General features: G+C 60.9%; 54 protein-coding genes and 3 pseudogenes (2 of these 57 only partly in view). 33 read left to right on the top strand and 24 right to left on the bottom strand.

Annotation, left to right across the window (positions count from 1 at the left end; translation table 11 throughout):
* From V1286_RS04145 to V1286_RS04120, 6 genes are all read right to left on the bottom strand, one after another.
* Positions 1-93, bottom strand: partial view of a (2Fe-2S)-binding protein gene (locus V1286_RS04145; protein WP_108522100.1) — the beginning only. It extends 204 nt beyond the left edge of the window; only the first 93 of its 297 coding nucleotides appear in the window; the start codon lies at positions 91-93; the stop codon falls past the left edge of the window.
* A 38-nt stretch (positions 94-131) separates the two neighbouring features.
* Positions 132-1,271, bottom strand: a complete 1,140-nt coding sequence (locus V1286_RS04140) for an NAD(P)/FAD-dependent oxidoreductase (protein WP_334477755.1) — start codon at positions 1,269-1,271, stop codon at positions 132-134.
* Positions 1,272-1,290: 19 nt separating this feature from the next.
* Positions 1,291-2,097 carry an ABC transporter permease gene (locus V1286_RS04135; protein WP_334477754.1) on the bottom strand — a complete coding sequence of 269 codons (807 nt, stop codon included), beginning with the start codon at positions 2,095-2,097 and terminating at the stop codon, positions 1,291-1,293.
* Positions 2,094-3,002, bottom strand: coding sequence for an ABC transporter permease (locus tag V1286_RS04130; RefSeq protein ID WP_334477753.1), 909 nt, complete (start codon positions 3,000-3,002; stop codon positions 2,094-2,096). The genes V1286_RS04135 and V1286_RS04130 overlap by 4 nt, the downstream gene beginning before the upstream one ends.
* Complete coding sequence (locus V1286_RS04125) at positions 2,999-4,042, bottom strand: ABC transporter ATP-binding protein (protein ID WP_334477752.1); 1,044 nt, start codon at positions 4,040-4,042, stop codon at positions 2,999-3,001. Before V1286_RS04125 ends, V1286_RS04130 begins: the two co-directional genes overlap by 4 nt.
* Before the next feature lie 101 nt (positions 4,043-4,143).
* Positions 4,144-5,178 carry an ABC transporter substrate-binding protein gene (locus V1286_RS04120; protein ID WP_334477751.1) on the bottom strand — a complete coding sequence of 345 codons (1,035 nt, stop codon included), beginning with the start codon at positions 5,176-5,178 and terminating at the stop codon, positions 4,144-4,146.
* A 292-nt stretch (positions 5,179-5,470) separates the two neighbouring features.
* Here V1286_RS04120 and V1286_RS04115 point away from each other — a divergent pair, with 292 nt between their 5' ends.
* Entirely contained in the window at positions 5,471-6,382 is a 912-nt protein-coding gene (locus V1286_RS04115; RefSeq protein ID WP_334477749.1) for a LysR substrate-binding domain-containing protein, read from the top strand.
* Between the two features lie 8 nt (positions 6,383-6,390).
* Positions 6,391-6,516, top strand: a pseudogene (locus tag V1286_RS04110) (ribose-5-phosphate isomerase); the annotation flags it as partial.
* Positions 6,517-6,790: 274 nt separating this feature from the next.
* On the opposite strand, the gene V1286_RS04105 reads toward V1286_RS04110, so the two are convergent.
* The 3 genes from V1286_RS04105 to V1286_RS04095 form a co-directional block, all read right to left on the bottom strand.
* Entirely contained in the window at positions 6,791-7,579 is a 789-nt protein-coding gene (locus V1286_RS04105) for a DUF4198 domain-containing protein (protein WP_334477747.1), read from the bottom strand.
* Positions 7,576-9,744 carry a TonB-dependent receptor gene (locus V1286_RS04100; RefSeq protein WP_334477746.1) on the bottom strand — a complete coding sequence of 723 codons (2,169 nt, stop codon included), beginning with the start codon at positions 9,742-9,744 and terminating at the stop codon, positions 7,576-7,578. Before V1286_RS04100 ends, V1286_RS04105 begins: the two co-directional genes overlap by 4 nt.
* Before the next feature lie 379 nt (positions 9,745-10,123).
* Positions 10,124-11,047, bottom strand: coding sequence for a hypothetical protein (locus V1286_RS04095; RefSeq protein WP_334477745.1), 924 nt, complete (start codon positions 11,045-11,047; stop codon positions 10,124-10,126).
* Positions 11,048-11,239: 192 nt separating this feature from the next.
* Between V1286_RS04095 and V1286_RS04090 the strand changes: the two genes are divergently transcribed.
* From V1286_RS04090 to V1286_RS04050, 9 genes are all read left to right on the top strand, one after another.
* A complete protein-coding gene (locus V1286_RS04090; protein ID WP_212485508.1) occupies positions 11,240-11,542 on the top strand; it encodes an urease subunit gamma in 303 nt (100 codons plus the stop codon).
* 80 nt (positions 11,543-11,622) lie between these two features.
* Entirely contained in the window at positions 11,623-12,000 is a 378-nt protein-coding gene (locus tag V1286_RS04085; protein ID WP_334477744.1) for an urease subunit beta, read from the top strand.
* 44 nt (positions 12,001-12,044) lie between these two features.
* Positions 12,045-13,766, top strand: coding sequence for an urease subunit alpha (locus V1286_RS04080; protein WP_334477743.1), 1,722 nt, complete (start codon positions 12,045-12,047; stop codon positions 13,764-13,766).
* A gap of 10 nt (positions 13,767-13,776) precedes the next feature.
* Positions 13,777-14,469 (top strand): urease accessory protein UreE, encoded by a 693-nt coding sequence (locus V1286_RS04075; RefSeq protein WP_417021097.1) that lies wholly within the window; start codon positions 13,777-13,779, stop codon positions 14,467-14,469.
* On the top strand, positions 14,453-15,172 hold the full coding sequence (locus V1286_RS04070; RefSeq protein ID WP_334477741.1) for an urease accessory protein UreF: 720 nt from the start codon (positions 14,453-14,455) through the stop codon (positions 15,170-15,172). Before V1286_RS04075 ends, V1286_RS04070 begins: the two co-directional genes overlap by 17 nt.
* An 18-nt stretch (positions 15,173-15,190) precedes the next feature.
* On the top strand, positions 15,191-15,835 hold the full coding sequence (gene ureG / locus V1286_RS04065) for an urease accessory protein UreG (protein ID WP_334477739.1): 645 nt from the start codon (positions 15,191-15,193) through the stop codon (positions 15,833-15,835).
* Positions 15,832-16,782, top strand: coding sequence for an urease accessory protein UreD (locus tag V1286_RS04060; RefSeq protein WP_334477737.1), 951 nt, complete (start codon positions 15,832-15,834; stop codon positions 16,780-16,782). Before ureG ends, V1286_RS04060 begins: the two co-directional genes overlap by 4 nt.
* A gap of 63 nt (positions 16,783-16,845) precedes the next feature.
* A complete protein-coding gene (yut, locus tag V1286_RS04055; RefSeq protein WP_334477736.1) occupies positions 16,846-17,862 on the top strand; it encodes an urea transporter in 1,017 nt (338 codons plus the stop codon).
* A gap of 84 nt (positions 17,863-17,946) precedes the next feature.
* Complete coding sequence (locus tag V1286_RS04050; RefSeq protein WP_334477735.1) at positions 17,947-19,392, top strand: GntP family permease; 1,446 nt, start codon at positions 17,947-17,949, stop codon at positions 19,390-19,392.
* A gap of 221 nt (positions 19,393-19,613) precedes the next feature.
* Here the strand turns inward: V1286_RS04050 and V1286_RS04045 are convergent, their stop codons facing one another.
* The 4 genes from V1286_RS04045 to V1286_RS04030 all read right to left on the bottom strand — a co-directional run bounded on the left by V1286_RS04045 (position 19,614) and on the right by V1286_RS04030 (position 23,547).
* On the bottom strand, positions 19,614-20,735 hold the full coding sequence (locus V1286_RS04045) for a baeRF11 domain-containing protein (protein ID WP_334477734.1): 1,122 nt from the start codon (positions 20,733-20,735) through the stop codon (positions 19,614-19,616).
* Positions 20,736-20,820: 85 nt separating this feature from the next.
* Positions 20,821-21,456 (bottom strand): response regulator transcription factor, encoded by a 636-nt coding sequence (locus tag V1286_RS04040; RefSeq protein ID WP_334477733.1) that lies wholly within the window; start codon positions 21,454-21,456, stop codon positions 20,821-20,823.
* Positions 21,457-21,620: 164 nt separating this feature from the next.
* On the bottom strand, positions 21,621-22,250 hold the full coding sequence (locus V1286_RS04035; RefSeq protein ID WP_334489530.1) for a response regulator transcription factor: 630 nt from the start codon (positions 22,248-22,250) through the stop codon (positions 21,621-21,623).
* A 94-nt stretch (positions 22,251-22,344) separates the two neighbouring features.
* Entirely contained in the window at positions 22,345-23,547 is a 1,203-nt protein-coding gene (locus V1286_RS04030; RefSeq protein WP_334477731.1) for a sensor histidine kinase, read from the bottom strand.
* A gap of 985 nt (positions 23,548-24,532) precedes the next feature.
* Between V1286_RS04030 and V1286_RS04020 the strand changes: the two genes are divergently transcribed.
* A complete protein-coding gene (locus tag V1286_RS04020; RefSeq protein ID WP_334489529.1) occupies positions 24,533-25,036 on the top strand; it encodes a DUF1269 domain-containing protein in 504 nt (167 codons plus the stop codon).
* Between the two features lie 18 nt (positions 25,037-25,054).
* Here the strand turns inward: V1286_RS04020 and V1286_RS04015 are convergent, their stop codons facing one another.
* Positions 25,055-25,765 carry a Bax inhibitor-1/YccA family protein gene (locus V1286_RS04015; protein WP_334477729.1) on the bottom strand — a complete coding sequence of 237 codons (711 nt, stop codon included), beginning with the start codon at positions 25,763-25,765 and terminating at the stop codon, positions 25,055-25,057.
* 119 nt (positions 25,766-25,884) lie between these two features.
* Here V1286_RS04015 and V1286_RS04010 point away from each other — a divergent pair, with 119 nt between their 5' ends.
* From V1286_RS04010 to V1286_RS03945, 15 genes and pseudogenes are all read left to right on the top strand, one after another.
* Positions 25,885-26,259 (top strand): DUF6894 family protein, encoded by a 375-nt coding sequence (locus V1286_RS04010; RefSeq protein ID WP_334477727.1) that lies wholly within the window; start codon positions 25,885-25,887, stop codon positions 26,257-26,259.
* Between the two features lie 447 nt (positions 26,260-26,706).
* Positions 26,707-27,192 (top strand): DUF992 domain-containing protein, encoded by a 486-nt coding sequence (locus V1286_RS04005; RefSeq protein ID WP_334477725.1) that lies wholly within the window; start codon positions 26,707-26,709, stop codon positions 27,190-27,192.
* A gap of 156 nt (positions 27,193-27,348) precedes the next feature.
* Positions 27,349-27,906, top strand: a complete 558-nt coding sequence (locus tag V1286_RS04000) for an HdeD family acid-resistance protein (RefSeq protein ID WP_334477724.1) — start codon at positions 27,349-27,351, stop codon at positions 27,904-27,906.
* Positions 27,907-28,477: 571 nt separating this feature from the next.
* Positions 28,478-28,720 carry a hypothetical protein gene (locus tag V1286_RS03995; RefSeq protein ID WP_334477723.1) on the top strand — a complete coding sequence of 81 codons (243 nt, stop codon included), beginning with the start codon at positions 28,478-28,480 and terminating at the stop codon, positions 28,718-28,720.
* A gap of 58 nt (positions 28,721-28,778) precedes the next feature.
* Positions 28,779-30,014: an efflux RND transporter periplasmic adaptor subunit gene (locus V1286_RS03990; RefSeq protein WP_334477722.1), complete on the top strand. Its 1,236-nt coding sequence runs from the start codon at positions 28,779-28,781 to the stop codon at positions 30,012-30,014.
* Positions 30,011-33,166 carry an efflux RND transporter permease subunit gene (locus V1286_RS03985; protein WP_334477721.1) on the top strand — a complete coding sequence of 1,052 codons (3,156 nt, stop codon included), beginning with the start codon at positions 30,011-30,013 and terminating at the stop codon, positions 33,164-33,166. Before V1286_RS03990 ends, V1286_RS03985 begins: the two co-directional genes overlap by 4 nt.
* 44 nt (positions 33,167-33,210) lie before the next feature.
* The gene (locus V1286_RS03980) at positions 33,211-33,807 is read left to right on the top strand and encodes an AI-2E family transporter (RefSeq protein WP_334477720.1); all 597 of its coding nucleotides are present in this window, start codon (positions 33,211-33,213) and stop codon (positions 33,805-33,807) included.
* 325 nt (positions 33,808-34,132) lie between these two features.
* Positions 34,133-34,639, top strand: coding sequence for a DUF1269 domain-containing protein (locus V1286_RS03975; protein WP_417021237.1), 507 nt, complete (start codon positions 34,133-34,135; stop codon positions 34,637-34,639).
* Positions 34,640-34,676: 37 nt separating this feature from the next.
* Positions 34,677-34,925 carry a hypothetical protein gene (locus tag V1286_RS03970; RefSeq protein WP_334477718.1) on the top strand — a complete coding sequence of 83 codons (249 nt, stop codon included), beginning with the start codon at positions 34,677-34,679 and terminating at the stop codon, positions 34,923-34,925.
* A 31-nt stretch (positions 34,926-34,956) separates the two neighbouring features.
* Complete coding sequence (locus V1286_RS03965; RefSeq protein WP_334477716.1) at positions 34,957-35,577, top strand: DUF3611 family protein; 621 nt, start codon at positions 34,957-34,959, stop codon at positions 35,575-35,577.
* Positions 35,578-35,690: 113 nt separating this feature from the next.
* Positions 35,691-35,894, top strand: coding sequence for a hypothetical protein (locus V1286_RS03960; protein WP_334477714.1), 204 nt, complete (start codon positions 35,691-35,693; stop codon positions 35,892-35,894).
* A 191-nt stretch (positions 35,895-36,085) separates the two neighbouring features.
* A complete protein-coding gene (locus tag V1286_RS38795; protein WP_417021096.1) occupies positions 36,086-36,391 on the top strand; it encodes a glutaminase in 306 nt (101 codons plus the stop codon).
* A 119-nt stretch (positions 36,392-36,510) separates the two neighbouring features.
* Positions 36,511-38,157, top strand: a complete 1,647-nt coding sequence (locus tag V1286_RS03955) for an alpha/beta hydrolase (RefSeq protein WP_334477713.1) — start codon at positions 36,511-36,513, stop codon at positions 38,155-38,157.
* Positions 38,158-39,240: 1,083 nt separating this feature from the next.
* Positions 39,241-39,939, top strand: coding sequence for an HdeD family acid-resistance protein (locus V1286_RS03950; RefSeq protein ID WP_334477712.1), 699 nt, complete (start codon positions 39,241-39,243; stop codon positions 39,937-39,939).
* Positions 39,940-40,071: 132 nt separating this feature from the next.
* Positions 40,072-40,347, top strand: a pseudogene (locus V1286_RS03945) (HAD-IC family P-type ATPase); the annotation flags it as partial.
* Between the two features lie 272 nt (positions 40,348-40,619).
* Here V1286_RS03945 and V1286_RS03940 read toward each other — a convergent pair.
* Positions 40,620-41,009 carry a winged helix-turn-helix transcriptional regulator gene (locus V1286_RS03940; protein ID WP_334477710.1) on the bottom strand — a complete coding sequence of 130 codons (390 nt, stop codon included), beginning with the start codon at positions 41,007-41,009 and terminating at the stop codon, positions 40,620-40,622.
* Positions 41,010-41,504: 495 nt separating this feature from the next.
* On the opposite strand from V1286_RS03940, the gene acuI reads away from it, so the two are divergent.
* The 4 genes and pseudogenes from acuI (at position 41,505) to V1286_RS03910 (ending at position 45,858) form a co-directional block, all read left to right on the top strand.
* The gene (acuI, locus tag V1286_RS03935; RefSeq protein WP_334477708.1) at positions 41,505-42,491 is read left to right on the top strand and encodes an acrylyl-CoA reductase (NADPH); all 987 of its coding nucleotides are present in this window, start codon (positions 41,505-41,507) and stop codon (positions 42,489-42,491) included.
* A 94-nt stretch (positions 42,492-42,585) separates the two neighbouring features.
* On the top strand, positions 42,586-43,875 hold the full coding sequence (locus V1286_RS39100; protein ID WP_465249075.1) for an SDR family oxidoreductase: 1,290 nt from the start codon (positions 42,586-42,588) through the stop codon (positions 43,873-43,875).
* 78 nt (positions 43,876-43,953) lie between these two features.
* Positions 43,954-44,819 (top strand): annotated as a pseudogene (locus V1286_RS03915) (alpha/beta fold hydrolase).
* A 34-nt stretch (positions 44,820-44,853) separates the two neighbouring features.
* Positions 44,854-45,858 carry an NADP-dependent oxidoreductase gene (locus tag V1286_RS03910; RefSeq protein ID WP_334477707.1) on the top strand — a complete coding sequence of 335 codons (1,005 nt, stop codon included), beginning with the start codon at positions 44,854-44,856 and terminating at the stop codon, positions 45,856-45,858.
* Positions 45,859-45,861: 3 nt separating this feature from the next.
* Here V1286_RS03910 and V1286_RS03905 read toward each other — a convergent pair whose 3' ends face one another.
* From V1286_RS03905 to V1286_RS03890, 4 genes are all read right to left on the bottom strand, one after another.
* Positions 45,862-46,683 carry an enoyl-CoA hydratase-related protein gene (locus tag V1286_RS03905; protein ID WP_334477706.1) on the bottom strand — a complete coding sequence of 274 codons (822 nt, stop codon included), beginning with the start codon at positions 46,681-46,683 and terminating at the stop codon, positions 45,862-45,864.
* 81 nt (positions 46,684-46,764) lie between these two features.
* On the bottom strand, positions 46,765-47,469 hold the full coding sequence (locus tag V1286_RS03900) for an SDR family NAD(P)-dependent oxidoreductase (protein ID WP_334477705.1): 705 nt from the start codon (positions 47,467-47,469) through the stop codon (positions 46,765-46,767).
* 17 nt (positions 47,470-47,486) lie between these two features.
* Positions 47,487-49,808 carry a molybdopterin-dependent oxidoreductase gene (locus tag V1286_RS03895; protein ID WP_334477704.1) on the bottom strand — a complete coding sequence of 774 codons (2,322 nt, stop codon included), beginning with the start codon at positions 49,806-49,808 and terminating at the stop codon, positions 47,487-47,489.
* Between the two features lie 16 nt (positions 49,809-49,824).
* Complete coding sequence (locus tag V1286_RS03890) at positions 49,825-50,499, bottom strand: TetR/AcrR family transcriptional regulator (protein WP_334477703.1); 675 nt, start codon at positions 50,497-50,499, stop codon at positions 49,825-49,827.
* Between the two features lie 170 nt (positions 50,500-50,669).
* Here V1286_RS03890 and V1286_RS03885 point away from each other — a divergent pair, with 170 nt between their 5' ends.
* Complete coding sequence (locus V1286_RS03885; RefSeq protein ID WP_417021309.1) at positions 50,670-50,852, top strand: hypothetical protein; 183 nt, start codon at positions 50,670-50,672, stop codon at positions 50,850-50,852.
* Between the two features lie 94 nt (positions 50,853-50,946).
* Positions 50,947-52,170: a multidrug effflux MFS transporter gene (locus V1286_RS03880; RefSeq protein WP_334477702.1), complete on the top strand. Its 1,224-nt coding sequence runs from the start codon at positions 50,947-50,949 to the stop codon at positions 52,168-52,170.
* On the opposite strand, the gene V1286_RS03875 is transcribed toward V1286_RS03880, so the two are convergent.
* The 5 genes from V1286_RS03875 to V1286_RS03855 all read right to left on the bottom strand — a co-directional run.
* Complete coding sequence (locus V1286_RS03875; protein WP_334477701.1) at positions 52,167-52,820, bottom strand: flavin reductase family protein; 654 nt, start codon at positions 52,818-52,820, stop codon at positions 52,167-52,169. The genes V1286_RS03880 and V1286_RS03875 overlap by 4 nt on opposite strands.
* Before the next feature lie 133 nt (positions 52,821-52,953).
* Complete coding sequence (locus V1286_RS03870; protein ID WP_334477700.1) at positions 52,954-53,967, bottom strand: NAD(P)H-dependent flavin oxidoreductase; 1,014 nt, start codon at positions 53,965-53,967, stop codon at positions 52,954-52,956.
* Positions 53,968-54,016: 49 nt separating this feature from the next.
* Entirely contained in the window at positions 54,017-55,204 is a 1,188-nt protein-coding gene (locus V1286_RS03865) for an acetyl-CoA C-acyltransferase (protein ID WP_334477699.1), read from the bottom strand.
* Positions 55,205-55,258: 54 nt separating this feature from the next.
* On the bottom strand, positions 55,259-56,389 hold the full coding sequence (locus tag V1286_RS03860; RefSeq protein ID WP_334477697.1) for an acyl-CoA dehydrogenase family protein: 1,131 nt from the start codon (positions 56,387-56,389) through the stop codon (positions 55,259-55,261).
* A 21-nt stretch (positions 56,390-56,410) separates the two neighbouring features.
* Positions 56,411-57,443 carry the 3' portion of an acyl-CoA dehydrogenase family protein gene (locus tag V1286_RS03855; RefSeq protein ID WP_334477696.1) on the bottom strand. Its footprint extends 149 nt past the window's final position, so the window shows 1,033 of its 1,182 coding nt (coding positions 150-1,182); its start codon lies off the right edge, out of view; the stop codon is at positions 56,411-56,413.

The following is a 57,443-nucleotide window of genomic DNA, read 5'->3' as shown; positions in this document are numbered from 1 at the left end:
GGAAACAGTATCGCCCTCGCGCGCCTCGACGGCGGCCCCGTCCACGAGGATGTGCACGGATCTTCTGCTGTCCTGATCGGATCGTTTGAACATGGGATGCCTCTTCGTCCCTTTCTCGGGTCGCGTAGGTGTCAGTAGTAGCCGCTGCCTGCCGCAGCCTGGCTCGCGTCGAAGCGGCGGGCCGAGAACGCGCCGACGAGTTCCGGCTCGAGCGCACCCGCCGCGACCATCCGGGCAATATCGAAGGCATGGTTGGAGGCGAGCGTCACACCGGAATGACAGCAGGTGACGAAAGCGCCCGGCTCGCGCTCCGACTGATCGTAGATCGGGAAGCCATCCTGCGGCATCACGCGGATGCCGGACCAGGTCCTGATGACGTTGAGGCGGGCCAGATGCGGGAACATGCGTTGGGCCCGATCCGCCATCACGGCGCTGACCGAATGGTTCAGCGTGCGATCGTCAAGCTGATCTTCCTTGCTGTCTCCAATCATCACCGTGCCCTCGTCGGTCTGGCGAATGGTGGTCAAGGGATGCGGCAGGAACGGCATGGTGCGCTCGGTCACCACGATCTGCCCTCTGGTCGGTCCCATCGGCGCCGACAAGCCGACCATCGGCGCGAGCGTCTGGTTGGCGTTGCCGGCGGAGAGCACGACCTTGCCGGCGCGGAGCTCGCCCTGCGGTGTCGACAGCCGGAATTCGCCGCCGCTCCGGGCGATCGCCGAGACCGGCCGCTCCGGAAAATAGTCGACGCCGAACAACTTCAGCCCGGTGTGGAAGGCGCGGAAGGTGCGCAGTGAATTCACGTGCCCGTCCAGCGGACAGAAGCTGCCGCCCGACACCTCGGGTCCGATCAGCGGCAGCATCTTCTTGACTTCCGACGCCGACAGCATCTCCATCCTGTAGTCAGCCGCGCCCACCTGATTGTGCATGCGCGTCACAAGCTGAGTGCGCTGCGCGAACTCGTCCTCGCCCAGCGTCAGGTGAAAGCCGCCATTCTGCTGCAGGGCGACGTCGAGCCCGGTCTGATCTTTCAATTCGGTGGCGAGCCTGCCCCAGTTTTCGGACGCCCGCATTGTCCAGCCGGTGTAGGCCGGCATGCCGAGCCCCTTGCTCTGCACCCAGACCAGCGCGAAGTTTGCCCGCGAAGCGCGCTTGGCGATATCGCCCTCGTCGAGCACGGCGACCTTCTTGCCAAGCCGGCCAAGACCCCAGGCGATAGCGGAGCCGAGCAGGCCGCCGCCCACGACAGCGACGTCATATTCCTTTGACATAGGTTTTCCTTGGGTTCTCCTAACGCCCTGGATCGCTCTTGCCGGCGAGCACGCGGTCGAGCCCGTAGAAGCGGTCGAGCAGGATCAGGGCGGTCATGGTGATCGCGATCACGCTGGCCGAGACGGAAGTCACCAGCGGATCGATGTTGTCCTGGATATAGAGAAACATGCGAACGGGCAGCGTCTCGGTACCGGGCGCGGCCAGGAAGACGGTCATGGTCAGATCGTCAAAGGACTGAATGAAGGCAAGCGCCCAGCCGCTGATGACACCCGGCAGGATCAGAGGCAAGGTCACGCGGCGGAACAACGTCCAATCACCAGCGCCGAGCGAGACCGCGGCCATCTCGACCGAGCGATCCATGCCGGTCGCCGCCGCCAACGTCAGCCGGAGTGCGAACGGGAACACGACTACCACATGAGCGACCAGCAGCCCCGCGAAACTGCCGCCGATACCGATCGACGTGAAGAAGCGTAGGAACGCGATCCCCAGCACGACATGCGGGATCATCAACGGCGAGAGGAACAGTGCTGCGAGAACGTCGCGGCCCCGAAACTGATAACGGGCGATGGCAAGCGCCGCCGGCACCGCGAACAGCAGCGCCACCAGCGAGGACAGCGCACCTAGCCCGAGGCTCACCCAGAAGGCATGGACGAACTCGGGGTAGTTCGCGATCGTCCTGAACCAGCGCAGTGAGAAACTGGTGGTGGGCAGCGACAGGTAGCCCTCGGGCGTGAAAGCGACGAGGCAGACCACCACAATCGGCGCCAGCATGACGACGACGAAGATCGTATGGAAGATGAGCGCCAGCGGGCCATTGGTCCTCATCGGAACACCTCGGCATAGCGTCGCTCGATCAGCGCGTTGCTGCCGACGACGATCATCACGAGGGCTACCAGAAGCAGGACCGCGACGGCTGCGCCGAGCGGCCAGTTCAGCGTATTGAGAAACTCGTCATAGGCGAGCGTCGCCGCGACCTTGAGCCGTCGGCCGCCGATGATGGCTGGCGTCGCAAAGGCGCTGGCGGACAGCGAGAACACGATGATCGCGCCCGACAACACACCCGGCATGATCTGCGGCAGTACGATGCGGCGGATGATCGTGGGCGGACTGGCGCCGAGCGACAAGGCGGCGTTCTCGATCTGCGGGTCGACACGCTGCAGCGCCGCCCAGACCGACAGCACCATGAACGGCATCATCACATGTGCGAGCGCGACGACCATGCCGGTTTCGGTGAACATGAAGGGCAGCGGCTTGCCGATCAGCCCTAGCGACATCAGGAGCTTGTTGACGAGGCCATTGTTGCCGCCGAACAAGAGCGCCCAGCCGAGCGTGCGCGCCACCACGGAGATCAGCAATGGGCCAAGGATCACGAGCAGGAAGAAGCTCTTCCAGCGTCCGCTCATGCGGTTGAGGATGTAGGCCTCCGGCGCACCGAGCACGGCGGTGATCAGCGTGGTCAACAACGCGATGCGGAAGGTCCGCCAGAACATCTCGGCAAAATAAGGATCGGTCGCGACCTCGTGCCAGTTCTTCAGGATGAAGACCGGCTCGATGCCCTTGTACTGGCCCCAGTCATGGAACGAGAGCATCACCGTCATCGCGAGCGGGATCACCAGGACACCGATGAACAGCATCAGCGCAGGCGCGGTCAGCGCCCACGCCGCGCGCGCATCGCGCGTGTCCGCCGTCGATGCAGCGTTCGCCGGAGCGGTATCGTCGGCCGCGCTCATGGGGCAGCCTCGGCGCCACGCAGGCTCATGTCTTCCGGCCGCCAGGCGAGCCGAACAGCCTCGCCCTCGGCGGGCTGCGGCGTTCCATCGTTCTGACGGATCACGATCGCGGGGCCACATTCGGTCTCGCACTGGAACAGCCAGTGATTGCCCTGGAAGATCCGGGTGACGATCGTCGCTGCCAGCCCGGTGTCACCGAAACCGATCCGCTCGGGGCGCACGCTCACCGTCACCGGACCGACGACACCTATAGGGGCAGGCGCGTTCCAGGAGCCGGCGACCAGCCGCGCCGGGGCGACGGTCCGGTCGACGGTCGCGGCGAAATCGTTGGTCTTGCCAAGAAATTGGGAGACGAAGGCCGAGGCCGGCCGCTCGTAGGTCTCCTGCGGCGTGCCGATCTGCTCGATCCGGCCCTGGCTCATGACCACGATCCGGTCGGACAGTGACATCGCCTCGATCTGGTCATGGGTGACGAGGATCGTGGTGGTGCCGAGATTGCGCTGGATCTGGCGCAGCTCGATTTGCATCTCCTCGCGCAGCTTGGCATCGAGGTTCGACAGCGGCTCGTCGAGCAGCAGCACGCTTGGCCGGATCACCAGCGCGCGGGCAAGCGCCACGCGCTGCTGCTGGCCGCCCGACATGCGCCGCGGATAACGCTCCTCATAGCCGGCGAGCCCGACCATCGCCAGCGTGGCGCGGACGCGCTCTGCGCGCTCAGCCCGTGGTACGCGTCGCATCTCAAGGCCAAAGGAGACGTTCTCAGCCGCTGTCATGTGCGGAAACAGGGCGTAGCTCTGGAATACGATACCAAGGCCGCGCTTCGCCGGCTGCACGGCGGTCAGGTCTCGTCCCTCGAGCCGGATCGCGCCGCGCGAGGGATCGAGGAAGCCTGCAATCATCTGCAGCGTCGTGGTCTTTCCGCAGCCCGAGGGACCGAGGAAGGAGATGAACTCCCCCTTGCCGACCGCGAGACTGAAGTCATCGACGACTGTCTGCGTGCCGAACTGTTTGCCGACACGGTCGAGTTCGAGAATGGACATGGACGTGCTTCCGGATGGTGCTGTGGCAATGGTCGATCGAGGCTTGCGGCGCCCGCGCGGAGCATCGCCGAAATCCCGCTCGCCCGCGCTGAGCCTTAAGCTCAGCGCTCGACCTCCCGATTCCACCGCTTGGTCCACTCCTCGCGCTTGTCGTTGATGATCGCCCAGTCGGGCGTGTAGAGCTTCGCCGCGCGCTCGCCGATCGGAGCCATCTTGCCGAGCTCCGGCGGAACCACGAGCGACTTCAAGACCGGGCCGTAGCCGTAATCCTTCAGCATCACGAGCTGCGTTTTCGGCTCGAGCAGTGTCTTCACGAATGCCGAGGCGAGCGGCGATGCGTTGGGCTTGGTGATTGGACAGGCGGTCGTCACGAGCGTGGCCGCGCCTTCCTTCGGATAGACGAAGTCGACGGGGAAGCCGGTGTTGGCGAAGCTCTGGACGCGGCCCGTACCCCACACAGCCAATACGGCCTGCCCGGACTGGAACAGCTCGGTCATCTTGCCCGGCGAAGGCTCATAGGCCAGCACGTTGGGATTGACATCACTCTTGAAGATCTTGAAGCCGGCATCGACGTTGGCTTCACTGCCACCGTTCATCCTGGCAAGCATCAGCAACGCGTGCAGGCCGTAGGTGTTGTTGATGGGCGGGATGACCAGTTGCTTCTGGTATTTCGGATCCTTGAGATCGTTCCAGGAGGTCGGCGGCGCCCAGCCTTTCTCCGCGAAGGCTTTGGTGTTGTACATCAGACCGGTTGCGACAAGACCAATGCCCACCGCGCGATCATCCTTGAAGCGTGCGGCCTCGTAGAGATCGGCAGGCAGACCTTCGATCTTGCCGCAGAAGCCCAATTGAATCGCCTGGTACATCGGACCATCGTCGACGATGGCCACATCGATCTGCTGGTTTCCCTTCTGCGCCTGCAGCTTGGCAAGCGTATCCGTCGAATTGCCGGCGACGTATTCGACCTTGACACCGTTGGCCTGCTCAAAGGCCGGGATCACTTCGTCGCGGATCGTCTTCTCAAAGGAGCCGCCGTAACCCGCGACATAGAGCGTCTTCTGCTGCGCTAAGACCGCCGACGGGGCCAGGGCGAGCGTCGCGATGCAGACCGCGGTCACAAGGGAGAGATGCTTCATATCGATCGATCTCCAATACCGTTTGCGAGGTGGCACCCGGAGCGCACCCTCATTTTTGACCGGCTCGAGCCCTCCGCCGAACGAGGCGCATGCGCCAAGTTCATCGGTATCGCGGTACGACATATCGGATTCGCACGCAGGGGTTTTCGGGCTTCACCAGCTCGCTTCGACCGGCGTCGCCTAAAAAACTAGCTGTTTCCAGTCTTGATGAAAAAGATCGCAATCCACGCTTTCGCCGTCCAATGAATAATGGCACCTACTACATGCCGAAATGTTATGGACGGGAGCAGGCATGGCTCGGATCAATTCGCGGCAGGTCGAAGCCTTTCGCGCGATGATGCTGACAGGCAGCGTGACGGAGGCGGCAAAGCTGATGGCCGTAACACAGCCGGCCGTAAGCCGGCTGTTGCGCGACTTTCAGGCGCTGCTCAAAATGGAGCTGTTCGAGAGACGCGGCAGCGGCCTTGTACCGACGGCATCCGCAACAGCACTCTACATGGAAGTCGAGCGATCCTTCGTCGGACTCGAACGCATCACCGCGGCCGCCGAGGAGATTCGCGGCCGCCGGACCGGTACGCTGCGGATCGCGGCCCTGCCGGCGCTGTCCAACGGCTACCTGCCGCGGCTGGCTGGTGGATTCCTGAAGGACCGGCCGAACCTCAACCTGTCGTTTTTCGGTGTCATCTCGCCGATCGTGGTCGACTGGGTTCTGAACCATCAGTGTGACATCGGTTTTGCCGAGGTACCGATCGCCCATTCAGGCCTGCCGTGCGTGCGACTGCCGGCGCCCGCGCGCGTTGCGATCTTGCCGGCCGGCCATCGGCTGGCCGCCAAGGCTGTGCTCGAGCCGCGCGATTTCGAGGGCGAGACCTTTGTGTCGCTGACCGCCGGATCGACCGGTCGCCATCTGATCGATCAAGCCTTCAACCGCGATGATGTTCGCCGCGTCCTGCGGGTCGAGACCAGCCTGTCGGAGATCATGTGCGGGTTGGTTTCGTCCGGCCTTGGGGTTGCGATCTGCGATCCCTTCACGGCGCGGGAGTTTGCGAACCGAGGCGTCGTCGCGCGCCATTTCCTGCCGCGGATCGATTTCGAATTCGCCGCCGTTTTTCCACCGCAGCGCAGTCCCTCACCTGTGGCCCTGGATTTGGTGGAGGTCATGCGTCAGGCGCTCGGCAAGTTAAGCGAACTGCCCGTCGTTTAAACTGATGGTGTATCGGCGCCCAGATCGTCGGCCCATGGCTCGTGATCTCATCCTGCCTCTCCGCCGAGTTCTCAACCCACGAGGATTTTCGCCGTCGGGTCGAAAAGCTTCGCGTGATGGACGAGGAAAGTTGAGTTCCGGGAGCGGCTTGCCATGATCCTGATCTTCGGGTCGCTGCTAACGTCTGCGCGAAGGCCTCGAAAAACCTTTCTGCGCGGTCGGCAACATGAAGCCGAGCACCGAGCATTTAACCTTGGTGGCTAGTAAAGTTTTGGTACAGCGCGCCGTCGGCGAGCGGTTACATGTCGTAGTTCGAACGACCGTTGTGCTGCAGGCAGGCACTTCTCCAGCAATTTGCGGCCTAAACTAGCCGAAGTTGCCATAGCGGAACCAAGCTGCCTCGGTCATTTATGGTCTCGTTGCCGCAGTATTAAACCAAAACGTGGCGTTGAAGAGATCCGCGTCCGCATGATCGGGCGTCTCCGAAGGCGTCACCCTGTGATCGACCACCAGCAAATGCGGTCCCGCCTTCACAATGGGTATCGATGCAATGCCGTCAGCGTCGGTGGCAAAGCGAGGGATATCTTGCTCTGCCACCGCCGTCATACCGTCGCCCTGCTCGACATCGATTCCGGAAAGCGGCTTGCCGTGAAACAGCACTTTGAGGCGCAGGGTCTGTCCTGGCTTCGCCAAGTCTGGATCGGATAGCGGAACGATTTCCAGATCGTGACCGATCACTTTCTGCCACGGTGCGTCCGGCCCTGTCAGCGCCTTGGCAAATTTCCCCGACCACATGCTATCTGCCGCATTAGGAACGAGGCGTCGGGTCGCGTTGCGATAAGGACCGTCGGCCATCTTGATCCAGAACCCATTGTCGTAACGCGCAGCCAGCAACAGATTTCCGCTGTCCGCGAAAGGTCTGGACACAACGACGGGGACGCCGTGGTCCTGCGCCGGTGTCAGGTCAGACAACAGCGACGACGCGCCGGCGGGCGCAATCACGACAAGATCGAGGATCTTGTCCGGCATGGTCGGGGGACGATCGTCTGGGTGACCATAGTTGACGACGACGCGGCGGGAGGTAGCTTCACCGGAGAAGGTCAGCCAAACATCGTGGGCCGAAGCGAAGCTGGTCGGCGCCAGTGCGACGACGGCCAAAAGCAAAGCGCTGCAGATGCGAAATGGGTTCAAGTTCATTTGGTGACCAACGTTGGAGGAGCGGAAGCAACGGCGGTCGGAAAGCGATAGGTGAGCCCAGCGAGGACGACAACGGCCGGCTGCGCGCTGACGAAGATATCAGCCGAACTCGCTCCCGTAGGATTGCCGAAATTGATTGCAATTTCGCTCAGCCGATCACCAGGATACCATGTCGCCTGCGTGAATGCCGTCCAGCCTTCGTGCCAGGTGTAGGCCAGTTTGCCGGTGACGCGCGAGAACGGCGAGGTCGTGATCAATCCATCCTGCGTAAGGTTCTTCTTGCCGACAAATGTCACGTAGGCGCTACCTGACAGCACTTGCGCATTCACGGTGGCGACGTTGAAGTCGACACCGACGTTGGCAACATAGTTAGGCACATTCGGAACGAAGAATGAGGGAGCCGCATCCAGCAATCGAGCTCGAACATGGCTGACGTTCGCAAACAACGAGATATTGTTTACAGGTTCCTGAATGGCGAAGAAGCGCCCGTCCAGATCGTAGCCGTCGCGACGTGCCTTGCCCAGGAAGGTCACAGGAAGTCCGGGAGCCGCCTGAAACGATTCGTTTTGGGAATCCGTCGTCCAATAGCTGGCGAGGAACCTGAAACGGTCGAACGTGAACTGAAGGCCACCTTCCCTGCTGACAACCTTGAACGGCTGAATCCCGGGATTGCCGATCAGTTCAAGGGGCACGTCGATGCTGCGGAAACCCTGTCCGTAGTTCGCAAACAGTTCAAGCCACTTCACCGGGGTGATCGCGACGCCGACCTTTGGGCTCGTAATGCCATTCGAGATATTCGGCGTACCGCCAAGCGTAATGCGGTCGTTGATATCGTAGTAGAATTGGTCGAAGCGTCCACCGGCGGTGAACTTCAGCCATGACAACGGCTTGATCTGAACCTGACCAAAGGCCGCGAGGTTGGTTTCGGTCAATCCGAGATTGACTACCGGCGCTCCGGTCACCGCCCGGGCCGTGGTCGGCGCCTGGAAAGCGTTGATATTGTCCGAACGCCAATTGCTTCCGATCAGTACCTGCACCGGAATGTCGCTACCGATGGCGCCGGTCCAGACTTTGCTGACGCGCCCGCCGACCATTGTCCGGTCGTCATGCTGCCATCGCTGCCCCCCGCCGAAATCAGCGTAACGGTTAAAATAGTCATGGCTGACGAACAGCGTGCCTTTGAGCTCCTGATCTTGTGCGCCGGAGGCATAATTGACGACGAAATTCTCAAGCTGCTTGTTACCACCGTCGGTCGGATTGGTCGCCGAGCGTTCCGAGATCAATCCGGCTTCAATCGCATCGCGGTTGGCGTACCCGGGCGCACCGAAGGTCGTGCCATAGGCCTGTGCGCGCAATGAGACCGTAGCTCCGTCGGGAAGCGTCGTCGTCACCTTATTGAACGAGTTGTAACGGTCGATGAAGCTGTTGTCGCGATAGCCGTCGGTACGATATCCCTCCAACGCGATGTAGGGCAGCCACGCGCCCTGCGTCGTGCTGTACGTGCCCAAACCGCGCGCGGTGCCTTGGGTGCCCCCTGATATGCCGACGTTGGCGAACGGTTCAGCGGTCTTGGTCGTGATGTTGACCGAGCCGCCGAGATTGGAATCGCCATACTCGACCGCAAATGGGCCGCGGACAATTTCGATGCTCTTGACGCTCTCGGGCAGCACGATGTTCAGGTCCGCGTAATTCGGCGTGTGCAGCGACGAGACTTCGTTCACCGGCACACCATCGATGAAATAGGCGATGTCGCGCCCGTGCTCCGCCTCGGTGTAGCCCCGGAGCGAAAGGCCATAGCCGATCGCGCCCTGTCCAAAGTTCGAGACGTTGAACCCAGGCAGAGACCGAAACAGATCGCCATAGGTTGCAATGGGCAGCTGGCTGATTCTGGGAGCATCCAGCACCGTCGTCGCCGCAGGTAACGCCGTCACCGAGCTCGATAGATCGCCACGGCCAGGTGTTGCCGCTGGAGTCCCCGCAAGGCTGGAAGGGGCCGGCTGTCGACTGGCAGATTGCCCCCTCTGTGCAGAGTGGCGGATGCGTTGTGGGCGCGTGGCGCGCTCCGAGCGTTGCGCCCGCTTCTTTGCCGCTTGATCGGGGGAAGTAATCGTTACCGGAGGAAGCAGGCTGGTTCCCGGTTCCGCCCGGACCACTTGCGCGTACATCGGATGAGCCAGGACGACAATGGATGAACCCGCGAAAAACAGGCGCCACGAAGTTTCTATGCGAAGCCGTGTCCGCATGATCAGGCGATCGAATCGGTTGCATCTTTCGATAGCACAGCCTGTGCACGGTACCGGGGCACGTATGACTTTTCAATACAAATATCATACAGCGCGCACACGTGCAGCCACGTGACACCACGATTACTGCGAGCGCCACAATGACGCCGGCCAGCAACAACGACGGCATGCTTCATCTGAATGGCGCATCCTCCATGTATTATTGCGGCTCGGTCCTTCAGTTCTCGGCGGTCAACCGGTGTGGGCAACGAAGCAGACCTGCGCAACTTATGGCGTGCCGCTGCCCCCAAGCAGTGCGCCCTCAATGAGGTTCCCAAATCGGCGCGTCGGTGAACAGGCCGCCCTCGGCAAAACCGATGCCGTAGATCAGGACCACCCCGAAGCAGAAGCTGACCAAGCCCGACGCCACGCGGAGCCGCCAATTGAATTTCGGCAGATTGACAGCCGTGAATGTAAACGGCGCCGACAGGATCAGCGTGATCAGCATCATTCCGACGATAGTCCCGAGCCCGAACAGCAGCAGATACCCGAGCGCGGCCACCGGTTCGCGGATGATAGACAGGATCATCAGGGCGATGGCGGCCGACCCTGCCAGGCCGTGCACGAGGCCGACCACGAAGGGTCGCAGCCAGCCGTAGAGCGCGATTCTACCGAGTACGCTCCGGTCGAGCCGCGCCAGCGGCGTCTGCTTGTCGGCGTGTCCGTGCGCGCCGGGGCCGTGACCGTGCGGGTGCCGGTGCAAGTAGTCGCCGTGCGCATGGAGGTGATCGTGGACGTCGAGCTCATGTCCGCCGGGAACGCTCGCACGCGCATGGGCTGCGCCGCCCGCGCGACCCATGCCTGTCAAGGTGAGAACGCCGAGCAGGACGAGCATGATGCCGACGGCAAATTCCATCGACATGCCGAGCCGTGGCGGAATGACGACCCCGAACACGATGATTGCCGTACCGACCGCCATCACCGTGACGGTGTGCCCAATGCCCCAAGCGGCGCCGATCAGCGCCGAGCCCGCCACGCTGCGCTCGCGACTGACGATCGTCGCAATGGCGACCACGTGGTCGGCGTCGGTCGCATGCCGCATCCCGAGGAAGAAGCCGAGAAACAGGAAGGACACGACGTTCAGGGCGGCTTCGGTCATTGCGCACGTTTCAAGATGGCATCGAAGCCAAGAACTTTTCACGCGGATAGCCCAAGACGATACGGCCGCCCGCGACAGCTGGTCCATCAGGGCTTTTCCGATAGAAGACCGGGGAGAACCCTGATTGACCCGTCCAGTCGTGGTCCATCTAATGTCGAGTAGCTGTCGTCGTTGCACGGAAATTCTGACGACCGTTCCGTGGGACCGACAGCCAATTAGCTCAATCGTGCTCCTGCTTCTCCCTAAGTAAAGCAAGCCAGGCAGGGCCCGGAGGATTGCATGCAGCTCACTCCGAGAGAGTTCGACAAGCTGCTCGTCTACATGATGGCAGATGTCGCGTTAAAGCGAAGAGCCAAGGGCCTCAAGCTCAATTATCCCGAAGCCGTCGCTGTCATCTCAGCGGTCGCCCTTGATGGCGCGCGTGCCGGGAAGACTATCGAAGACGTAACCAAGGAGGCGCGTACCGTCCTGACCAAGGCTGATGTGATGGATGGCGTCGCCGATCTTATTCCAATGGTGCAGATCGAGGCGGTGTTCACCGACGGCAGCCGCCTGGTGACGGTGCACACGCCCGTCCAGTGAGTGCCTGACAGGAGGCTAACATGGCCGGACCAAAGGTGGGCCCCGCTGTTGCCGCAAATGTCGACCCGGCAACGAAGGACATGCCGGTCGGCGGTTACGTGTGCAGTTCAGCGGCAATCACATTCGATGCCGATCGTCCGGTGACGACGCTTAAGGTGCGCAATGCAGGTGATCGCCCGATACAGGTCGGATCGCACTTTCATTTTTTTGAAGTCAATCGTGCGCTGGAATTCGATCGCGCAGCGGCCTTCGGGCTGCGCCTGAACATTCCGTCATCGACGGCAACCCGGTTCGAGCCCGGTGACGAACGCGATGTCCAACTCGTTCCCTACGGCGGCAAACGCGCCGTTTATGGTTTCAACAATCTCGTCGACGGTCCTACCGCAGGCCAGGACGCCGCCACGGTCAAATCCAGGGCGGTGGCGCAGGCGACGAAGCGAGGCTTCCGCTCGATATAAGGCGTGAGGTCGCGCCAAACGGCAAATCTTGAACGAGGGCCACTATGCCTACCATGTCTCGGCAAGAATATGTCGGTCTCTTCGGTCCGACGACGGGTGATCGCATCCGATTGGGCGATACGGGCTTGTTCGTCGAGATCGAGCGCGATTTGCGTGGCGGCTACGGCGACGAGCTCGTCTTCGGCGGCGGCAAGAGCATGCGTGAAGGCATGGGCATGGACAATCAGGTGACGCGGGCGGGCGGCGCTCCTGACCTCGTGATCACCAACGTGACCGTGATCGACGCGGTGCTGGGCGTAGTGAAAGCGGATGTGGGGATCAGGGACGGCCGTATCAGTGCGATCGGCAAGGCTGGCAATCCGCAGACGATGGACCGTGTTACGCCTGGCCTGGAGATTGGCCTGACCACCGATGCCATCTCGGGCTCACATCTGATCCTGACGGCCGCCGGGATCGACACACACATTCACTTCATTTCTCCGCAGCAGGCACAGGCGGCGCTCTCGAACGGCACCACGACATTGATCGGTGGCGGCACCGGTCCTTCGGACGGCTCCTACGCCACGACGGTTACGTCGGGTCCCGGAAACATCAGTATGATGTTACGCGCGTTCGAAAACTGGCCGCTCAACGTCGGCATTCTCGGCAAGGGGCACGGACACGGCAAAGCGGCTCTGGTTGAACAGATCGAGGCCGGCGCGGTCGGCGTGAAATGTCACGAAGACTGGGGCACAACCCCCGCGGTGCTTCGGTCCGCGCTGTCAGTCGCGGACGAGACGGACACTCAAGTGTGTATCCATACCGACACGCTGAACGAATCCGGCTTCGTCGACGATTCGATCGAGGCGTTTGAGGGGCGGACGGTCCATTCGTTTCATACCGAAGGGTCCGGCGGCGGCCACGCGCCTGACATTATCAAGATCGCAGGCCTTCCCAACGTCTTGCCGTCTTCGACAAACCCCACGCTCCCCTACGGCATCAATTCGCAGGCGGAGCTCTATGACATGATCATGGTGTGTCACCACCTGAGCCCCGACATCCCGTCGGACGTTGCATTCACTGAGAGCCGCATCCGGGCTGAAACCATCGCCGCGGAAAACGTCCTTCAAGATCTCGGCGTGATCTCGATGTTCTCAAGCGATTCGCAGGCCATGGGACGCATCGGGGAATGCTGGCTGCGTTGCATCCAGACCGCCGATGCAATGAAGACCGGGCGCGGCAAGCTGCCTGAGGACGCGCCCGGCAACGATAATTTCCGGGTGCTGCGCTACGTGGCGAAGATCACTATCAACCCGGCGATCACGCACGGTATTGCCGACGTGCTGGGCTCGGTCGAGGTCGGCAAGATCGCCGACCTCGTTCTGTGGGAGCCGGCGTTCTTCGGCGCCAAGCCAAAGCTCATCATCAAGAACGGCTTTATAAGCTGGGCAGTGATGGGCGATCCGAACGCGTCGCTGCCGACGCCACAGCCCACCTACTATCGGCCCATGTTCGGGGCCTACGGTGATGCGTTGGCGGCCAACTGCATCACATTCGTCTCCGGCGTCGCTCATGCTGCCGGAATCAAGGAGCGGCTGGGGCTTCGCCGCCAGGTGATGCCGGTGCGAAACGTGCGCAACATCGGCAAGCGCAATATGGTCCGAAATGCCGGGACGCCGAAAATTGAAGTCAATCCGGAAACCTTCGCCGTGACCGTCGACGGCAAGCACGCCACCGTGCAGCCTTTGACGACGATCTCGTTAAACCAGAAGTATTTCTTCAGTTGAGGAGCGTGCCGTGATCCTCATCAAAACCATTCTGGGCAACATCGGCGATCCCGAATGGACCGAGCGCTTGTCTGCCGCGGACACGGACTTACTGGAGATCGACCAGTGGGAAGCGCAGAAGAGCCGCTTCCGCAAGACGACTGCGAAGGGTGTGGAGATCGCCGTCTCAATCGACCGCGGTACCCATATCCGCGATGGAGACGTGCTGCTCTGGAACGCCGAGGCACTCTCGGCACTCGTCGCGCGAATCGAGCTGCGTGACGTGATGATCGTGCATCTGGACGATCTAGCGAGCCTTGTGCCCGAAGTGGCCATGCGCACATGCGTTGAACTGGGCCACGCGATGGGTAACCAGCATTGGCCGGCATTGGTCAAGGGCAACCGTGTCTATGTTCCGCTCACCGTCGATCGCAAGGTGATGGCATCCGTCATGAAGACGCACCGTTTTGAAGGAATCCGCTACGAATTCGTTCCTGGCCGAGTGGTCGTTCCTTACCTCGCTCCGCATGAATCACGTCGGCTTTTCGGTGGCGCGGAGGGGCCGGTGCATTCACACACGCATGAGAGTTATGCCGGCGTCGAGGCCGAGACGGGACGTGTGTACGGACGTCCACCGACGCACGTCCACGCCCATCCGGGGGACGCAGCTCAGGGACCAACATCGCCGGCAACGGCCGGTTCTGCGCATGATCATCGAGAATGATGGCGTCGACGCGTCGAGCAGCACCGCATTTCTCTCGCGGATGCTGCAGTTTGGTGACTCGATGTTTCCCATTGGCGCGTTCGCATTTTCTTCCGGCCTGGAATCCGCCATTCAGGAAGGCGTCGTCACCGACGCGGCAACGCTTCGAGCGTTCGCGCGCACCGCGTTGGAGCAGGCGGCGCGCGGTGACTGCATCGCGCTGATCGGTGCGCATCGCGCGGCAACTGCCGGCGACGTCGACGCCCTCGCCCGGATCGATGCGCAGGTATACGCGCGCAAGCTTTCAGACGAAGCGCGGACCATGTCGGTTCGCATGGGCAAGAAGTTCACAGAGATGGGTGTGGAGGTGGTTGGTGCGCCGCTGCTTCGCACCTGGCGTGAATGCATTGAAACGTCTGTTACTCCCGGCTGCTACCCGATAGCCCTGGCCATAAATTTTGCCGTACAGGATCTGCCTGCCAGCCAGGCGTTTGTCGTGCACCAGTACGGCGTTGCGACAACGATCCTCGGTGCGGCCTTGCGGTTGATGAAGGTCAGCCACATCGAGACGCAGAAGATTCTCTACGAGCTTACCGGACAAGCGGCAGGGATGTACGAGGCCGCCGCGGCGGCGCGGCTGTCGGACATGGCAGGTTTTGCGCCGCTGGCGGACATTCTGGCCGCTGTCCATGCCAGAGCGCATGTGCGCCTGTTCATGAGCTGATGTTGAAGGGAGCTTCGGATGTCGAAGAATATCACGCGCATCGGCATCGGTGGTCCGGTCGGGTCAGGCAAGACCGCGATCGTGGAAGCCATCACACCGCGTTTGCTCGACCTCGGCATCAAGGTGCTCATCATCACCAATGACGTGGTGACGACCGAGGACGCCAAGCACGTTCAGCGCACCCTCAAGGGTGTTCTGCTTCAGGAACGCATTCTCGGAGTGGAGACAGGTGCCTGCCCTCATACTGCGGTGCGCGAAGACCCAAGCATGAACCTCGCCGCGGTCGAAGATATGGAACGGCGCTTTCCGGATAGCGACGTCGTGCTGATCGAAAGCGGGGGCGATAATCTGACGCTAACCTTTTCGCCGGCGCTGGTCGACTACTTCATTTATGTAATCGACGTCGCCGCGGGCGATAAGATCCCTCGCAAGAACGGACCCGGGATCACGTATTCGGACATCCTGGTGATCAACAAGACAGATCTGGCCGCCCATGTCGGAGCTAGCCTTGACGTGATGAAGCAGGATTCGCAGATCATGCGCGGTAGCAAACCGTTCCTGTTCACGAACTGCAAGACGGGGGAAGGCATTCCGGAATTGGTCGCGCTGATCGAGCGGGAGTTTCTGTTCGATATCAATCCGCGCGCACGGCGTTCAGCATGATACCGGCGGCCTTCCCTCCCTGGGCACGCGCTGAAGCGCTCGGCGCATCAATGCCAGAGTTTGCCTCGTTCCAGGATGAACCGCCGCAGATGAGCAGCGGCACTGTGGGCAAGACGGGTTTCCTCCGTCTCGGGTTCGAGCACCGCTCTGGCAAAACGATTCTGGCAAACCTGGAACGCCGCGCTCCCTACATGGTGCAGCGCGCGTTGCATTGCGACGAGCAAATGCCAGGTTTGGCCTACGTGTTCTTGATCACCACCACGGGCTGCCTGCTGCAGGGAGACAGGCTTACTCTGGACATCACCCTTCATCCACGCGCGCAAGCCCACCTCACCTCCCAATCGGCAACCAAGATCCATGCGATGGATGCCAATTATGCGGCGCAAAGCCAAACGATTGCGCTTGCCGATGACGCGTACCTGGAGTTTCTTCCCGAGCCCGTGATCCCGCACCGGCACTCACGGTTTATCAGCGACACGCAAATCTCCGTCGCTCCGTCGGCCACCCTGCTCCTCTCGGAAATTATTCAACCGGGCCGAAAACACCATCATCCGGACGAGTGCTTCGGAGCAACCGTGCTGTCGGTATCAACGGCAGCGGCGCGGCCCGATGGTCTCTCCTTATTCGCAGAGAAGCTGGTAATCGAGCCGCGGCGATATGCGATGCGGCAGACCGGCGTGATGGACTCCTTTGATGTGTTCGCCAACGTGATCCTGTGCGCGCCCAAGGACAAGGCAGACCGTATCCACGAGCGTGCGGGGGCTGATATCGACCTTGCGGACGGTATTGCGTTCGGCGCTTGTCGTTTGCCCAATGATGCCGGCCTGATCTTCAAGGTGTTGGGCCGCGAAACGGCGCAGGTGAAAGCCAAAGTGCGCGAGTTCTGGAGCGTGGTACGTCAGGAGATCACCGGCGCCGCGCTACCTCCGCCCTATCTATGGCGCTAGTGGATCGACGGTTCCAACAGGTGATCTCCAACAGCTGACGTCGACACGTTCGAGGAGGCAGCAATGGAAAAGATCTTGGCAAAGTGGGAAAGCCTCTCCGCATCGTCAGGTATAGTGCGGTTCCTGGACATCAATTTGCGCAGCACCGGTCAGGTGATGTTTCAGAACAATCCGCTAACCGGCATTCTCTTTCTGGCCGCGATAGCCTGGGGTTCATATGCAGCCGGTGTACCCCAGGTGGTGATTGCGGGCGTCCTCGCGGTCGTCGTCGCAAACCTGACGGCGCAGCTGCTTCACGTCGATACCGATTCGCTTCATTCTGGGCTCTTTGGCTTCAACGGCATTCTCGTCGGCCTTGCGCTGGCGACGTTCCTGGCTCCCGGGCCGCTGCTTTGGGTGTATGTGATGCTGGGAGCGGCCGTGTCCGTCGTCGCGATGCTTGCCACGACCAACGTCGTCAGGCCATGGGGTGGCGCTCTCACATTTCCGTTCGTGCTCACAACGTGGCTTCTGTTGTTGGCCACGTATGGATTTTCCGGCCTCGCGGGAACGGCACTGCCGTCCGGCAGCGTCGTAACCGCGTTCCAACCCTACGAGGCAAGCCCGCTCCAACTGATCGACCTTGCCCAGGGCGTGTTCCTGAGCATTTCACAAGTCTTCCTGAAAGCCAGCGGCATCGCGGCGCTGCTCCTGCTTGCAGGGCTCGCCGTGAGCTCGCTCGCAGCCGCCGCCTTCGCTCTCGGAGGTTCGATACTGGCGGTGTTGACAGCTCATCTTTTCGGAGCCGAGAGCGACCTGATCACCGGCGGTCTCCTCGGATTCAGCCCGGTCCTGACGGCGATCGCACTTGGTACCGTCTTCTATCAGCCGAACTGGCGCGTCGTGGTTTACACGGCCCTCGCCACGGTGTTCACGGTGATCGTCCAGTCAGCGGTGAACGTTGCGCTGACACCGTTCGCCATTCCGGCTCTGACGGCTCCATTCGTGCTGGTGACGTGGCTGTTCCTGCTGCCGCGGCAACGCCTGGAGAGAGTGCCTGAGGATGCCCGCGATATCGAAAAGCCTGCCGCCGTCGCTTGATCCTCATCACGGTGTTCGTGGGGCCTGTGAGTGAGACAGCGATAGCTCAATCATCGGCCTCGGATTTGCGGGAGGAAGCGAACCATGGGACTCATTGGGATATTGCTCGGTCTCGCCCTGCTGATGTGGCTCGCGTACCGGGGCTGGAGCATTCTGCTGGTCTCTCCACTGGCGGCGCTCATCGTGGCCGTATTCTCGGGCGAGCCACTGCTCGCCCACTGGACGCAGACGTTCATGAGCGGGGCGGCGCGGTTCGTAGCGCAGTGGTTCCCCTTGTTTCTGCTCGGCGGGTTGTTCGGAAAGCTCATGGGCGACAGCGGCTCGGTCAGCGCCATCGCGCAGTATTTGACCAAGAAGTTGGGAGCCGGCCGCACGATGCTCGCAGTGGTGGCAGCCTCGGCGATCGTAACCTATGGCGGGGTGAGCGTGTTCGTCGCGTTTTTCGTGCTGGCCCCGCTGGCTCACGAGATGTTCAGGGCCACGAATCTGCCGCGCCGGTTGATACCGGCGGCCGTCGGTCTCGGTGCATTCACTTTCACCATGTCGGTGATGCCGGGAACCCCCTCGGTCAATAACGCGATTCCGATGCCATACTTCGGCACCACCACCTTTGCGGCCCCCGGGCTGAGTCTCATCGCGTCGGCCATCATCTTTGTCTTCGGCATGTGGTGGCTCGGCCGTGCCGAAGCGGCCGCGCGCAAGGCTGGCGAAGGCTACGCTGGCGAGGCGGGAACCGCTCCTGTCGTCAACGAGATGGTCCGCGAGCAGGCGGCGCCGGCGGGCGACTTCGACCCGGCCGAGTTACCGCATGGCAAGCAGGCCGAGAGCGGGCCGCCCTTCGTCCTGGCCATGCTGCCCATCGTCGTCGTTATCGTCACCAATTTCCTGATGGCGCTCGTCGTATTCCCGCGGCTCGATTTTTCGTTCCTGTCCGAGCCCCGCTGGGGCGGTGTTACGATCGGGGCCGTGTCCGGCGTCTGGTCGGTTTTGGTGGCTCTCGCGTTGGCAAACTTGACCGTCATTCTCATCAACTTTCGACGCTTGCCATCCGTTCGCGAAAGCCTTGATGCCGGCGCGAATTCCGCCGCCTTGCCGATGCTGATGATCGCCAGTCTTGTCGGCTTCGGCGCGGTCGTTGCCGCAGTGCCGGCATTTGGGTTGGTTCGCGATGCGGTATTTTCGGTTCAGGGAGGACCGCTGGTCTCATTGGCACTCTCCATGAATGTGCTGGCGGGGCTGACCGGTACTGCTTCCGGCGGTATGGCAATTGTGCTCAATGCATTTGGCGCCGACTTTATGCGTCTTGCCACTGAGCATCACATCGACCCCGAATTGATGCATCGTATAACAACGATGAGCGCTGGTACCCTGGACGCGCTCCCGCACAACGGCACGGTGTTGCTGTTATTGCAGATTAGTGGTCTAACTCACCGTGAAAGCTATCTCGACATGGTGGTGACCGTGATCGTCAGTTGCATTATCGCACTTGTTGCTGTCCTGATACTGGGTTCGGTTTTTGGATCGTTTTGACGACAGTAGTTACCGTTAGTTCGGAAGATTGTCCGAGCGTTGGTTGCCACGCGTCGTGATCATCGTTCCGTCTCGCTAACAGATCACTCGCATGCCAAACCACGACGAATTCGCCCTGCCTTAAACACGTTCGCGTTCGTCAGGTTGACTGTTACCGATAAGCGAAGCGAAGCAAAACTGGCACCAGTATCCGTCGCGCAGATCAGAATCATGACCGCGGTCTATATGGGATAGCGCAAGACAGCGGCGAGGGACTTACCTCCGGGGATGTCGATTTTGCGAACACCGAGAACGCGGCCACCTGCATGGATAACCCGCCGCGCGATTTCATCGACCACGCCATAGCTGCCCGCACTCGGCCTGTCAGCAAACGTCGTGCTGCCATCCACCTCGGACACCTTTCCGGGAACGACCTCATCAATGTCGACCAGCAGAGTTTCAATGGCCCCACAGGTGGCCGCGCGAGCCGCCTGGACGATATCGGTGGTCGCGCGACGCTGGTTCTCGCGGGCCTGGAAGCGGCTGACGAAGGCCGCGATCTCGTCACGATAGAGATCATCAAGCACTGAGCGGGCACGCGCCGCAACTTCAGCGTCAGTGAGCGCGTCAGGGCTGCCATCGATCCCTGTCGGTGTCAGATGCGCATAGGTATTTACAGATCGATAGATCGATGCGAGAGGCTGAAGCGCGGCCAGTACCAGCGGGATATCGATGCCGGCAAGCAGTGCGCGCAGTGAACTGTCCACCTTTCGTGCGAACTGGCGCAACCTCACCTTCTGGCCTTCAGCGCCCTGGATGCGACCGCTCGGAGATCGATCGTTCAGGGTCGAGCGGCCTACTGCGCTGGCAGCACACTTCGGCATGCCCTCGACCTTGACACGTGTCGCAGGCAAATCAGCGGGGACCTCGATCACGCGGACCATTGCTTCCGACAGCGCCAGCACATAACAGGCGTGGGGAAACGTGACAGCGCGCAGCAGCGGCTTCAAAAAGAAGCGATCGGACACCTCGACGAGGGGCTCCAGCGCGTTGGGAAGACGAAATGTCCGGATATTGTCGGGCGTGGCCAGCACAGCGAGGCTGCGCGCCTGGAAACGCCAAAACTCGTCATCGTCGATAAGGTCGTCCAGATGTTCGGCCAATGCAGCAACGCGGCGCTTGTCGGTGCCCGCCGCTTCGAGCTGATGGATTCCCTGCTTTACAAGATTCTTCAATTCGATCCGATCGCCTATGGTCTCCTGCGTCACTGGCGAGGTTCGCAGATAGATCGACAGGCAGATGTCATCGCGGTGGGAGATCAGTGATTTCAGATCGGCGGTAGTTGGAATGTCGACGTAGAGCATGACAAATCTCCATTTCGAGCAACTTATGGATCTTCACATCGTCCACCCAGATCAAGATAGTGGAAATCCATAGCTGAGGAGTATCTCAGGGCGCAACCAGTCTCTTGCGGATGGCATAGCGGACCAGCTCTGCCGTTGACGACATCCTGAGCTTGCGCATAGCCGACGCGCGATGGGTCTCGACGGTCTTCACACTCAGCTTCAAGATGGTGCTTATCGACCGGTTCGTATGTCCCTCCGCAATAAGCTGAACCACGCTCTGCTCGCGTGACGTCAGCACCATGTCCGATTTGTTCTGCATGTTGACCTGGTAGTCGTGGAGAAGTTTCTCCAGCAGGACACTGGTGAAGTAAGGCCTGCCGTCGAGCAAGGCTTCGATCGCAGAAATAAGGTGCTTCCGGGCATCCGACTTGAACAGGAAGCCACGGACGCCCGCCAGAATGGCCTCCGTCAGCAGTTCCTCGCTTTCGTGCATCGTCAGGATCAACACTTCGGTGCGCAGATGGAGCGCCCTGAGGCGACGACTCACCTGCAATCCGTTCATAATAGGCATGGAGTAGTCGGCGATCACAATGTCCGGCCGGGTTTCCAGGGTCAACGTGACGGCCTGCTCGCCATTGGTCGCTTCCCCGCTTACGATCCAGTTGGAGCGCGCTTCAACGATCGCGCGAAGCCCGGAACGCACGACTTCATGATCATCCGCAATCACGATGCGTTTCACGGCGTCGTTCCCGTATGCCGGCACCGAACCTTCAAGCGATCGGCTGAGGTGACCGGCAGCAAAGTCGGACGATCATACTGATCGCGGCTGGAAGGGTTATCCCACAAAACCCCGAGATCTCCCGGCGAATGTACTGACGTCACCGCCGCCCGCTCAGGTCATCGTCATGCCTCGACCAGCCTCGCCCGAACCGCGTATCGGACCAGCCCCGCGGTTGAATTCACGTCCAGTTTGCGCATCGCGGCCGCCCGATGCGCCTCGGTCGTCTTGACGCTGACATTCAGGATGGCGCTGATGCCCTTGTTGCCATAACCCTCCGCAACCAGCTTGACGACAAGCTGCTCTCGCGGCGTCAGCCCCTGCTGCCTGTCCATGTCGGCACGCGATACGATATCCAATTCATTCACGCAGCTTCTGGTACAGAAGGGCTTGTGCAGCAGAAGCGAGTCAACGGCCGCCAATAGCAGCTTGTTCGCATCCGATTTCACCAGGAACGCGCGGGCGCCGGCCTGGAACGCCTGTTGCGCGAGCAGACCGGAGTTGTGCACCGTGAAGATCAGCACCTCCGTCTGCAGCGGATGATCCCTGATCCGCCGCGCAACCTCCACCCCCGTCATTCGCGGCATCGAGAAATCGACGATAGCAACGTGGGGCCGGCTCTCAATCGCCGCGGCAACTGCCTTGCTGCCGTCATTTGCCTCGGCGACGACTTCCCAATCGACTCGTTGTTGTAGCACCGCTCGCAGCCCCGACCGCACCGCTTCGTGATCGTCAGCGATAAGAATCCGCTTCATGGCAGAACACTCCTGGTCGTTTTGCACGGTGCCAAGCTCGAAAGGCGCCAGAAACGGCGACTTCCTCCTGCCACCGGCGATTCGCGTTTTGGCTCTATTGAGTGCCTGTGTGAGCCGTAATGACTGAGGTGGCCTTTCGTCGGTTGCGCCTGTTGGTAACAAAATCATGCGGAAACACCGCGCACAACATGGTGCCCGAGCGCCGCATCGCCGGACCGGAGCGGATCTCAAGCGTGCCTCCGATCTGCTGCAGCCTCGCTCGCATTGCGGGAATTCCAACGCCAAACGATTTTGCCTTGGTGCCGGGTCGCGACGTGGCAACCGGCATGCCGTGACCGTCGTCGCTGATCATCAGCCGAACGCGACGGTCAGCTACCTCAATGACGATCTCCACTTCCGTCGCCTTGGCATGACGGAAGACATTCGTCAGGGCTTCCTGGACGACCCGCAGCAGTGAGTGCTGTTTCTCGTAAGGCAATCGATCTACGTCGGACGCGATCCTGGTACTGACTTGCAGCGACGTGCGTGCTGCGAACCCCTCGGCATAGTGCTCGATCGTGGCTTTCAGTCCGTCGATCGTCAGGTCCTGGGGGTACAGCAGATAGGCAAAGGCCCGGATCTCCCTGAGCGCTTCATCGATCGATGCATCGATTTCGTCGCAAAGCCGCTCGGCGCTGACGGGGTCGCCCAAGCTGGCCCGGATCCGCATAAGGCCCAGGCTGGCTGCGATCAAATGCTGACAGGTCGAATCGTGGAGATCCGATGCGATTTTTTGCTGGATGTCCTCCTGGATGGAAACCAGTCTGACATTCATGCGCGCGTCGACGATCCCTTCAGCGGCGCCCTTAAGGGTGCCTTCGCTCAGGATACGATGACTGCCGATCAGGCGGACCATGCTGCCGGTTGCGGCATCGCAGATCGGAGCGACGGTCGTCTCGATCGTTCGCCGAGGACCCCCAAGCGCGAGGCGATGGCGAATTCTGACCTCGGCTCGTTCGGCAAGACAAGCGTGGAGGGCTTCGCAAACGGACCTCGCATCTTCCCTGCTCAAACAAGCAGAGACGTCCATTTCTCGGATTTCCTCCGACGAAATGCCAAGAAGAGATTCAAACGCCGGATTTATCCCTTCGTACGCAAATCGCCCCCGGTGCGAAGGGCGTACTGCAAAGAGAAGATCGGCTGCGAACATCCAGTACAGCCGGTCGCTCGTTTCTTCCGGGCCAATTCGCAGCCATTCTCTGACGCTGGCTCGATTCGACTCGCGGGCTGGAGAGCCATGCAACTTCACGATACGCACTCACCCTTCTCAAGCAACTCTCAATATTGAATATCGTGAGCCGCTTTCCCGCCCCGCCACCGTGGCATCAATCCCAAAACCGGATCAGAGGCCGCGCCCTTGGGGGGTGGGTTGATTATACACCGTTAGGACGGCCACACCACCAGGTAGTATTCCCGCAAGAGCTAAATCTCGAATCTGTGAGACGAAATCCGGAAATGCACCAATGTGTGGGCCGGGAAACATCGTTGCGAGAGCGAAGCTCAAATGCGATGCAACAGATACTAAAAGTGCTTCAAACGGGGATTTTCGCGAACCGCTATTTTTTTTCGAGAGAATTCACTCTCGCTGACACGTGATCGGATGTCACCCGAGGATGGTGCCGTTCTTGGGATCAACGTCGGCAGAGTAGATTTGATCCTGTCGACTGGCATTGAGCCTGTTGGTATCCCAGCTTCCTCAGCAGACGTTGACCTTGCCAGCGATGGAACTTGTAGATGGCCGTAGAGGATCGGCTCTTCGTGGCGCGCGCCAGTGGAGCCAGTCAGCGTGACGCCGTAGATCCAATACGTCGTGTCCTGCGTATACAGCTGCTGGGGAGCGGCAGCGGCAGATATTCCCGTCATGCCCGCGGCCTCTCGGACGAGTTGGAGCATCTCGTCGCCATGGGCATCCGGGAATCATGTGTCGACACGCCCCCGATCAATGTTTCGGCCAGACCGCGCGGCTTGAGGTTTTCCAGACAGCCGCGGAGCTCGTCGACGAGACTAGACTTGCAGCGGCGGGTAACTTGGGATCTTGCCCAGATCACCATTCGCCACCATGGCACGCGGAGAGGGATTTCCAGGACCGGATGATCGGGAACATTCATCCCTGCGACTGAGGTTTTCTCGGATGCCGCGTCAACGGGCTGCGGGGCTAGTCTGCCGCATTGCGCCAAGCAGCGGCTTCAGTCTTGGCCGCCGGTGGCGGGCTCTATCCAGCAGGAGATGTCCAGGAGACTTCCATGTCAGATCTCGTCGCGATCGTGTATCCGTCCGAGGCGAAAGCCGAAGAAGTGCGTCAACGGCTGCTCAAACTGCAGAAGGAAAATCTGATCACAATCACCGATGCAGTGATCGCCGTGAAGACGGATTCCGGCGGCGTCAAGCTCAATCAACTCGTCAACGCGACTCCGGTGGGCGCGATGACGGGAAGTTTCTGGGGACTTCTGATCGCCGTGCTTATCCTCCATCCGATCCTCGGTGTAGCAGTCGGCGTGGCATCCGGCGCGTTCGGCGGCGCACCCTCCGATTTCGGCATCGACGATTCTTTCATGAAAGAGCTCTCAGCGGGCCTCCAGACTGGCAATGCCGCCTTGTTTGTCCTGATCAGGAACATGACCGCGGACAAGGTGCTCAAGGAAATCAAGGACACCGGAGGGATCGTGCTGAAGACGTCCCTGGATGAGACCAGGGAAAAAGCCCTGCGCGATGCACTCGCAAGCGCGGCGGAGCGACCGGCGGCCTGAACGGCTGCCCTTCACCTCTCAGCGTCGACTGCCGGCGAGGCGCAGCATCATCATGAACAAGTTGATGAAGTTGAGGTAGAGCGAAAGTGCGGCAATCACGGACTTGCGGCCGGCTGAAGTCTCATCGTCCCTGCTGTCGTACATCGCCTTGATCCGCTGCGTGTCGTAGGCCGTGAGCCCGGCAAAGACGCCGACGCCCACGACCGAGATCAGCCAGTCAAGCCCGGTCGAGCGTAGGAATAGGTTGACCAGGCTTGCGATGATGATGCCGATCAGACCCATGAACAGGAAAGTGCCGAGCCCCGACAGGTCGCGCCTGGTGGTGTATCCAAAGATGCTGAGCGCGCCGAACGTTGCAGCTGCGATGAAGAATACGCGAGTGATCGAGGAACTGGTGTAGATGTGGAGCAGGATCGACAGCGAGACGCCGACCAGGCCCGCATAGACGAAGAACAGAAGCCGCGCCGTTGCCGCCGACAGCGTGTTGATCCGCGCTCCGATGAAGAACACCAGCGCAAGCGGAGCCAGGATGAAGACCCACATCAGCGGATTCTGCAGCAATGCGGGGCCGGTAAGTTGATAGGTGAGCCACGCGACGACAGCGGTCAGGCCGACGCCAGCAGCCATGTAGTTGTAGATGCGCATCATGTAGGCGCGCAGTCCGGCGTCAACCGCGATCGCGCCGCCGGGCGTGCCAATGGCTGTCAGGTTCTGATCATAGTTTGACATTGCTTACGCCTCTCGAGCCCGCAGCATGATGCCAAGCTATTCCTCTGGCCTCGCGCGGGATATCGGACAATCACCCGAGTTCCGGAGGTGAAATCACCTTATTCCGCCGCGATTTCCGTATGCATCAGGCCATTCGTGGCACCCGTCTTGGCGCCTTTCCAAAGCGTAACCTGCAACAGCCGCCCTCTTCTCATCCTTTTGGCGGAGGCCCCTTACATGTTTGTCACTGGAAGCTGGCAGCGCTCCGACCTAATCCCGCCGGCATGCGCTACTTCTTTCATATCGTCGACAAATACGGTCTCTCTCCAGATGAGATCGGATGCGAACTCGCCGATCAGGACGCGGCCATTTTGCACGCCAGGCGCATTGCGGCCGAACTGGCAAAGACCGGCGAATTTTTTCGTTTCAGCGTCGTCTTCGTGACTCTGACGGCTGTTCCCGGAGCATCGTCCAACCGCAATCAAAGCGTGGCGGGCCCCGTCGCGGCGACCTGAACGCGGCCCTGCGGGATGCAGGCCAGCCAATTTCCTGCCCTTGCTCTCTACAGAGAATCCCTGATGTGCGGACAAGAAAGGTGCCTCTAATGTTGCCGAGGAAGGGCCGGCATCCCGCGATCCCAGTTGCCTGTCGTGCCCGCCTCATCTCCGATTGGGAAGGCCATCTTCTGTCATGGCTCCTTCGTCAAACGCAGCCGATCAGAAACTCTCCCGCACCGCGCTCATCGCGCTCGTGATCGGATCGATGATGGATCTGCTCCGCCGTCGCGACGCTCAATGCGGACGGCATGATCTACGCCGGCGGCCTCAAACTTCTCATGCAGTGCTCGATTCTCTGGGCGCCCGGAACACTGCTGTTCCTTCTCGCAAAACGCGAACGCAAGGAGACGACCTTCAGGCCGTTCGAAGCCATCCGCCGCCACGAACAACCAAATGGAGGCTTGAATGCGAATGATACGGTTCCTTGGATCCATTTGCGCATTCGTCTTGCTCTGCGCGGCCGCCTCGCCTGCCCGCGCCGATACGTTCAGGGTCGGCAGACTATTGTGTTTCAGCACGCCGCGCGTTGGACTGGTCCTCGGATCCGCGCAGTCGCTGCGCTGTGTGTTCTACGCGAGAAGGCCACCTCGGCAGTACATCTATGAGGGACGGATCAGAAGGGTTGGTCTTGACCTCGGCGTGACTGGAGCCGGCACCTTGTCCTGGGCTGTCCTGGCCAAGAATTCGCGGATTGGACCGGGCACCCTGCGGGGCAGCTATGTGGGCGCGAGCGGCAACGTCGCCTTGGGCCCCGGCTTTGGCGCCAACGTCCTGATTGGCGGTTCTCGCCGCAGCGTCGTCCTGCAACCGCTGTCGATCGAGCGATCGATCGGGATCAACCTGGCGGCTGGGGTGACCAACCTGACACTGGGTCCGCGAGGAAGGCGGTAGGGCCCGCCTCCGCTATCCGGCGACCGGGGCGGCATCTCCATTCGGTCGATGGGAATATTCCCGCCCGGTTGCTCAGGGTTTCGTCGGATGTCGACCTTGTGGGTTCGAGGCTACCTTCCCAAGCGTGCCGATCGCCACGCAGATCAGGAGGATGGCATGACAGTCCATGACGGCCAGTCCGGCATCGAAGCTCTGGGCCCTCCTCCGTTGTGGGTCTGCGCTCTCCTTGGCATCGTTATGATCACCGCCGGCGTCCTCGCTCTTGGTGACGTCGTGTTCGCAACCATCATCAGCGTCAAGCTGATCGGGCTGACGGCGATCGCAGCCGGCGGGTTCGAGATCATGCACGCCTTCTGGACCAAGGGGTGGGGCGGCTTCCTGTGGCAGATCCTGCTCGGCGCGCTCTATCTCGCCCTCGGCCTTGTGCTGGTCACGCAGCCGGCGTCCGGCGCCCTGGTCCTGACCTATTTCCTCGGCGCGGTGCTGCTCGCATCGGGTGCCATTCGATGTGTGCTGAGTTTCGCCCATTGGCGAGAGAACGGCTGGATGATGCTGATCTCTGGCGTCTTTGCATTGATCGCCGGTGCTCTCATCCTGTTCCGTTTCCCAATCATCAGTGTCTGGGCTCTTGGATTCCTGCTTGGCGTCGACCTGATCTCGCACGGTCTGGCATGGCTGCTCTATGCGCTTCAGTCCGCGCGGAGGACCGCGTAACAAAAGAGGAGAAGACGATGAATGCTCCCACCCGCCGTGCTTTCCTTGGCCTTGCACAGAAGGCCGTTGCCGCCGCAGCGGTCGGCGCAATCGGTGTTCGCTTCATTGAGACCGCGGAGGCGATGCCGGTCCCACCTGATCTGGGTCTAGCCGGCAAACCGTCTGACCTTGTGGCTCAAGCGCAGTGGTGGGGACCGCGGCCTACTCCCGGTTGGGGGCCCAGCCCCGGTTGGGGATCTGCCCCGGGCTGGGGTCGCCCGCCACCGCGCACGCGTCGCTGGGTTTGCTGGTGGGATCGCGGTCGTCGCCGTTGCGGATGGCAGTGGGGTCCGTCGCCCGCTCCCGGTTGGGGTGCCACTCCCGGTTGGGGGCCTACTCCGGGCTGGGGCCCCACTCCCGGTTGGGGTCGCCCGCCGCCGCGCAGGCGTCGCTGGGTCTGCTGGTGGGATCGCGGTCGTCGCCGTTGCGGATGGCGGTGGTACTAGAAGCGCTTCGCGCAACTCCCGCAATCTACGAGCTGAAGTTTTCTACACGAGGACCGTGCAAGTCCTACCAGATTGATGGAGGAACCGTGCGCAACACGAACCGATGGCTCCTCGCGGCCTTGCTGGCAGCTCTTCTCGTCGGGGCAACCTGGTACTGCGTGTCGGTGTGGCAAGCGGCTCCATCAATGCCGCTTTACGGCAACATCATCTTGGGAGCAGCAGCAATCCTGGTGCTGGTGTCCGGCTGCGGCCTGATCGCGCTGATATTCTATAGCCGTCGCAAAGGGTATGACGAGCCCGCGCGCAGCAATCGGACACAGCGGCAGTAGCGAGGCCCTGATGAAGCATTGACCCGGCGCAGTTCTGAGTCAGTGCAAGGAGCGGACAATGGACCTTGCTGGCATCGCAATCAGATTGCTGGCGGCAAGCCTCCTGACGATCATCACCAGCGGGGCGGGCCGGACACAACCTGCCCCGGGTGAACCACCTGCGGTCGGAGTCATCGAAGCGACACGACGACCGATCACCGAGACCAGCGAATTCCTAGGACGGATCGAGGCGATCAATCGGGTCAACGTCGTCGCCCGCGTCACCGCTTTTTTGGAGCAGCGCCTGTTCGACGAGGGCGCCGAGATCAAGAAGGGCGATCAGCTCTATCGGCTCGAGCGCGGCCCCTTCGAGGCCGATCTCGCCTCGAAACAGGCGCAGGTGGCTCAGCTCCAAGCGACACTCGAAAACGCCAAGTTAACGACAAAGCGCGCGCGTACGCTGCTCGGAGGCCCAGCCGGGCAACAATCGACCTACGACGCGGCGATCGCCAACGAGCGCAGCCTGGAGGCCCAGGTGCAGGCCGCACAGGCGCAAGTCCAGGCGTCCCAAATCAATCTCGACTACACCGTGATCAGCGCGCCGATCGACGGAAAGATCGGACGCACGGCGGTGACTGGAGGCAACGTCGTCAGTCCAAGCTCGGGCGTGCTGACCACGATTGTCAGCCAGGACCCGATGTATGTCACCTTCCCGGTGCCGCTGCGCCAGGGGCTGGAACTGCGCGAACGCTACGGGCCGCAAGGCGGCCTCGAAGCCGTGGTGATCAGGCTCCGACTGCCAAATGGCCGCATGTACGGCCAGTCCGGAAAACTGAATTTCGTCGACAACACCATCGCGCAAAACACCGACACGATCACCGTGCGGGGCGAGATCGCCAATCCAATCCTGCGCGCTCCTTCCGCGGCAGGCGTCACCGTTCACGAGTTGACCGATGGCGAATTCGCCACCGTCGTGCTGGAAGGCGTCCAGCCGGTCGAGGTGCTGGCGATCCCGCGCTCCGCGGTGCTCTCCGATCAACGGGGCGACTACGTTCTCGCTGTTGGCGACGATAACAAGGCCGAGCAGCGGCGCATCCAGCTCGGGCAATCGACCTCAACCATCGCCGCGGTGATCAGCGGACTTGCGGCCGGCGACACGGTGATCGTCGAGGGTCTGCAGCGGGCTCGTCCTGGCCAGACCGTTTCGCCGGGGCCGGCAAGCCCGTCGATCCTGTCGAGCATGAAGGCCAGCGCAGGAGACGCCGCTTCGCAAACAGATCAGGGCACCTCCGGCAAAGCGGACACCAAGCCATGATGTCCGCCATCTTCATCGATCGCCCGCGGCTTTCGATGGTGATCGCTTTCATCATCACCATCGCCGGCACGCTGGCGTTGATGCAGATCCCGGTGGCGCAATTTCCGGACATCGTGCCGCCGCAGGTGACGGTCGCCGGCACGTTCCCCGGCGCTTCCGCGGAAGTCGTCGAGAGCAGCGTCGCGCAGCCCTTGGAGGCGCAGGTGATCGGCGTCGATCGTGCGCTCTACATGAAATCGACCAGCGGTAACGACGGTAGCTACACGCTGACAGTTTCGTTCGCACTTGGCACCAATCCGGACATCAACACCGTCAACGTCAACAACCGCGTGCAACGATCGTTGTCGCAGTTGCCCACGGAGGTGCAACAGCAGGGCGTAACGGTGCAGAAGAGATCCTCGTCGATCCTGCAATTCCTGGTGCTCTACAGTGCCGACGGTCAGCAGGACCCGCTCTTCATCACCAACTACGCCATCATCAACGTGCTCGACGCGATTGCGAGTACGTCGGGGGTTGGCCAGGCGAATCTTTTCGCCAAGATGAACTACTCGATGCGGATCTGGTTCGATATGCAGCGGCTCACCAGCCTCAATCTCACGCCAGCGGATGTCATCGCCGCCATCCGCACGCAAAGCGTCCAGGCGCCGGTCGGCCGCATCGGCGCGCGGCCCATCAGCGATGACCAGCAGTTTCAGTTCAATGTGCAAACATTGGGCAGGCTCGCTACCGTCGATCAGTTCGCCAACATCGTGCTGCGTGCCAATTCGGATGGTTCGTCGCTGCTCGTCAAGGACGTTGCCCGCGTCGAGATGGGCGCACAAAATCTCGACAGCGAAGCGCGCATCGACGGCCGCGCCGCCGTGCCGATTGCGATCTATCTGGCGCCGGGTGCCAATGCCATGACCACCGCGCAGGCGGTAGCTGCCACGATGCAGCGATTGTCCAAGCGTTTCCCCACCGGGCTCAGCTACCTCGTGCAATACGACTCCACGAGCTTTGTGCGGGACACGATCGCGGAGGTGTTGCGAACCTTGGGCGAAGCCTTCGTCCTGGTGGTGATCGTGGTTTACCTGTTCCTCGGCAACGTCCGTGCCACGGTGATTCCGGCCATTGCCGTTCCGGTGAGTTTGGTCGGTACCTTCGCCGTCCTGCTCGTGTTCGGCTATTCGGTCAACACGGTGTCGCTGCTAGCGATGGTGCTCGCCATCGGCATCGTGGTGGATGACGCCATTGTCGTCGTGGAGAACGTCGAACGCGTGATGGAGGAAGAGCCGGATCTTTCTCCGGCCGAAGCCAGTAAAAAGGCCATGACGCAGATCACCGCGCCGATCATCGCGATCACGCTGGTGTTGCTATCCGTGTTCGTGCCGATCGCATTGATCCCCGGCATCTCCGGCACACTGTTTCGTCAGTTTGCGGTGACGATCAGTGCCGCCATGATGATCTCGGCCCTGAATGCGCTGACGCTGTCGCCCGCATTGTGTGCGCTGTTCCTGCGTCACACCGGCCCTCGGCGCGGCATCATGGGCCGCGTCCTCGGCGGCATCGACTGGCTACGCGATCGCTACAGTGGCGGCGTCCGCCGGCTGGTGCGCGTGGCCGGACTATCGCTCCTCCTCGTCGCGGTGTTCGCCGCCGGCATCTTCGGAATGTCGCTGATCACGCCAACGGGCTTCCTCCCCGAGGAAGACCAGGGCGCCTTCTTCACCTCGGTGCAACTGCCGGACGGCGCGTCTGTGGCGCGAACTAGCGAAGTCACCCAACAGATCGAAGAAATCCTGAAGCAGATGCCGGCCGTCGATCACGTGCTTGCGGTGATCGGCTTTTCCTTGCTCGATGGTGCTTCCCAGCCAAACAGTGCGCTGGTCGTCACACGCCTCAAACCGTTCGCCGATCGCAAGGCGGCGGCAGATTCGGCCCAGGCATTGATCGGACGCACCTTTGTGGCCGGCGCGCAGATCCGACAAGCCAACGTGCTGCCGTTCAATCTGCCGCCGATCATCGGGCTCTCCACCGGCGGCGGATTCGAATACCAGCTCCAGGCGCTCGAGGGACAGAGCCCCGCCGCGATCTCCAGCGTCGCGAACGCGCTAATCGGCGCCGCCAACGCTGATCCACGGCTTGCACGCGTCTTTTCGACCTTCACCGCGACTAACCCGTCCCTATATCTCGATATCGACCGTCGCAAGGCACAGGTGCTGGGCGTCACCATCAGCGACATCTTCACTGCCCTGCAGGCGACGCTTGGCGGCATCTACGTCAACAACTTCAACCTGTTCGGCCGCACCTGGCAGGTCAACGTTCAGGGTGAAGCGTTCGATCGTGCCGACATTTCGGACATCTGGCGGATCTACGTGCGCAACAATACCGGCGAGATGGTGCCTTTAAGATCGCTGGCCGGCATCAAGATCGTGACTGGGCCGCAAGTCATCACCCGGTACAACAACTATCGCTCGGTGACTGTGAACGGCAGTTCCGCGCCAGGAGTCTCCTCGGGCACAGCGATTGCGGCGATGGCTGATATCTCCAATGCCGTGCTGCCCGCGGGCTACAGTTTCGAGTGGACCGGCACCGCCTATCAGGAGCAGCAGGCCGCAGGCCAAACCGGGATCGTGCTCATGCTTGCGGTGCTGTTCGCTTATCTGTTCCTGGTAGCTCTCTATGAGAGCACGATCATCCCGATCCCAGTGCTGCTCTCGGTCGTAGTCGGCGTGCTCGGATCCTATATCGGCATCAAGATCGCCGGTCTCAATCTCGATCTCTACGGCCAGATCGGACTGGTGGTGCTGATCGCGCTCGCCGCCAAGAACGGCATCCTGATCGTGGAGTTCGCGAAGGAGCAACGTGAGGCGGGCGTAGCGCTCGCGGATGCCGCGATCCTCGGGGCGCATATGCGGTTCCGTGCGGTCATGATGACTTCGGTCGCGTTCATCCTCGGCCTGTTGCCGCTCGTGATCGCAACCGGCGCCGCGGAACTCAGCCGCAGAGCGGTCGGTACCGCAGTGTTCGCCGGTATGCTCGCCGCAAGCTCGATCGGGATCTTCATGGTGCCAATGCTCTATGTGACGTTCCAGCGGATGCGCGAGCGGATGAAGAAGACGGCTTCCAAACCAACCAATCGGTTGAAACTGCCTATCGATGAAACGGTCTAGACCATGACACGCAATCAAAACCCTGGCTGATCGCCCTCCTTGTCGTGCTCTTCGTGGTGTTTGTCTTCGTGATGCTCGGTCTGCTGGAAATCGACATCATCCAGCGCAATCTGGCTAGCGAGGGCGGCGCGACCGGCACGCGGCTGGTTTCTACCTGTCGTGAGATTGCACATAAGATCCGCAAATACATGGCCGTGCGTACGTTGATGAGCTTGCTCACGGGGCTTGCAGTCTGGGCTTTCACTGCGCTCATCGGCCTTGAGCTGGCGCCGGCGTGGGGCGTCATCACCTTTGCGCTCAACTACATTCCTTTTATCGGTCCGCTTGTGGCCGCGCTTCTTCCTACCGTGTTTTCGCTGGTGCAATACGGGTCGTTTCGAACGGCGGCCACGGTCTTTATCGGCATGAATTTGATTCAATTTTTTAGCGGGAGTTATATCGAGCCGCGGTTTGCAGGCGCAACGCTTGCCATCTCACCCTTTGCGATCCTCCTGGCAGTGTTTTTCTGGGGGTTCATGTGGGGCCTTGCCGGTGCGTTCATCGGCATGCAGCTGACAATTGCCGCTTTCACAATTTGCGAGCAGAGCCCGTCGACGCGGTGGATTGCACAAATCCTCTCAGGTCGACGCGTCACGGGCTGACGACCCGCCTTTCTCGCGACGCAGGATTCCGGCAGGATCGCAAAAGTGCGCCGACTTTCGGCCATGTTGGAATTTCGGACTAATCAATCAGGATTTCCCCCGCATCACCTTCAGTGGTTACCCGATAGACTAGTCTACGCCGGTAGACCTATCGTCCAGCGCTATCCGCGCGGAAGCCCAGAGGTCCGATTTCGACGGCCCCCACGTGCAAGCGATGTCGGCAACGCAGTCTTTCACGAATCCGGCGGTCTTCTTCGCCGGCACATGGCCGGTGAACGCTCAATGCGTCCGAGCCCGGGATAAATGGAGGTACCAAGTGAGCAGCATGGTTGTCCTTGGCTTTGATGGCGTTCACACCGCGGATGAGGTGCTGAACAAGGCACGCTCATTGCAGAAGGAGCACTTGATCGATCTAGAGGATGCGTGCGTTGTCGAGCGCGACAACAACGGCAAAGTTCACGTCAAACAAGCTGTTAATCTTACAGCCATGGGTGCGGCCAGTGGCGGTATGTGGGGCGCCTTGTGGGGTACGCTCGTTGGCGTCTTGTTTCTGAACCCGCTCGCCGGCATGGCGATCGGTGGCCTCGCCGGTGCAGGTGCCGGAGCGCTTTCGGGCTCACTCGCCGACTACGGCATCAACGATGATTTCGTCAAGAAACTCGGTGAAACGATCCCGCAGGGTTCATCCGCCCTATTTGTATTGGTCAAGAGCGTCACCGAAGACAAGGTGCTGCCCGAGCTCGGACAATACAAGCCTCGTGTGCTGAAAACATCGCTTTCCAATGAGGAGGAAGGGAAATTGAAAGCGGCGGTAGCCACGCTCGCTCAATAGTCGCCGCGTTCCTTGATGGTTATTCGCCTTTGCAGGCGTGAGGCAGGCCGCGCAGGCCAACGGCACGATGCTCGCGGTGGTGGAGAATGGCATCCATCCCGACTTGATGCATCGGATAACAACGATGAGCGCGGGTACCCTGGATGCCCTTCTTCACAACGGCACGGTGTTGTTGCTGCTGCTGCAAAATCAGCGGCCGCGAAAGCTATTTGGATATGGTGAGACGGTGATCGTCAGGTGCATCATCGCACTGATTGCCGTCATCGTGTTGGGTTCGGATGAATGACAGCACGCGCACGGGCGCAAGAGGTTCTGCAATGGTCCGCACGATTCAGGGCGTCCTGAAGCCATCGGGAACCGGCAGTCTTGCCAGGACGTTCGCGCGTCTCGGACGGGTTGGATTCTGGATGCAAATCGCAATCGGCTCGATACCCGTCGCTCTTGTCCTCTATGCCCTGGTATTTGGCCGTGATTCGGGTGGCGGTACACGCGCCGGGCTTGTTCTCGTTCAGTATTTGACGATGATGAGCCTGCTCGTCCTGCTCTTCACCACCGTCTGGTTCTATCGTTACACCCGGCTTGCGAAGCGGGTCGCTGACGCGGATCGTCGCCCGTCGGAATCGTCAGTGCTGGGCGCCGTCTGGGTTGGGATTGCAGCAAGCACGTTGGGTATCGTGCTGTCTCTGCTGATCATGCTGCTCGAGGCGAGCCAACTCCTGCTCTACTTCCTTCGTGCGCCCCAGGCAGGAGTGCCTGTCGTGCAAACGACGGCAGGGCCGGCAAGCTGGGTTTCGGCCGGCGATATCCTCGGCCTCTTGGCTCTCATCGTTACGCTGTCGGTCGAAATCGCCGTCCTCGGTATGGGCCTTTGGCTGCTGTTTCGCTCGATGGTGGAGTTTGCGGACTACCCCCTCGTCGCTAGTGAAGAACAAGCCTGAGCTTGTAACGCCAGCTCACGTCCAGTTGTTCGGCAAAAAGGAGATCGACATGCTGTCACGACGAAAGTTCAGGATCAAAGGACAACGAAAATCCCAAGTCTAGGAGCGATTCAATGGCAGCGTCTACAGGTGGAAATCCTGCCCTCTTGATCAAAAAGCTTGCGGGCGTGCTTTTGCTGATATTGGGATTGTTATTGACGGCTACGGGTGTAAGTCTGTCGTATGATGGACTTACAGCTATAGGCGCGTTCTTGCTGGTGGTCGGTCTGGTGCTCCTTACTCTGAAGATTGTGCGTCGCAATCAGCCCCTGAATTAGTGCGGATTTCAAGCCTTAGCCGGACGCGCGATTGCTCGGAGAGATTCGTAGATATTGTACGAATTGGTTCAGGTGGTATCGAAAGTGGAGACTGGGCATCTTCCGCCACGTGAGCAAGTGCAGCGACTGGTTGGTCCCGTGCTCGCGTCAAAGACAGCGACCGGAGAGATATCTCAGGTCATCTAGCTCTCGTGCGAGTATTCGGCAATGGCGTGGTCGGGACGGACGGTACCATCTCTTCCGCCGTGGATGCCGACATTAAGTTCACGATCATGAGTGTCTCCAAACCCTTCATAGTATTTGCGTTGGTTTGCGACCTCATCAGGCCTGAGGCCGCTCGCGCGAAGGTTGGCGCGAGTGGTGCGGGCTATTCCCATTCAATTCGCTTGCGGGCGTCCAGTTCAGCAAGGACGGCAAAACGAAACGCGGGGCAATCGCCACCGCTAGCCCGTCGGCTCAGATGTGCAGTTATCCAGTCGGTTAGGCTCTCAAATTGAGATAGCATGTCAAATCAACGTTCAACGGTGTTCAACATACGGCGAGACTAGGCCATGAGGTGCTCGCGACAAGCTGCTGGACGAAGTTGAGGTCCGTCGGAATCGGGAGGCGCGGGCGTATGGCGAGATCGCGATGGCATTCATTCTCTACCTCCGGCCTTCTCCTCGGAACACTGTTTTTTGCCGCCTCTCTGACGCCGTCACTGCTGCCGCGAAGTTTTCTGACGCAGGGCGTTGTCTCGGGATGTTCTCTGACGATCGGATACGGCATCGTCGTATTCGGCCGTTGGCTCTGGGCCCATATAGAGCTCCCTCAGCCTAAGGGCCGCCTCATGCGGGTTGTGCGGCTCACCGCCGCGATCAGCTGCATGGGGATTGCGCTCGCCTCCCTCTGGCAGGCGGCAGGATGGCAGAATTCGATCCGAGAGCTAATGGAGATCGAGTACGTCGAAACGGCGTATCCATTCGAGGTCGCCCTGATTGCACTGGCGGTCTTCGCAATCCTGCTGGCGCTAGCGCGGTGCTTTCGGCTGACGCTCCGCTTCGTGGCTATAAAAGTTAACCGCCTTCTGCCGATGCGGGTTTCCCACATCATTGGCATCATCGCCGCGCTTGCGCTGTTCTCATCGGTTATCAATGGACTTCTCTTCCGGGTCACCCTGCGCGTCGCAGATGCGTCTTACCGGGAATTCGACAAACTGATCGAACCGGAGACTGGGCCACCAACGGACCCTCTGAAGACCGGCAGCAGCGCTTCCCTGCTGGCTTGGCATGAGCTCGGACGGGCGGGACGGGAGTTCATCTCCTTGGGAGCGACCCGCGAGGAGATCAGTGCTTTTTCGGGCAGGAGATCGCTTGAGCCAATTCGCGTCTATGTCGGACTAAGATCGGCAGACACGCCGGAAGCGCGCGCCAAGCTCGCGCTGGAAGAATTAAAGCGCGTCGGCGGGTTCGACCGATCCGTGCTTATCGTGGTGACGCCGACCGGCACCGGCTGGGTGGACCCGGCGGCGTTGGATAGCGTCGAATATCTGCACCGTGGTGCCGTCGCGAGCGTTGCCCTGCAATATTCCTATCTCGGGAGTTGGCTGTACCTGCTTGTTGGAGCGGACTACGGCGCCGATGCTGCACGCGCGCTCTTCACGGAGGTTTACGGATACTGGACCACGCTTCCCAAGGACAAACGGCCACGACTCTATCTGCACGGTCTTAGCCTTGGCGCCAAGAACTCCGAACAGTCGACAGATCTGATTGAAGTACTTGACGACCCATTCGCCGGCGCACTGTGGAGCGGCCCGCCTTATTCAAGCAAGCTCTGGCGTTTCCTCACCGACCGCCGCAATCCCGGATCGCCAGTTTGGCTTCCCCGGTTCCGCGACGGATCGTTCGTGCGGTTCATGAACCAGGGCGGAAACGCCGCCGGCCCATTCTCGGCTCCGAATGCCTCATGGGGGCGGATGCGGGTCGTCTACCTCCAATATGCTAGCGACCCGGTGACCTTTTTCGAGTACCGCAGCCTCTATTGCGAACCAGATTGGATGACGCCGCCCCGCGGCCCGGACGTGTCGCCGCAATTGCGGTGGTACCCGGTCGTAACTCTTCTTCAACTGGCGGCGGACAAGTTCGTGGCGACCGCAGCGCCGATCGGCTACGGCCACGTCTACGCCCCGGCGCACTACGTTGACGCGTGGATCGAGGTGACGGATGTTCGCGACTGGTCCAAGGACGAGATCACGCGGCTGAAGCAACACCTCTCCAGGCCGTAGTCCGCGGCCGCTGTTCCAACACCAGCTACGGCGGAGACGGTTTTTTTGGCACAGCCATCAACGAGCCTATCAGATGAACGAGCGAGTGGCACAGCGACGGCTTCCGCCGCTTCCTTGATCAGCGCATATGGAAGGCAGCTAACGCCACGATCATAGCGAAGAGGTAAGGGTCGATCGGTCAAGTTACACGAGTGGAACTGGCGCTTCTAGCGGGCAACCGGGCGAAGCCGCTGCTCTGTGGCGCCTGGACCTAGGTGCGAACGCGCCGGCTGCCAAAGTGCGGATGCTTACCGCCGCGATGACGCCAGTACCGGGGGTTTCGCGGGGTTAGCGGGGTTGCATTTGTATTTGGCACTGCCCTCTTTGGCACAGATGCGCCGCGATCCTTCGCGGACAAGCCGGCATCATTCGACTGAGCCAAGGAAAGGCTTGAAGGTGCAGCGACCGCTACCCAACCGCTCACGATCAATGCACTGCATGCAGCCCGTATATTCATCCTTACCTCCATCCCACGAACAAATTGCATGTACGCTGGCACCGGTTTCTTCCAGACGCCGAACGGTTCACCGCATCGGTCGAGTTCCTTTCCTGCTCACCGCGGGCCCAGTAAGTCCAGATACTTGAGCTCGCGAGCCGTTAGTGAATGTCAGTCCGCCCCGCCGCTCGCGCCCACGTAACTTCCTCGCAGGGTGTCTGGGCCGATTCGCGAGTTCCTGGCCAAGACAATTCAAGACAGGGTGCCAGCGCGTGACACCCTTAAGACGAACTCGTAGCGCCGCAGCCGCTTAAGTAGATACCCTTGCCCATCTGATCGTCAAGTAGAAGCCGCTCAGCTCGTTGACTGTCGATCGAGCGGTCGATCGGATTCAATCTCGCCCCCGGCGTAACCAATTTGACGCTGGGTCCGAGAGGACGGCGATGAGCTCGTATCGGCGGATCTTGGGCGAGATCGATGCGACTCGAGTCAGGCCAATGGGAACATTCCCGCCCCGTTGCTCAGGGTTTCGCCGGATGTTGGCATTGCGGGCTGGAAGCTACCATCCGACGCGTGCCAATCGAACCATCACCGCTCAGGAGGATGGCATGACAGCCTATGACAGCCGAACCGGCATCGAAGCTCTGGGTCCTCCTCCACTCTGGGTCTGCGCGCTTCTTGGCATCGTGCTGATTGCCGCCGGCATCTTCGCGCTCACTGACGTCGCGTTCGCAACCATCATCAGCGTCAAGCTGATCGGGCTGACGGCGATCGCGGCCGGAGCATTCGAGACCATGCATGCTTTCTGGACCAAGGGATGGGGCGGCTTACTGTGGCAGGTCCTGCTTGGCGCGTTCTATCTCACCTTCGGACTCGTGCTGCTCGTGCAGCCAGCGTCCGGCGCCCTGGTCCTGACCTATTTCCTCGGCGCGCTGCTCATCGCATCGGGCGCCATTCGATGCCTGCTGAGTTTCGCGCATTGGCGACAGAGCGGCTGGATGATGCTGATCAGGTCTTATTTTCCTCTTGCTCGTGCTGCCTTGGTGGCATCGTTGGTCGCGTTAAGCGCCCAAGCTATGCCGTTCTCGCCTCATGACTCTCGGCTTACGGTGCCGGACGTGACGCTGGTGGCCGCGGAATGCCCTGCGGGATATACTTTGCATCCGCGACTCCACCGCTGCGTTACGGCGCCAATCTGCCCTCCGGGATCTACCTTGCATCCGCGACTCCACCGCTGCATTACGGCGCCAACCTGCCCTCCGGGATCTACATTGCACCCGCAACTCCACCGCTGCGTCAGACCTTGATCGCGGTCGGGAGACCAAGCCAAACCAGCGCAGGACGCCTCTCGAACCCTTGCTTGTCCAGTAGACGCAAACGCCGGTCGCCAGATCTCGGGCACGCGAACACTGGCGTTTGGTCGACACGGTCGAGAGGCGCTGGAGCAGACGGTCCGCGAGGTGTCGGTCTACGCCCGCGTCAACCCCGAGCACAAGCTGCGCATCGTCAAAGCTCTACAGCGCGACGGCATGACGGTGGCCATGACCGGGGACGGCGTCAACGACGCTCCCGCGCTCAAGACCGCCGACATTGGGATCGCCATGGGCATTACCGGGACCGACGTCTCGAAGGAGGTCGCCGACATGGTGCTTGCCGACGACAACTTTGCCACGATCGTTGCGGCCGTTGAGGAGGGGCGAGCGATCTTCGCCAGTCGTGCGCCGCTAATTCCTATTTGGAATTCGACATCACGACGCAAGTCGTTCGGATAAATGCGTGGGACAAGGCTCGCTTGCGGCACAAGCCTGCGAAAGCGGCAGAGCCGTACCACCTGAAGCGGCAGCTTTCCGCTCATGATGAAGCGCGTCAGCGTTCGACGGGAAGAACCCGAGCTGGCGATGGAAGTGGCGCGAGCGTGAGACGTCTCAAGTCGGCCGACGCAGGCGATGTGTATGCAGAACAGGGTCCGCGATCACTCATTCAACCGTTACAGGGCGCATGCGTTTAGCTGGCGATCTTCAGGCGCGTGGTGTGGCTGAGAGACGCCTTCAATTGAACCTCCATATTGCTTGCCCCAACCCCGAAGCGAAAGCAGTACGGGCCCCAGGCTCTGGCCGAAGGCAGAGATTTCATATTCCACCTTCGGAGGAATCTGCGGATAGGCACGGCGCACGATCACGCCATCGGCCTCCAGCTCGCGCAACTGAAGGGTCAATATCCTCTGCGTGGCGTTAGGGATGGCTCGGGACAGTTCCATGAACCGCTTCTTGCCCGCGAAGAGATGAAACAGGATCAGCGGCTTCCACATGCCGCCAATGACGGACAGCGTCACCCCGACCGCGCATCCGCTTTTCGCGTCAAACCTTCTTGGACGCATGGTCACCTCCATAAATGATAGTATCAGCTATAATTGTGCGTTCTGACGGCACGAAGAGGCCTAGTCTGGGGTCCATTGAGCGTGAAGCCTATTCCATGGCGCCGAAAGTCCCGGCCACACATGCCCCGTTGGCGCCTTCGGATGTAACCATCGACGCCATTGAACAGCTCTTGATTTACGTAGTCATATCACATGACGATCGTAATACAACAGATGACAGCCGCACAGTGGCAGGATCGCGGCAGAGGGCTCGTCGACAGCCCGCGCCAGACCAACCGCACGGACGGGCCTCGGCATAGCAGGTTGCCCGCTCGCGTTTCGGGCAGCTGCGTCGCCATGTCAGGCCCGCTGTCATATCGGCCAGGGGCGGGCTCCACGCGGGCACGCGGCGGATACCTACATAAATGATAGTATCCGCTTTAATTGTGCCTTCTTGCGATCAGGCGGCGCGACCCTAGGTGCGTGGACAGCGAAACTCCAATCCAGGATATGGCGATGACGTTCAAGGCGCTGCTGGCTGCAAAGACAGGTGACAAGATTTCGACCAGCGTGGTCGAAATGAACGAGCGAGATCTCATGCCCGGCGACGTTACGGTTGCCGTCGATTATTCGACCGTGAACTACAAGGATGCGCTGGCCATAAGCGGGCGCGCAGAGATCATTCGCCAGTTTCCCCTCATTCCCGGTATCGATCTTGCTGGAACGGTAGAAGCATCCTCCTATCCCGGCATCGCCGTCGGAGACCGCGTTGTCGCGAACAGCTGGGGACTGAGCCAGACCCACCATGGCGGTTACGCCCAGAAAGCGCGGATCAAAGGCGAGTGGCTTGTGAAGATCCCCGCTCCCTTATCCACGAAGGATGCCATGGCAATCGGCACGGCCGGTTACACCGCGATGCTGTCGGTGCTGGCCCTCGAACATGGCGGAATCACACCGCAGCGTGGCGATATCGTCGTAACCGGCGCCAATGGCGGCGTCGGCTCGATCGCGATCGCTCTCCTCGCCGATCTCGGTTATCGCGTCGTTGCATCAACTGGACGTCTTGAAGAAGCCGATTATCTGCGGAGCCTCGGTGCGGCCGAGGTCATCGATCGGCGGACGCTTTCGGAGCCCGGAGCGCCTATCGCGCGCGAGCGTTGGGCTGGCGCTGTCGACTCCGTCGGCAGTCATACGCTGGTGAACGTATTGGCGCAGACGCAGTACCGCGGCGTGGTGACGGCGTGCGGCCTGGCTCAGGGTACCGATCTTCCCGGAACGGTTCTGCCGTTCATCCTGCGCAACGTCACACTTGCTGGAATCGACTCGGTGAATGCCCCGCAGGAGGCGCGAATCGAGGCGTGGTCGCGTTTGGCTCGCGACCTGGACCTGGACAAGCTCGCCCGAACGATGCAGGTGGTCGGCCTCGCAGAGGTTCCCGACGTGGTGCGCCAAATGTTCGCGGGGAAGGTCCAGGGCCGCACGGTCATCGACGTGAATGCGTAACTACGCTGCGACCCGCTTGGTCATACGTCGACGAGAATCGAACCACGCGGCATCGAAACAAACAATAAGCCCCACTCCTTTGGAGACCATCGGAATGCGTATTCTGAAACAATCAGGCGTTCTCGCGCTCACCCTGACTGCTGCACTCATGTTCTCCGGGGCCTGGGCGGATAATGCCTCACCTGTCGGCTTGTGGAGAAATGTTGATGACGCCAGCGGCAAACCGAGAGCACTTATCCGCATCACGGAAGCAAATGGCACGCTGCAGGGCAAGATTGAAAGGGTGTTCCGCGCCCCGTCCGAAGATCGGAATCCGAAATGTGAAAAATGCGAAGGCGCGCTCAAGGATGTGCCGGTAATCGGCTTGGTAATCCTGAGCGGCCTGAAGAAGGAAGGCGCCGAATATACCGCGGGCAAGATCCTCGATCCGGACAATGGCAAGGTCTACAGCAGCAAAATCCAGCTGACCGAAGGCCGGCAAGAAGCTCAACGTGCGCGGCTACATTGGCGTGTCAATGCTCGGGCGTTCGCAGATTTGGGAACGCCAGGAATAAAACGCGTCCTCGCTCATCTGCTTACGACGCGCACAGGAGCACGAAACATGACTCAATTGGATCAACACGACACTCCACCTTCCGTACAGGACGTTGCAATCATCGTTGGGGGCGGCCCGGGCATCAGCTCAAGTTGCGCGAGGCTGTTCGCCGAAAACGGCGTGCGCGTCGGCATCGCAGCCAGGAATCCAGAAAAATCGGTCCTGCAGAATCTGGAGAAGACGCACGGCGTGCGCCGATACGCTTGCGATGCTACCGAACCAGCGGCCGTGGAATTGCTGTTCCAGAGCGTCATTCGAGACCTGGGGGCACCGACGCTTGTCGTGCATAATATCGACGGCCGCGTTCCCGGCATTTTCCGCAAGGGGATTACCGAAGCTGACCCAAGCATGGCGCTCGAGACACTTCGGAACTCAGCGTTCAGCGCGTATTTGGTGGGTCAGCACGCTGCTCGACTCATGCGAGAGAACAGACCAGGTCCCGGGGGAACGAAAGGAACGATCATCTTCACGAACGCAAGCGCGGCGCTCAAAGGCTTCCCGATGAGCGCTGCCTTTGCGATGGCATGTCATGCCAAGTCCGGACTCGCACAAAGCATGGCGAGAGAATTGATGCCGCAGGGTATCCACGTGGCAAATGTACCGATTGACGCGGCGATTGGCTGGACTCAGGAAGACGGTACCCGCGCGCACCGATTGGCAGGAACGACTGTCGACGACAACATGGCTGACCCGGACCGCATCGCCGAAACCTACCTGCATTTGCATCGCCAGCATCGGTCGACGTGGGCGTTCGAAGTCGTGCTGCGGCCGTGGGTCGAGAAGTGGTGACTGGCGCTCGCGGGGCAGACCAGCGTCGCTCCCGCACAGGAGCGTCAGCATCCAGGAAAGGTCGAGAGAAAGAATATCATGAAGGCATCCAGTTCTGTCAGTTACCTCGGATCGGGTACGCGCTACATCGATGCGCCGAACCTTTCGATCGGTTGGGGGGACTACTTTTGCCTATCGCGACCTGGGCCCCCGCAGCGGCGTGCCACTAATTCTTTTCAACCATTGGGGCGCAGTTCTGGACAATTTCGATCCGCGAATTGTGGACGGCCTCGCCAGCAGGCATCGCGTGATCGCAACGGATTACCGGGGTATCGGTGCGTCGGGCGGAACGGCGCCTGTGACGATTGATGAGATGGCGCGGGACGCGATTGCCCTGATCCGCGCGCTGGGCTTCGAGAAGGTCGATCTGCTCGGCTTTTCCCTCGGCGGATTTGTGGCACAAGACATCGTGCTGAAGGCACCGGACCTCGTGCGAAAACTCATTCTGACCGGCACGGGCCCGGCGGGGGCAAAGGCATCGACAAGGTGGGGCCGGTGTCCTGGCCACTCATAATCAAGGGTTTGCTGACGCTGCGAGACCCGAAATTCTACCTGTTTTTCACGTCCACGGCCAATGGCCGCCGAGCCGCAAAGCCTTTCTGGAACGGCTGAAGGAGCGCAAGGCAAACCGGGACAAAGGACCTACGCCCGCCGCCTTTTTGCGGCAGCTCAAGGCGATCACGACCTGGGGCCGGCAGGCGCCTCAAGATCTCGGAAGCATTCGGATCCCGGTACTGATCGCGAATGGCGATAACGACATCATGGTGCCGACCGTAAACAGTACCGATATGGCGCGCCGTATTCCGGGCGCGCAACTGGTTATCTACGAAGATGCCGGGCATGGCGGGATTTTCCAGAACCACGCCGATTTCGTGCCGAAGGCCCTGTCTTTTCTCGAGGCCTGACACCGCGACGATATTTCAAATTGGAGAAGACACAGTGAAGGCATTCGTTGTCGACAAGTACAAAAAGAAAGGCGCTCTGCGCTTGGCCAACTTGCCAGAGCCGGAGTTGCGGGACGATGATGTCCTGGTTCGAGTTCATGCAACTGCTGTGAACCTTCTGGACTGCAAAGTCAGGGACGGAGAATTCAAGCTCATACTGCCGTATCGCCCGCCTTTCATTCTGGGGCACGATGTTGCCGGGACAGTTGTCCGGGTTGGCCCGAAGGTCAGGCGGTTCAAGGCGGGCAACGAGGTTTATGCACGACCGCGCGATCATCGGATCGGAACATTCGCGGAATTCATTGCAATGAATGAAACGGACGTGGCGCTAAAGCCCAAGAACATCAGCATGGAAGAAGCCGCCACTATCCCGCTGGTGGGGCTGACCGCCTGGCAGGCGCTAGTGGAGTTGGGCAAGGTGAAACCCGGTCAAAAGGTCTTCATTCAGGCCGGCTCCGGTGGTGTGGGGACTTTTGCTATCCAGCTCGCCAAACATCTCGGCGCGACAGTTGCGACGACAACGAGCACGAAAAATGCCGAGCTGGTCAAGAGTCTCGGCGCAGACGTCGTCATCGACTACAAGACGCAGGATTTCGAAAAGATTTTGTCGGGCTACGATCTGGTCCTGCACAGCCAGGACACCAAGGCGCTTGAAAAATCTCTGCGCGTGCTGAAACCAGGTGGCCTCCTCATCTCGATCTCGGGGCCGCCCGACCCAGAATTCGCCAAGGCACTAAAATTGAACCTGCTCCTGAAACTGGTGATGCGCGTGCTGAGTCATGGTGTGCGAAAGAAAGCCAGAAGCCTTGGTGTGCACTTCTCATTCCTGTTCATGCGAGCGGAAGGGCAACAGTTGAGCGAGATCGCTTCCCTTATCGAATCCGGCGCAATCCGTCCGATCGTTGACAAGTCTTTCCCGTTTGAGAAGACTGGGGACGCCTTGGCTTACGTCGAGACTGGGCGCGCGAGGGGTAAGGTCGTCATCAGAGTCGGGGAATAAGCCTCACCTGTAACTGGGGATACGTTTCTCGATGAAGGCCCGCACGGCTTCGGTGTGCTCCGTCGTACCCGCCGCAACGACCATCTTCTCGGCCTCGTGATCCAATGACGTCAGGAAGTCAGCCGATAACGCAAGGTCGAGATTATCCTTGATGGCGGCATAGGCGCTCACCGGACCGTTCGCCAACGTCCTCGCCCATGCGAACGCTTCGTTCTGCAGGTCAACATCAGGCACCACGCGATTTACCAGCCCCAGCGCTTCGCAGCGGCGTGCATCGATCCGTTCGGACAAGAACATCAGTTCGCGGGCACGCGCCGTTCCGGCCAGCCGGGTCAACAGCCACGAAATGCCGTAATCGCCCGTGAGCGCAATTCTGGCATAACCAGTCGTCATGATGGTGGATTCGGCTGCGATTCGAATGTCGCAGGCGAGCGCGATCGCTAGCCCAGCGCCAGCCGCCGGACCCGGCAGGGCCGCAATGGTGGGCTTACGCACCGAGACAAGCACGCCGGTCAGGGTTCGCTGACGTTCCCGCAATCGCGCAACCTTGTCGCTGAATGACATGGCCGGTGCGGCAGAGTTGCCGCCCATCCCCTTGACGTCACCGCCGGAACAGAAAGCGCTGCCTGCACCGGTAATCAGCAGTGCGCCGACGTCCGGATCGTCACCATTGCATTTGACCATCCGACGCAACGCCGGCGTGAGATGGTCGGACAGCGAATTTCGCGCCTCGGGTCGGTTCAGGGTGATCACGGCGACGCGATCCCGGATCGCACACAGCAGTTCGTCCGTCCCGGTATCAATCGAGATTGATCCATCCGTCATGGTTGTGACCTTTCATGTCCTGCGTCTGGATAGCTTTAGAACGAGTAAGCCCGTTACGCCGCTATGGCTGACCGGCCAGCGTCACCAATTTTCGTGGAATGGCCGCAGTTCCGTGAGGAATGACCAAGCCGATCGATCCTGACCGTAGAGATGGTACAGTTCGGCGGCGATGGCGGCAGGTTTGATGAAGAATTCGTCCGGTTTGTCGCTCATCCGCGCGCGCATCCGGGGCGTGTCGATCACGGCGTCGATGAGAACATAGGAGACGTGGACGCCGAGAGGCCCCATGTCACGCGCGATCGACTCGGCCAATATACGCTGCGCCGCCTTTGTCGGAGCGAAGCCGGCAAAATTGGCCTTGCCTCGGATCGAAGACGTGTTTCCGGTCACCAGGATCGCGCCCTTGCCGCGATCGATCATGTCAGGAGCCACTTCGCGCGCCAGGTACAATAAGGCCATCACGTTGACCTCGAAATTGCCCTTTAGCATCTTCGGGTCGATCTCACGAAAGCTGCCCCAGCCTCCTCCTACCGCGTTGTGGATGAGAACTTCCGCCGCGCCGAAACGGCGCTTTACGTCAGTGACCACGGTCCGTACCTGGCTCTCATCTGAGACGTCGCAGGTCACCGCGTGCACATCGGGAAGCTCTTGCGCAAGGCGATTGATGAGCTCCGCCGAGCGAGCAAGCGCTATGATACGGAATCCGCCTGCAGAGAACCGCTTGACGATGGCAGCTCCAGTGCCCGGCCCTACCCCGGTCACGATCGCGATTGGCTTCTCGGTCATTTTTCGCTCCCTTCGAGCTATTGTCCGGCCGCTCTCATATGAATTCGCTCGGACTGCGACTGATGGGAGGCAGCCTCGTGCGCGGACACCAGGGCCAGACGAACTGCGACGTTCTTGTGGTAGGGCGTGCCCGCAATAGGATCGCGGTTGCCACTCTCCGTGAGCAGATTGATGCGCGGCCCATTGATCAGGCGCTCTCCGTCCGACGTGGGGTATGCCTGACCGTAGCCGTGCGGCAGCGCCAACTGGCCATTCCGCATGGCGTCATCGACCTTGCAGCGGACGACGAGCCGCCCGACCACCGACTCGACAGCGATCCAGTCGCCATCCTTCGCGCCCAAGGCACTCAGATCGCTGGAATTGATCAACATGGCGCCGTCCGGATCCTCGCGACGCCACGCGGGATCACGAAAGATCTGGTTGGCATTGAACATGCGGCGACCACCAGCCGCCAGCATGAACGGGAACGCCTTTGGCACGCCCGCTGCTTGCGGATCGAGACGCGCAAGCCATTCCAACATTTGCGGGACCACCAGCCGAACCTTGCGATCCGAATGGCTGATCAATGACCAGACCTCGTCATAGTCGTGCCGGGTAACGGCAGTGCCCTGCCGGGTGGCCACGATAGTGTCGAACAGGAGATCGCCGAGCTGATGATCCGTCACCTCCTCCGATGCGCCCATCGCTCGCCGCACCGCTTGCGACGATCGCTTCGCGCAAGCCAGCGCCGCACCCCACAAGGGTGCCGCCGCCGCCGTGCCATCCGGAAGCGTCTGCCCCAGCGTATGGTAGAGCACCAAGGCAGCGACTGCGCCGGGGTTCTCCGCGATGAAAGCACGAAAGGCTGTGGCGAACTCGGCTCGCGAACGCCGCGCAGCCTCACGCAGGGGTGCGAGCACATTGTCACCTGGTAGACGCCCCAGGGCGATGGCAAGCCGCGTGTAGATCTCGGGCTCCGGCAAGGTGCCGGCGAGCGGCGGCAATACACCGGCACGAACGTGAAAATAGTTCGTCGGAAATTCGAAGTTGAACAGGGTGAATTCGGTTTTCTCGAATTGTGAGGACGCCGGGAGAACGTAATGCGCGAGCCGTGCGGTTTCGGTCATCGCAACGTCGACCACAACGCATAGTTCCAGCGAGCGCAGCGCGCGTTCCACGGCCTCGGTGTTTGCTGCCGTGTTGGCGGGATTGGAACTGTCGATCCAGGCGCAACGCAACCGGTCGGGATGGTCCTTGAGCACCGCTTCGGGGAAGATGTTGGGCGGCAACAGGCCCCCGATAATCGCGTCTCCGGTCGGTGCGAATGTCTGGTTAGGCGAATTGCCCCATAGCGGTTGAAGCCAGCTATGCAACTGGTTGGTACCTTCACGGCCGAAATTGCCGGAAAGCATGATCAAAAGCTTTTCGAGGTAGGAATTGAGCGTCGAGTTGATGCCTTGCTGGATGCCAAGCTCGACCCGGACCACCATGGCCTTCGCCGCGACGATCATCGCGGCGCAACGCTCCAGATCCGCGATCGAGATATCGGCGGCGGCAGCCCATTCTTCAATGGGGACATTTAACAGCGCTTGCCTCACCTCCGCGAAGCCGATCGTGTGCTCCTGAATGAACGCATGGTCGATCCGGTCGGACCGGACAAGCGTAGCCAGCAGCGCACCGAGGAGAAACGCGTCCGTGCCCGGACGAACCGCGAGATGCAGATCCGCCATTTCGGCGGTTTCGGTCCGCCGGGGATCAATGACGATCAGCTTGCGTGCGGGATCCTTGCGGATTTGATTGAGGTGGTCGCGCGCATTCGGGAAACCGTGCGCGATCCAGGGATTTGCGCCGATGACCAGCAGGAGGTCGCAATGATGTACGTCCTCGGCGGTGTGGCACGTCTGGCTGCCAAACATGTGGCCGTTGACCCAGAAGTCGCCGGTTTTTTCCTGCGAAAGGGCGTTGAAGACGCTGCGCGAACCCAGCGCGCGCAACAATCCACTGGCGTAGGCGCCGCCGGCGTGGTTGCCCTGCCCGCCGCCGCCGTAAAGGGCGATGCTCTTGCCGCCATACCTGTCGACGATGTCTCGCAGCCGCTCCGCGATTTCCGCAATCGCCACGTCCCACCCGATTGCATCAAAGCCGCCGTCGGCGCGACGACGCAGCGGGGTCGTGAGCCGATCCCTGTGATGCGCATAATATGGAATCCGGGTCGCCTTGTTGCACAGATAGCCCTGTGATTTCGGGCTCGAACGGTCGCCCCGTACTTTCTCGAGGCGCCCGTCATTCACCAAGACTTCGATTCCGCAATTGATGTAACACAGATTGCAGGCCGTCTTAAGCCACTTGCCGGCCGTCATGTTGACCTCCCTTATGTTATGATTTTTCGCAGCGCATCGCCTTTATGGTTCTTCGCTGCGGCTTCCGAATCCGGCCGCCGGCGGTCCTGCGGCCGGCATCGAGGATGCGGTCGGAAAGTTTCCCCGCGCCGACAGCACGCGACAGCACGATCGATCCCACCATGGTTGCGATAGCGCCCGTCGCGATTTGGCGGGCCTGTCGAGGTGGCTCACCGGGAAGCAACTCGACAAGGGCATCGATCATCTTCTCCAGTTTGGAAGTCAGGGCCTGCTGCTCGCTCGGGCTCGATCGCGCGACATCGACGGCCAGGGTTGGGAGCGCGCAACCGTGTTTAGGATTGTCGCGATGCCGGGGACTAAGATAATCGGCGATCAACGCCTCGAAGCGCTCCCTGCTGGTTTTCCCGTTCGCCAGTTTTTTCCACCGCTCGGTGGTCTGATCCATTGCAAAGGCGATCGCCTCGCTGACAAGCGCGGCACGCGAAACGAAATGGTTATAGAAGCCGCCGTGCGTGAGACCCGCGAGCTTCATCAAGTCGACAACACTGAGCCCTTCCGCGCCCTTTTGGCGCAAACCGTAGGACGCATTTTCAACGATCCGATTGTGGGTTTGACGCCTGTGGTCTTCTCCGTATCGCATCGCCACTCCGTGCAAGGTCCTAAGGTGACCGGCTGTACGAACCGTCTCCATCCCCTTAGCAATTCTGGAACCGCGCTTCCTTGACGGTCACGGCAACATTTCATTGCAATGCCGGCTATCTTATATGACTATCGTCATATAACAACACCTATCAACAGGAGAGTTCGCCATGGCCGCTGCTTCCGACCCCGTCGTCATCCTTTCCGCCGCCCGGCTCCCACGTGATCGGCGCGGCGCTGGAACGGGCCAAGCTGGCGCCCGAGCGGATCGATGAGGTTTTCATGGACAACGTATTGCCAGTGCATGCACTCGAAGCCCAAAACCTCAAGCGCGGCGTGGTCGCCCTCTGCATCGGTGGCGGTGAAGCCACCGCCATCGCGATCGAGCGCGTCGTCCGCGGCTAGCGCGGGCGATCCTGCAAAAAAGGCCCGGCGGCGACGCGAACCGTGTCGTTCGCCATCTTGTAACCTGCCTATTCCTATCAGCGCGAAAGTTCACATGGCTGACCAGAGCGAGACGATCAAGACCGCGCCGCTGGACGTTCCCGTCTCCAGCGCCCTGCCGATCGCGATCCTTTCCGTCCTGGCCGCCATGGGAACGCTGGCGACCAACATCTTGCTGCCGTCGCTGCCACAAATTGCGATCTCATTGAATGTCACGAGCGCGGCGGTCACCTCCGCCATTACCGTCTATCTTGCAGTGTTCGGGTTGGGCCAGCTCGTGGTTGGACCGCTTTCGGATCGCTATGGAAGACGCTGGCCGGTCCTGATCGGATTTGCCGTGTTCATCGGCGGCAGCGTCTGGTGCGGTTTGGCAAACGACCTACCTAATCTTTTGGCCGGCCGCGTCGTGCAGGCTGCAGGCGCTTGCGCGACGTCTGTGCTGTCTCGCGCCATCGCCCGCGACATGTTCAGTGGGGCGGCACTGGCACGCGCGCTGGCGCTCATCATGATCGTAATGTCCGCAGCCCCCGGCTTCTCGCCGCTGCTTGGCGGCGCACTCGATCACAGCTTTGGCTGGCGCTCCGAATTCGCTCTCGTCGCGGCTTTCGCTGCTGTTGGCGCTATTGCCTACGGCATCGTCCTCGGCGAAACCCACCATTCGAACCGCACTCCGCTCAACCCGGTCGCCATCGTCAGGACCTATGCTGGCCTGATTGGAGATCGTCGCTTCGTTATCCCGGCTGCAACCGCGAGTCTGATCATAGGCGGCTTGTTCTCCATGTTTTCGGCTGCACCGCGCTTATTCATTGAAGCGATGCACTTCACGCCGATCCAGCTCGGCCTGTTCTTCGCCGGCACCGTCTTTATCGTATTCGCCGCCGGTATGCTGGCGACGAAATTGGCACCACGCTATGGGCTCGATGGCCCGATCCGGGCAGGATTGTGGGCGACGACCGCCAGCAGCGTTGCGATCCTGCTCATCTCGATGACCAGCCCGACTTTCTTGCCGTTTCTGGGCGCGATGTGTCTATTTCTCCTCGGCATGGGCGTTGTCAGTCCGCTGGCGACGGCGCGGGCGCTCTCGCCATTCGGGGAGAAAGCCGGCGCCGCCTCGGCGCTGCTGGGTTTCTGGCAGATGATGACCGCCGCAATCGGCGTATGGCTTGCCGCCACGGTGTCGCATGAAGCAATGTTCGCGCTCGGCGTCGTGTTGAGCGCATTTTCACTGCTCGCACTTGGCCTGTACGCGTGGGGCCTAAGGTCACCTGCTCCCCATTAGGTGCCATGGAACTTCGGTTTGCTGCTGCCTGGCGGGCGCGGCATCTCGAACATGTTCTCTGTCTTGACCTCGAGGTAATCACCACCACGGCCGGCGCGCAGTATGGGACGCGCAAGTGCAGTGTTGTAGACGCCGTCCTCGATCAAGGACTTGTCGATGTATACTGCGACGACCTCGCCGAGTACGAACCATCCTTCGACCTTCTCACCGCGCGCATTCGCCAACTGAGAGACCTCGACGACCTTGCATTCCATAGCGGCCCTGCTCTCGCCTACCCGCGGCACAGCGACGTGGCGCCCGGGTATTGGCGTCAGCCCTGCTGCTTCGAACTCGCTCACTCCGTGATCGAGAGGCGTCGCCGTCACGTTCATGCGCTCGCCCAGATCCATTGTGACCAGATTCCAGACGAATTCGCGGGTCTCGCTGACGTTTTTTACGGTATCCTTCCACGAAATTGAGGAGAACCCAATTATCGGGGGGTCGTAGAGAAACGCGTTGAAGAAGCTGTATGGAGCGAGATTCAGTTGAGCAGCCGCATTGCGCGACGAAATCCAGCCAATCGGACGCGGCGCGACAATCGCGTTGAACGGATTATGTCTGAGTCCGTGGCCCCTCGAAGGCTCGTAGTAGTGGAAGTCGGTCAGATCCATAAATTTCCCCGAGGCTGCCGAAGGCCATCCATCGCTGGCCAGTCCAGCTTCATCAATAACGATCAACCCACGCATGACTAGGCGTGGGCCTCTCGTCAGAACATCCGGCAGCAGCATACCCGTGGGGAAACGCTCACGCGATCGCCCGGGCGACAGCCGGCCTTTGCTCGGCATCATTGAGAAAGCCAGTCAGGCGCTGACGGATGATTCGTTCGGCCTCCGCCATGATGCGGTCGATCAATTCCTTCACCGTTGGGATATCGCGAATGAGCCCTGCGACCATGCCGCAGCTCCACGCGCCCGCGTCCATATCGCCGTCGATCATCACCTTCGGATAGACTCCAGCGACCTGCTCGTGGATGTCGCCAATCTTCAGGCCTGCGCCCTTGTCGCGCTCGATCTCCAGCAACTGCTCGACGCCCTTGTTCTTCAAGACGCGCTCGGTATTGCGTAGCGCGCGCATGACCAGCACGGTGTCGAGTTCGGTCGCCTTGACCAAGGCCTGCTTTACATTGTCGTGAACTGGCGCTTCCTTGGTGGCGATAAAGCGGGTACCCATGTTCATGCCGGCCGCCCCCATCGACAGCGCCGCGACGAGGCTCCGCGCGTCGGCCATGCCGCCCGACGCCACGAATGGAATCTTCAGTTCGTCCGCCGCACGGGGCAGCAGGATCATGTTCGGGATGTCGTCCTCGCCGGGATGGCCGCCGCATTCGAAGCCGTCGACGCTGACAGCATCGCAGCCGATCTTCTCGGCCTTGAGCGAGTGCCGCACCGAGGTGCATTTGTGGATCACCTTGATGCCGGCGGCTTTCAGCGCGGGCATGTACTGCTCGGGGCTGCGGCCTGCGGTCTCCACTGCCTTGACGCCACCTTCCTTGATAGCGGCGATATATTCCGGATAGGGCGGCGCTGTGAAGCTCGGCAGGAAAGTAAGGTTCACACCGAACGGCTTGTCCGTCATGTCGCGGCAGCGCGCGATTTCCTTCGCCAGCAATTCGGGCGTCTTCTGGGTGAGGCCGGTGATGATGCCGAGACCGCCGGCATTCGACACCGCGGCGGCGAGTTCGGCAAACCCAACATAGTGCATTCCGCCTTGAATAATCGGATGATCGATGCCGAACATCTCGGTAATTGCAGTCTTCACGTGTGCCTCCGATAGGTTGGAAATGTACCGCCTTACTGGCCGTTGTTCGTCAGTGGACAATTTCGAGGAGGCCCGCGGCACCCATGCCGCCGCCAATACACATGGTAACAACAGCATACTTGGCCTTGCGCCGGCGGCCCTCGATCAAGGCGTGGCCAGTCAGCCGCGCTCCGGTCATGCCGTAGGGATGACCGACTGCGATCGATCCGCCGTTGACGTTAAGCTTTTGCGGGTCGATCCCGAGCTTGTCGCGGCAATAGATCACCTGCACCGCAAATGCCTCATTCAATTCCCACAGATCGATATCATCAATTTTAAGTCCGTGACGCTTGAGTAGCCGGGGCACGGCGTAGACCGGCCCCACTCCCATCTCGTCAGGCTCGCAGCCCGCTGCGACAAAGCCGCGGAAGATACCGAGTGGCTTTAATCCTTTCTGTGCCGCCAGCTTGTCGCTCATGATAACGGCGGCACTGGCGCCGTCCGAGAGCTGGCTCGCATTGCCGCCGGTAACGGTGAAGCCCGGCCCCTTTGCCGGCTTGACGCCCGCAAGACCCTCGGCCGTGGTATCGGGACGCGGCCCCTCGTCGGCCGACAGCGTCACTTGCTGATACGACATTGCCCCGGTCGCCTTGTCCGTGACCGCCATCGCGGTCTTGATCGGTGCGAGTTCGTCGTTAAAGCGGCCGCCCTGCTGCGCTGCTGCCGTCCGGCGCTGGCTCTCCAGGCTATATTCGTCCTGACGTTCGCGCGAGATATTGTAGCGTTTCGCCACGATCTCGGCGGTATCCAGCATCGCGATGTAGGCATCCCCTTTCATTGCGAGCAGTTCAGGATCGACGGCATGAAAGCTGTTGAACTGGTTGTTCTGTACCAGGCTAATCGATTCGCCACCGCCGCCAATGGCAACCTCCACGCCATCGAAGATGACCGAGCGCGCAGCCAAGGCAATCGCCTGCAGGCCAGACCCGCATTGCCGGTCGATGGTGGTTCCGGCCACGCTGACCGGGAGTCCGGCGCGCAGCAGCGCCTTGCGTGCAATGTTGGTGCCTGTGGCGCCCTGTTGCATCGCGCAACCCATCACAACATCTTCGACTTCGGCGCCCTCCACGTTGGCGCGTGACAACGCAGCGGAAATGGCATGACCCAGCAATGTCGCGCCTTCGGTATTATTGAGAGCACCCTTGTAGGCCTTGCCAATGGGGGTGCGAGCAGTCGAGACGATTACGGCTTCGGTCATTGCTTGCCTCTGGTCGGGGGTGCGGTAGTCGAATTTGCTGCGTTGGAAGGACAATTAGCTCTGCTGCGCGTACCGCATCAGATGGTAGGTGGGGTCACCGAATTGGACGTTGATGGAGCTTATTCGCTTGAAGTAATGACCGACGTTCAGCTCGTCGCTCATGCCCATGCCGCCGTGCAGTTGCACGGCCTGCTCCGCGACGAAGCGTGCGGCGTATCCGACCTTCGACTTCGCGCCGGACGCCAGTTTCGATCCATTTGGCTCTTGGGTGGCGAGGCTGAGGTTCAGATGCTGGGTGAGCGAGAGCGCCTCTTCGAGCGCGATGAACATGTCGACCATGCGGTGCTGCAACACCTGGAAGGTCCCGAGAGCGACCCCGAACTGCTTGCGCGTTTTACTATACTCCAGCGTCGCCGAATTCAGCACAGACATCGCACCGACTGCTTCGGCGCACAGAGCGCCGATAGCCCGGTCGCGGCAGGCCTCCAGAGCGGTGACACCCCACCCTTCAAGGCCCAGCAATTGGCTGGCCGGTACTTCCACGTTCATCAGCGTGAGTTCAGCGGCTCGTCGGCCGTCGACCGTCTTGAAGCTCTGCAAGTGAAGATTGGCCGAATGGCGATCGACCACGAAGAGGCTCACGCCAAAGCGATCGCGGGCTTCGCCCGACGTGCGCGCCGAGACGATCAGCTTGTCAGCCCACGGCGCACCGACCACCGCAGCTTTGGTTCCGCTCAGAACAAAGTTGTCCCTTTCGCGGCGTGCAGTGGTGGTAACGTTGTTGAAATCGTAGCGTGATCGTCCCTCCGCCCAGGCCACCGCCCATATCGCATCGCCCTCCATGATGTTCGGCAGAAATGCTTCGCGCTGCTCGGCCGAGCCGACGTCCTCGATCAGGCCACCGGCAAGGACAACCGTCTCAAAATACGGCTCGACGACGAGGTTGCGGCCGAACTCCTGCATCACGATCATCGTCGCAATCGAGCCGCCACCGAGGCCACCGGAGCTTTCCTTGAACGGCGCGGCGCAGAGTCCGAGTTCGGAGAACGATTTCCAGTGCCTGCGACTCCAGCCTTCATCGCTCGCAACGATTTTGCGGCGCTCGTCGAAATCGTACTGCTCGCGCAAGAAGCGTTGGATGCTGGACCGGAGCAATTCCTGTTCTTCCGTCAACTGAATATCCATCGGATGCCTCGTGCGATGTGGTCAGAGACCCAAAACCGCTTTTGCGATGATGTTGCGCTGGATCTCGTTCGAGCCCCCGTAAATGCTGAGCTTGCGGGAGTTCAGATGCTTTTCCGTCGCGGTGTGTCCATAGTCCGGCCCCGGCATGAAGCGGTTGGCGCTTACCGGGTGCTCACGGATGGCAAGACCGTAATTTCCGATCGCCTGGTGAGTCAGGTCGGTGATGCGCTGGAATATCTCGGTGCCCCTGATCTTGAACAGCGACGCGGCCGGTCCCGGATCGATGCCGCGCGACATCTGCGCGACGATGCGCAGTTCGGTCGCCTCCAGCGCCAGCACATCGAGCTCGACGCGCGCGATCTCCCTGATGAACTCCCCGAAGGACGGATCGTCCTCGCCGACTTCGGTTCTCACGATCTGCTTGAGACGCCCGAGATACCGAGTGGACCGGCCGATCCCGGCCATGCTGGTACGCTCGTTGCCGAGCAGGAATTTCGCGTATGTCCAGCCCTTGTTTTCCTCGCCGATCAAGTTCTCCACGGGGACCCGCACGTCCTCCAGGAACACGTCGTTGACTTCATGCGATCCGTCGATGGTGATGATGGGCCGCACGGTGACGCCCGGCGATTTCATGTCGATCAAGAGGAAGGAAATGCCGGCCTGAGGCTTCGCGTTAGGATCCGTTCGCACCAGGCAAAAGATCCAGTCGGCATGCTGGGCCAGCGTCGTCCAGGTCTTGTGGCCGTTGACGATGTAGTGGTCGCCGTCGCGCACTGCCTTGGTGCGGACTGAGGCGAGGTCGGAGCCGGAGCCCGGCTCCGAATAGCCCTGGCACCACCAGTCGTCACCGGAGAGGATTCGCGGCAAAAACTTCTTCTTCTGCGCATCGTTGCCGAAGGTGTAGATGACCGGACCGACCATGGTGACGCTGAACGCCAGCGGCGGCAGCGTTCCGGCGCGCGAGGTTTCCTGCTCAAAGATGAATCGTTGCGTGACGGACCAGCCGGGGCCACCATATTCCTTGGGCCAGAGCGGCGCGGTCCACCCCTTCTTG

It is taken from the genome of Bradyrhizobium algeriense, assembly GCF_036924595.1.
Classification (GTDB): Bacteria; Pseudomonadota; Alphaproteobacteria; order Rhizobiales; family Xanthobacteraceae; genus Bradyrhizobium; species Bradyrhizobium algeriense.
This window is presented reverse-complemented; position numbering and strand designations above follow the sequence as displayed.

What these genes read in the sequence shown, in the direction of transcription:
- V1286_RS04035 (WP_334489530.1), bottom strand. Translation starts at nt 22,250, where the DNA reads ATGAAGCGGATTCTTATCGCTGACGATCACGAAGCGGTGCGGTCGGGG.
- V1286_RS04090 (WP_212485508.1), top strand. Translation starts at nt 11,240, where the DNA reads ATGCAGCTCACTCCGAGAGAGTTCGACAAGCTGCTCGTCTACATGATG.
- V1286_RS03990 (WP_334477722.1), top strand. Translation starts at nt 28,779, where the DNA reads ATGGACCTTGCTGGCATCGCAATCAGATTGCTGGCGGCAAGCCTCCTG.
- V1286_RS04045 (WP_334477734.1), bottom strand. Translation starts at nt 20,735, where the DNA reads ATGCTCTACGTCGACATTCCAACTACCGCCGATCTGAAATCACTGATC.
- V1286_RS04060 (WP_334477737.1), top strand. Translation starts at nt 15,832, where the DNA reads ATGATACCGGCGGCCTTCCCTCCCTGGGCACGCGCTGAAGCGCTCGGC.
- V1286_RS04000 (WP_334477724.1), top strand. Translation starts at nt 27,349, where the DNA reads ATGACAGTCCATGACGGCCAGTCCGGCATCGAAGCTCTGGGCCCTCCT.
- V1286_RS04085 (WP_334477744.1), top strand. Translation starts at nt 11,623, where the DNA reads ATGCCGGTCGGCGGTTACGTGTGCAGTTCAGCGGCAATCACATTCGAT.
- V1286_RS03950 (WP_334477712.1), top strand. Translation starts at nt 39,241, where the DNA reads ATGACAGCCTATGACAGCCGAACCGGCATCGAAGCTCTGGGTCCTCCT.
- V1286_RS04070 (WP_334477741.1), top strand. Translation starts at nt 14,453, where the DNA reads ATGATCATCGAGAATGATGGCGTCGACGCGTCGAGCAGCACCGCATTT.
- V1286_RS04140 (WP_334477755.1), bottom strand. Translation starts at nt 1,271, where the DNA reads ATGTCAAAGGAATATGACGTCGCTGTCGTGGGCGGCGGCCTGCTCGGC.
- V1286_RS04120 (WP_334477751.1), bottom strand. Translation starts at nt 5,178, where the DNA reads ATGAAGCATCTCTCCCTTGTGACCGCGGTCTGCATCGCGACGCTCGCC.
- V1286_RS04005 (WP_334477725.1), top strand. Translation starts at nt 26,707, where the DNA reads ATGCGAATGATACGGTTCCTTGGATCCATTTGCGCATTCGTCTTGCTC.
- V1286_RS04015 (WP_334477729.1), bottom strand. Translation starts at nt 25,765, where the DNA reads ATGTCAAACTATGATCAGAACCTGACAGCCATTGGCACGCCCGGCGGC.
- V1286_RS04080 (WP_334477743.1), top strand. Translation starts at nt 12,045, where the DNA reads ATGCCTACCATGTCTCGGCAAGAATATGTCGGTCTCTTCGGTCCGACG.
- yut (WP_334477736.1), top strand. Translation starts at nt 16,846, where the DNA reads ATGGAAAAGATCTTGGCAAAGTGGGAAAGCCTCTCCGCATCGTCAGGT.
- V1286_RS04010 (WP_334477727.1), top strand. Translation starts at nt 25,885, where the DNA reads ATGCATCAGGCCATTCGTGGCACCCGTCTTGGCGCCTTTCCAAAGCGT.
- V1286_RS03865 (WP_334477699.1), bottom strand. Translation starts at nt 55,204, where the DNA reads ATGACCGAAGCCGTAATCGTCTCGACTGCTCGCACCCCCATTGGCAAG.
- V1286_RS04020 (WP_334489529.1), top strand. Translation starts at nt 24,533, where the DNA reads ATGTCAGATCTCGTCGCGATCGTGTATCCGTCCGAGGCGAAAGCCGAA.
- V1286_RS04105 (WP_334477747.1), bottom strand. Translation starts at nt 7,579, where the DNA reads ATGAACTTGAACCCATTTCGCATCTGCAGCGCTTTGCTTTTGGCCGTC.
- V1286_RS04100 (WP_334477746.1), bottom strand. Translation starts at nt 9,744, where the DNA reads ATGTACGCGCAAGTGGTCCGGGCGGAACCGGGAACCAGCCTGCTTCCT.
- V1286_RS04135 (WP_334477754.1), bottom strand. Translation starts at nt 2,097, where the DNA reads ATGAGGACCAATGGCCCGCTGGCGCTCATCTTCCATACGATCTTCGTC.
- acuI (WP_334477708.1), top strand. Translation starts at nt 41,505, where the DNA reads ATGACGTTCAAGGCGCTGCTGGCTGCAAAGACAGGTGACAAGATTTCG.
- V1286_RS03940 (WP_334477710.1), bottom strand. Translation starts at nt 41,009, where the DNA reads ATGCGTCCAAGAAGGTTTGACGCGAAAAGCGGATGCGCGGTCGGGGTG.
- V1286_RS04130 (WP_334477753.1), bottom strand. Translation starts at nt 3,002, where the DNA reads ATGAGCGCGGCCGACGATACCGCTCCGGCGAACGCTGCATCGACGGCG.
- V1286_RS04115 (WP_334477749.1), top strand. Translation starts at nt 5,471, where the DNA reads ATGGCTCGGATCAATTCGCGGCAGGTCGAAGCCTTTCGCGCGATGATG.
- V1286_RS03880 (WP_334477702.1), top strand. Translation starts at nt 50,947, where the DNA reads ATGGCTGACCAGAGCGAGACGATCAAGACCGCGCCGCTGGACGTTCCC.
- V1286_RS03960 (WP_334477714.1), top strand. Translation starts at nt 35,691, where the DNA reads ATGGCAGCGTCTACAGGTGGAAATCCTGCCCTCTTGATCAAAAAGCTT.
- V1286_RS04125 (WP_334477752.1), bottom strand. Translation starts at nt 4,042, where the DNA reads ATGTCCATTCTCGAACTCGACCGTGTCGGCAAACAGTTCGGCACGCAG.
- V1286_RS03905 (WP_334477706.1), bottom strand. Translation starts at nt 46,683, where the DNA reads ATGACGGATGGATCAATCTCGATTGATACCGGGACGGACGAACTGCTG.
- V1286_RS03875 (WP_334477701.1), bottom strand. Translation starts at nt 52,820, where the DNA reads ATGGATCTGACCGACTTCCACTACTACGAGCCTTCGAGGGGCCACGGA.
- V1286_RS03860 (WP_334477697.1), bottom strand. Translation starts at nt 56,389, where the DNA reads ATGGATATTCAGTTGACGGAAGAACAGGAATTGCTCCGGTCCAGCATC.
- V1286_RS39100 (WP_465249075.1), top strand. Translation starts at nt 42,586, where the DNA reads ATGCGTATTCTGAAACAATCAGGCGTTCTCGCGCTCACCCTGACTGCT.
- V1286_RS03955 (WP_334477713.1), top strand. Translation starts at nt 36,511, where the DNA reads ATGGCGAGATCGCGATGGCATTCATTCTCTACCTCCGGCCTTCTCCTC.
- V1286_RS03965 (WP_334477716.1), top strand. Translation starts at nt 34,957, where the DNA reads ATGGTCCGCACGATTCAGGGCGTCCTGAAGCCATCGGGAACCGGCAGT.
- V1286_RS03895 (WP_334477704.1), bottom strand. Translation starts at nt 49,808, where the DNA reads ATGACGGCCGGCAAGTGGCTTAAGACGGCCTGCAATCTGTGTTACATC.
- ureG (WP_334477739.1), top strand. Translation starts at nt 15,191, where the DNA reads ATGTCGAAGAATATCACGCGCATCGGCATCGGTGGTCCGGTCGGGTCA.
- V1286_RS04095 (WP_334477745.1), bottom strand. Translation starts at nt 11,047, where the DNA reads ATGGACCAGCTGTCGCGGGCGGCCGTATCGTCTTGGGCTATCCGCGTG.
- V1286_RS04050 (WP_334477735.1), top strand. Translation starts at nt 17,947, where the DNA reads ATGGGACTCATTGGGATATTGCTCGGTCTCGCCCTGCTGATGTGGCTC.
- V1286_RS03890 (WP_334477703.1), bottom strand. Translation starts at nt 50,499, where the DNA reads ATGGAGACGGTTCGTACAGCCGGTCACCTTAGGACCTTGCACGGAGTG.
- V1286_RS03985 (WP_334477721.1), top strand. Translation starts at nt 30,011, where the DNA reads ATGATGTCCGCCATCTTCATCGATCGCCCGCGGCTTTCGATGGTGATC.
- V1286_RS03900 (WP_334477705.1), bottom strand. Translation starts at nt 47,469, where the DNA reads ATGACCGAGAAGCCAATCGCGATCGTGACCGGGGTAGGGCCGGGCACT.
- V1286_RS03975 (WP_417021237.1), top strand. Translation starts at nt 34,133, where the DNA reads ATGGTTGTCCTTGGCTTTGATGGCGTTCACACCGCGGATGAGGTGCTG.